At 63.8% G+C, this 43,358-nt stretch carries 37 protein-coding genes and 2 pseudogenes (1 of these 39 only partly in view); 21 read left to right on the forward strand and 18 right to left on the reverse strand.

Annotation, left to right across the window (positions count from 1 at the left end):
• From AS156_RS23050 to AS156_RS23075, 6 genes and pseudogenes are all read left to right on the forward strand, one after another.
• On the forward strand, positions 1-710 hold the 3' end of the coding sequence (locus AS156_RS23050; protein WP_066508993.1) for an amidase. The gene continues 805 nt to the left of window position 1, outside the view; the window shows 710 of its 1,515 coding nt (coding positions 806-1,515); its start codon lies off the left edge, out of view; its stop codon occupies positions 708-710.
• Between the two features lie 42 nt (positions 711-752).
• Positions 753-1,610 carry a branched-chain amino acid ABC transporter permease gene (locus tag AS156_RS23055; RefSeq protein ID WP_066508998.1) on the forward strand — a complete coding sequence of 286 codons (858 nt, stop codon included), beginning with the start codon at positions 753-755 and terminating at the stop codon, positions 1,608-1,610.
• A 4-nt stretch (positions 1,611-1,614) separates the two neighbouring features.
• Positions 1,615-2,835: a substrate-binding protein gene (locus tag AS156_RS23060; protein ID WP_066509000.1), complete on the forward strand. Its 1,221-nt coding sequence runs from the start codon at positions 1,615-1,617 to the stop codon at positions 2,833-2,835.
• Between the two features lie 115 nt (positions 2,836-2,950).
• Positions 2,951-3,936, forward strand: a pseudogene (locus AS156_RS23065) (branched-chain amino acid ABC transporter permease); the annotation flags it as partial.
• The gene (locus AS156_RS23070; protein WP_066509004.1) at positions 3,923-4,657 is read left to right on the forward strand and encodes an ABC transporter ATP-binding protein; all 735 of its coding nucleotides are present in this window, start codon (positions 3,923-3,925) and stop codon (positions 4,655-4,657) included. The pseudogene AS156_RS23065 and the gene AS156_RS23070, both read left to right, overlap by 14 nt.
• The gene (locus tag AS156_RS23075) at positions 4,650-5,351 is read left to right on the forward strand and encodes a branched-chain amino acid ABC transporter ATP-binding protein (protein ID WP_066509006.1); all 702 of its coding nucleotides are present in this window, start codon (positions 4,650-4,652) and stop codon (positions 5,349-5,351) included. The genes AS156_RS23070 and AS156_RS23075 overlap by 8 nt, the downstream gene beginning before the upstream one ends.
• Here the strand turns inward: AS156_RS23075 and AS156_RS23080 are convergent.
• The 5 genes from AS156_RS23080 to AS156_RS23100 form a co-directional block, all read right to left on the reverse strand.
• The gene (locus AS156_RS23080) at positions 5,348-5,743 is read right to left on the reverse strand and encodes a nuclear transport factor 2 family protein (protein WP_066509007.1); all 396 of its coding nucleotides are present in this window, start codon (positions 5,741-5,743) and stop codon (positions 5,348-5,350) included. The two genes, AS156_RS23075 and AS156_RS23080, sit on opposite strands and share 4 nt — an antisense overlap.
• A gap of 265 nt (positions 5,744-6,008) precedes the next feature.
• Positions 6,009-7,478, reverse strand: a complete 1,470-nt coding sequence (locus AS156_RS23085; RefSeq protein WP_066509082.1) for a L,D-transpeptidase family protein — start codon at positions 7,476-7,478, stop codon at positions 6,009-6,011.
• A 228-nt stretch (positions 7,479-7,706) separates the two neighbouring features.
• Complete coding sequence (locus tag AS156_RS23090; protein WP_066509008.1) at positions 7,707-8,669, reverse strand: acetyl-CoA carboxylase carboxyltransferase subunit alpha; 963 nt, start codon at positions 8,667-8,669, stop codon at positions 7,707-7,709.
• A 166-nt stretch (positions 8,670-8,835) separates the two neighbouring features.
• Positions 8,836-9,813, reverse strand: coding sequence for a site-specific tyrosine recombinase XerD (gene xerD, locus AS156_RS23095; RefSeq protein ID WP_066509009.1), 978 nt, complete (start codon positions 9,811-9,813; stop codon positions 8,836-8,838).
• Between the two features lie 17 nt (positions 9,814-9,830).
• Entirely contained in the window at positions 9,831-9,977 is a 147-nt protein-coding gene (locus tag AS156_RS23100; RefSeq protein WP_066509010.1) for a histidine kinase, read from the reverse strand.
• A gap of 144 nt (positions 9,978-10,121) precedes the next feature.
• Between AS156_RS23100 and AS156_RS23105 the strand changes: the two genes are divergently transcribed.
• The 3 genes from AS156_RS23105 to AS156_RS23115 all read left to right on the forward strand — a co-directional run bounded on the left by AS156_RS23105 (position 10,122) and on the right by AS156_RS23115 (position 13,298).
• Positions 10,122-10,754 carry a shikimate kinase gene (locus AS156_RS23105; RefSeq protein ID WP_066509012.1) on the forward strand — a complete coding sequence of 211 codons (633 nt, stop codon included), beginning with the start codon at positions 10,122-10,124 and terminating at the stop codon, positions 10,752-10,754.
• Positions 10,751-11,896 carry a 3-dehydroquinate synthase gene (gene aroB / locus AS156_RS23110; protein WP_066509014.1) on the forward strand — a complete coding sequence of 382 codons (1,146 nt, stop codon included), beginning with the start codon at positions 10,751-10,753 and terminating at the stop codon, positions 11,894-11,896. The genes AS156_RS23105 and aroB overlap by 4 nt, the downstream gene beginning before the upstream one ends.
• 91 nt (positions 11,897-11,987) lie before the next feature.
• Positions 11,988-13,298, forward strand: a complete 1,311-nt coding sequence (locus AS156_RS23115) for an HlyC/CorC family transporter (RefSeq protein WP_066509015.1) — start codon at positions 11,988-11,990, stop codon at positions 13,296-13,298.
• A 185-nt stretch (positions 13,299-13,483) separates the two neighbouring features.
• Here the strand turns inward: AS156_RS23115 and AS156_RS23120 are convergent, their stop codons facing one another.
• A complete protein-coding gene (locus AS156_RS23120; RefSeq protein ID WP_066509016.1) occupies positions 13,484-13,933 on the reverse strand; it encodes a hypothetical protein in 450 nt (149 codons plus the stop codon).
• A 130-nt stretch (positions 13,934-14,063) separates the two neighbouring features.
• Positions 14,064-14,339 carry a BolA family protein gene (locus AS156_RS23125; protein ID WP_066509021.1) on the reverse strand — a complete coding sequence of 92 codons (276 nt, stop codon included), beginning with the start codon at positions 14,337-14,339 and terminating at the stop codon, positions 14,064-14,066.
• 108 nt (positions 14,340-14,447) lie between these two features.
• On the opposite strand from AS156_RS23125, the gene AS156_RS23130 reads away from it, so the two are divergent.
• Positions 14,448-15,089 carry a J domain-containing protein gene (locus AS156_RS23130; protein ID WP_066509023.1) on the forward strand — a complete coding sequence of 214 codons (642 nt, stop codon included), beginning with the start codon at positions 14,448-14,450 and terminating at the stop codon, positions 15,087-15,089.
• A 168-nt stretch (positions 15,090-15,257) separates the two neighbouring features.
• Here AS156_RS23130 and AS156_RS23135 read toward each other — a convergent pair whose 3' ends face one another.
• Positions 15,258-16,361, reverse strand: coding sequence for a citrate synthase/methylcitrate synthase (locus AS156_RS23135; protein WP_066509025.1), 1,104 nt, complete (start codon positions 16,359-16,361; stop codon positions 15,258-15,260).
• Between the two features lie 76 nt (positions 16,362-16,437).
• Between AS156_RS23135 and AS156_RS23140 the strand changes: the two genes are divergently transcribed.
• On the forward strand, positions 16,438-17,661 hold the full coding sequence (locus tag AS156_RS23140) for a citrate synthase family protein (protein ID WP_066509027.1): 1,224 nt from the start codon (positions 16,438-16,440) through the stop codon (positions 17,659-17,661).
• A gap of 2 nt (positions 17,662-17,663) precedes the next feature.
• Here AS156_RS23140 and AS156_RS23145 read toward each other — a convergent pair whose 3' ends face one another.
• Positions 17,664-18,326 (reverse strand): DedA family protein, encoded by a 663-nt coding sequence (locus AS156_RS23145; RefSeq protein ID WP_066509030.1) that lies wholly within the window; start codon positions 18,324-18,326, stop codon positions 17,664-17,666.
• A gap of 291 nt (positions 18,327-18,617) precedes the next feature.
• Between AS156_RS23145 and cobS the strand changes: the two genes are divergently transcribed.
• The 5 genes from cobS to AS156_RS23170 all read left to right on the forward strand — a co-directional run bounded on the left by cobS (position 18,618) and on the right by AS156_RS23170 (position 25,277).
• Positions 18,618-19,616: a cobaltochelatase subunit CobS gene (gene cobS, locus AS156_RS23150; RefSeq protein WP_066509036.1), complete on the forward strand. Its 999-nt coding sequence runs from the start codon at positions 18,618-18,620 to the stop codon at positions 19,614-19,616.
• Between the two features lie 140 nt (positions 19,617-19,756).
• Positions 19,757-21,655, forward strand: coding sequence for a cobaltochelatase subunit CobT (cobT, locus tag AS156_RS23155; protein WP_066509038.1), 1,899 nt, complete (start codon positions 19,757-19,759; stop codon positions 21,653-21,655).
• Between the two features lie 3 nt (positions 21,656-21,658).
• Entirely contained in the window at positions 21,659-22,738 is a 1,080-nt protein-coding gene (locus tag AS156_RS23160) for an esterase-like activity of phytase family protein (RefSeq protein ID WP_066509039.1), read from the forward strand.
• Positions 22,739-22,870: 132 nt separating this feature from the next.
• On the forward strand, positions 22,871-23,983 hold the full coding sequence (locus AS156_RS23165; protein ID WP_066509043.1) for an NADH:flavin oxidoreductase/NADH oxidase: 1,113 nt from the start codon (positions 22,871-22,873) through the stop codon (positions 23,981-23,983).
• 193 nt (positions 23,984-24,176) lie between these two features.
• Positions 24,177-25,277 (forward strand): LLM class flavin-dependent oxidoreductase, encoded by a 1,101-nt coding sequence (locus tag AS156_RS23170; RefSeq protein WP_066509045.1) that lies wholly within the window; start codon positions 24,177-24,179, stop codon positions 25,275-25,277.
• An 88-nt stretch (positions 25,278-25,365) separates the two neighbouring features.
• On the opposite strand, the gene AS156_RS23175 is transcribed toward AS156_RS23170, so the two are convergent.
• Both AS156_RS23175 and AS156_RS23180 read right to left on the reverse strand, forming a co-directional pair.
• Entirely contained in the window at positions 25,366-27,630 is a 2,265-nt protein-coding gene (locus AS156_RS23175) for a T6SS phospholipase effector Tle1-like catalytic domain-containing protein (RefSeq protein ID WP_066509047.1), read from the reverse strand.
• A gap of 154 nt (positions 27,631-27,784) precedes the next feature.
• The gene (locus AS156_RS23180; RefSeq protein ID WP_066509052.1) at positions 27,785-29,467 is read right to left on the reverse strand and encodes a phospholipase D-like domain-containing protein; all 1,683 of its coding nucleotides are present in this window, start codon (positions 29,465-29,467) and stop codon (positions 27,785-27,787) included.
• Positions 29,468-29,734: 267 nt separating this feature from the next.
• Here AS156_RS23180 and AS156_RS23185 point away from each other — a divergent pair, with 267 nt between their 5' ends.
• The 4 genes and pseudogenes from AS156_RS23185 (at position 29,735) to AS156_RS23200 (ending at position 33,904) form a co-directional block, all read left to right on the forward strand.
• On the forward strand, positions 29,735-30,154 hold the full coding sequence (locus AS156_RS23185; RefSeq protein WP_066509053.1) for a hypothetical protein: 420 nt from the start codon (positions 29,735-29,737) through the stop codon (positions 30,152-30,154).
• 258 nt (positions 30,155-30,412) lie between these two features.
• Positions 30,413-31,078: pseudogene (locus tag AS156_RS23190) on the forward strand (acyl-[ACP]--phospholipid O-acyltransferase); the annotation flags it as partial.
• 63 nt (positions 31,079-31,141) lie between these two features.
• Positions 31,142-32,932, forward strand: coding sequence for a flavin-containing monooxygenase (locus AS156_RS23195; protein ID WP_082747684.1), 1,791 nt, complete (start codon positions 31,142-31,144; stop codon positions 32,930-32,932).
• Between the two features lie 9 nt (positions 32,933-32,941).
• A complete protein-coding gene (locus AS156_RS23200) occupies positions 32,942-33,904 on the forward strand; it encodes an alpha/beta hydrolase (protein ID WP_066509058.1) in 963 nt (320 codons plus the stop codon).
• Between the two features lie 168 nt (positions 33,905-34,072).
• Here the strand turns inward: AS156_RS23200 and AS156_RS23205 are convergent, their stop codons facing one another.
• The 6 genes from AS156_RS23205 to rpmB form a co-directional block, all read right to left on the reverse strand.
• The gene (locus AS156_RS23205; RefSeq protein ID WP_066509060.1) at positions 34,073-35,278 is read right to left on the reverse strand and encodes an ABC transporter substrate-binding protein; all 1,206 of its coding nucleotides are present in this window, start codon (positions 35,276-35,278) and stop codon (positions 34,073-34,075) included.
• Positions 35,279-35,571: 293 nt separating this feature from the next.
• The gene (locus tag AS156_RS23210) at positions 35,572-35,796 is read right to left on the reverse strand and encodes a hypothetical protein (RefSeq protein WP_066509063.1); all 225 of its coding nucleotides are present in this window, start codon (positions 35,794-35,796) and stop codon (positions 35,572-35,574) included.
• A 1,371-nt stretch (positions 35,797-37,167) separates the two neighbouring features.
• A complete protein-coding gene (locus AS156_RS23215; protein ID WP_066509065.1) occupies positions 37,168-39,024 on the reverse strand; it encodes a hypothetical protein in 1,857 nt (618 codons plus the stop codon).
• Position 39,025: 1 nt separating this feature from the next.
• Positions 39,026-39,532: an ABC-three component system middle component 2 gene (locus AS156_RS23220; RefSeq protein WP_066509067.1), complete on the reverse strand. Its 507-nt coding sequence runs from the start codon at positions 39,530-39,532 to the stop codon at positions 39,026-39,028.
• A complete protein-coding gene (locus AS156_RS23225) occupies positions 39,529-40,650 on the reverse strand; it encodes an ABC-three component system protein (RefSeq protein ID WP_066509069.1) in 1,122 nt (373 codons plus the stop codon). The genes AS156_RS23220 and AS156_RS23225 overlap by 4 nt, the downstream gene beginning before the upstream one ends.
• 184 nt (positions 40,651-40,834) lie before the next feature.
• The gene (gene rpmB, locus AS156_RS23230) at positions 40,835-41,143 is read right to left on the reverse strand and encodes a 50S ribosomal protein L28 (protein ID WP_066509071.1); all 309 of its coding nucleotides are present in this window, start codon (positions 41,141-41,143) and stop codon (positions 40,835-40,837) included.
• Between the two features lie 376 nt (positions 41,144-41,519).
• Between rpmB and AS156_RS23235 the strand changes: the two genes are divergently transcribed.
• The gene (locus tag AS156_RS23235; RefSeq protein WP_245313018.1) at positions 41,520-42,320 is read left to right on the forward strand and encodes a DUF3108 domain-containing protein; all 801 of its coding nucleotides are present in this window, start codon (positions 41,520-41,522) and stop codon (positions 42,318-42,320) included.
• 121 nt (positions 42,321-42,441) lie between these two features.
• Here the strand turns inward: AS156_RS23235 and AS156_RS23240 are convergent, their stop codons facing one another.
• Positions 42,442-43,278: an IS5 family transposase gene (locus tag AS156_RS23240; RefSeq protein WP_066499812.1), complete on the reverse strand. Its 837-nt coding sequence runs from the start codon at positions 43,276-43,278 to the stop codon at positions 42,442-42,444.
• Positions 43,279-43,358 lie beyond the last annotated feature (80 nt).

Genomic DNA, 43,358 nt, shown 5'->3' on the forward strand with positions numbered 1-43,358 from the left:
TCGGGGCCGGGGTCAAGGGCATGAAGATCGGCATCCTCAAGGAAGGCTTTGAGCAGCCGACCGCAGAGGCCGCAGTGAATGAAAGCGTGCGCGAGGCGGCCAAGCGCTTCAAGGATCTCGGCGCCTCGGTCGAGAGCGTGTCGATCCCGATGCACATGCTGGGCGGCGCGATCTGGACGCCGATTGGCACCGAAGGCCTGACCCAGACCATGATGTTCGGCGACGGCTATGGCCTCAGCCGGGGAGACCTCTATTCGACCTCGCTGATGGATTTCCATCGCGGCTGGCGCCGGCAGGCGGATTCGCTGTCGGAGACAACGAAGCTGTTCATGATGCTCGGCACGTACATCAACAACAGCTTCGGTCCGCGCTTCTACGGCAAGGCGCTCAACATCTCGCGCCGGCTGAGCGCGGCCTATGACAAGGCCTTCAAGGATTACGACCTGCTGCTGCTGCCGACGACGCCGATGAAGGCGCCGCCGCTGCCGGCGCCCAATGCCAGCCGCGAGGAGTACGTCGCCCGCGCGCTCGAGATGATCTCCAACACCGCGCCGTTCGACATCACGCATCACCCTGCGATGTCGCTGCCCTGCGGCATGGTCGACGGGCTGCCCGTCGGGCTGATGCTGGTCGGCCGCATGTTCGAGGAACAGACCATCTATCGCGCCGCCCATGCCTTCGAGCAGGCCGGCGACTGGAAGAAGATGTGAGGCGCCGCTTGTCGCTGTCACCCGCCGGATGGATCGGACACCATGGCTAGCAGCTTTGCCGCGGCGTTCGAGATCGTGAGCTTCGGCGCGATCATCGTGCTGGTCGTGCTGGGGCTCGGCATCATCGCCAGCATGATGGGCATCTTCAACTTCGCGCAGGGCGAATTCGTCCTGCTCGGAGCCTATGTCACCTATCTGGCGTCGGCCCACGGCGCGCCGGTCTGGGCCGGCATGGTCGCCGCGCCCTTCGTGGTCGGCGCGCTCGGCTTCGCGCTGGAGGCGCTGATCATCAGGCGCTTCTACGCCGCGCCGATCGTGGCGATGCTCGGCACCTATGCGCTCGGGCTTATCATCCGCGAAAGCGTGCGCAGTCTGATCGGCGGCTTCTATCTCACGGTGCCGGAGCCGATCGGTGGCTCGATCGACATCGGCTCGGTGCACATCTCGACCTGGCGCTTCACCATCATCGTGGTCACGCTTGTGGTGATGGCCGCCTGCTATCTGCTGCTGTCGCGCACGTCGTTCGGCTTGCGCGTGCGCGCCACGCTGGAGAACCCGGCGCTGGCGCGGGCGTCCGGAATCTCCACGCCCTTGATCTACGGCGCTACGTTTGCGTTCGGCGCGGCGCTGGCGGGGCTCGCCGGCGCGCTGATCGTGCCGGTGTTCAGCCTGTTCGCCGACCTCGGCATCCGCTTCCTGATCCAGGGCTTCGTCGCCGTCATGGTCGGCGGGGTCGGCTCCTTCATCGGGCCGGTCGCGGGCGCTGCCGTCATCGGCACGCTCAGTGCGGCGCTGCCGTGGATCATGTCGCCCGTGGTCGCCGACGTGCTCGTCTTCGTGCTCGCCATTGCCTTCATCAAGTTCAGGCCGCAGGGCCTCATTTCGGGAAAAGGGGTCTAGTCAGATGTCCATGGATCGCATCCATCTCACGCGCCGCCGCTTCATGAGCAATTTCGCCTTCGCCACCGGCGCCATCGCGACCGGCGTCGGCAGCTGGGTCGTCAGGCCCGACTGGGCCAATGCCGCCGAGGCCCCCATCAAGGTCGGCATCGCGACCGATCTCACCGGGCCGATCGCCTATGCCGGCAACGCCGATGCCAATGTCGCCAAGATGGTGATCAAGGAGATCAACGCCGCCGGCGGCCTGCTCGGCCGGCCGCTGGAGCTCTATATCGAGGACACCGCGTCGAACGAATCGATCGCGGTCGGCAACGTCCGCAAGCTGATCCAGCGCGACAAGGTCGACATGGTGCTGGGCGGCATCACCTCGTCGATGCGCAATGCGATCAAGGACCCGATCGTGGCGCGCGGCAAGACGCTCTACATCTATCCGCAGCTCTATGAGGGCAAGGAGTGTACGCCCTATCTTTTCTGCACCGGGCCGACGCCGGCGCAGCAGTGCGACGAGTTCATCCCCTGGCTGGTCAAGAACGGCGGCAAGAAGTTCGCGCTGCCGAGCGCCAATTACGTCTGGCCGCACACGCTGAACGTCTATGCCCGCAAGGTGATCGAGGCCAATGGCGGCGAGGTGGTGTTCGAGGAATACTACCCGCTCGACCAGGTCGACTTCTCCGCCACCGTCAACCGCATCGTCTCCAACAAGGTCGACGTCGTCTTCAACACCGTGATCCCGCCCGGTGTCGGCCCGTTCTTCAAGCAGCTCTATGAAGCGGGTTTCCTGAAGAACGGCGGGCGGCTCGCCTGCGTCTACTATGACGAGAACACGCTCAACATCAATCAGGCCAACGAGATCGAGGGGCTGGCGAGCTGCCTCGACTATTTCAAGGTGCTGACCAAGGACGATCCGGTCAGCGCCAGGATCCAGGCGGCCTATGAGAAGGACTATCCGGGCAACTTCCTGTTCGCCGCTGGCAGCGCCGCGACCGGAACCTATCGCGGCCTCAAGCTTTGGGAAGCCGCGGTCAAGGAAGCGGGCAAGGTCGACCGCGGGTCGGTCGCAGCCGCGCTCGATCACGCCAAGATCGCGGAAGGGCCGGGCGGGCCGGCCGAGATGGTGCCGGGCAAGCGCCATTGCAAGATGAAGATGTATACTGCCGTCGCCAAGAACGGGACCTATGAGGTCGTGGCGCACAGCGACGGCCTCGTCGACCCCAAGGAATGCTGAGCGGCCGATGGGAGCAGCAGAGCAAGCCGTCGCCCGCGTCAGCGAGGGACCGGATGTCGTGACGGGTGAGGGTGCACCGGCCGCAGGCGCGCCGGCGGGACGTGGCGCGGCGGGNGGCAGGTCCTGCCGATCGTGGAAGGGCTGGTGCTGCTGATCGCACTGCTCCTGCCGCTGGTCCTGCAGGATTACCTAACGGTATTCGCCACCCGCGTGATCATCCTCGCGCTGTTCGCGCTGTCGTTCGATCTGGTGTGGGGCTATGCCGGCATCATGAGCTTCGGCCAGGCGCTGTTCTTCGGCGCGGCCGGCTATGGCGTGGCGCTGATGGCGCGCGACCTCGACATCACCTCGATTTTCCTGATTCTGCCGGCAGGCACGCTGATCGGGCTCATCGCGGCACTGCTGCTCGGCGGCTTCCTGCTGCTCGGGCGCTATCCGTCGAGCGTGATCTTCGTCTCGCTGGGCACGCTGACCGGCTCCTATGCGGCGGACCGGCTGGCGCGGGGCTGGTACTATCTCGGCGGCCAGAACGGCATCCCGTCGATCCCGTCGCTGTCGCTCGGCTCGACCGACATCTCGGAAGGCCCGGTCTATTACTATCTGGCGCTCGGCATCCTCGCCGTCGTCTATCTGTTGTGCCGCTTCCTGGTGCGTTCGCAATTCGGCCTGGCGCTCGCGGGCCTACGCGAGAACGAGCAACGCATCGCCTTCTTCGGCTACAAGGCGCAGCATCTGAAGGCAATCGTGTTCGCGATCGGCGGCGCCATCGCAGGGCTCGCCGGCAGCCTTTATGCCTTCCACGAAGGGTTCGTCTGGCCCAACATCCTGGGCGTCGTGTTCTCAACTCAGGTCGTGCTCTACGTGCTGTTCGGCGGCTCCGGCACGCTGATCGGCGCCATCATCGGCACCGTGATCATCGAGGGCGTCAGCTTCTGGCTGTCGGACAATTACCGCGATGTCTGGCCGATCATCCTCGGCGTGCTGCTGCTGCTCGTGATCATGTTCCGCCCGCTCGGGCTGATCTCCTTCGTGCTCGGCGAGCGCGAGCGAGTCGGCCGTTTCGGGAAAGCGCCGAAGGAGACGCGCAATGCCGCTCCTTGAGGCCTCCGGCATCAGCAAGGTGTTCGGCAAGCTCACCGCGCTCGACGGCGCCGCCCTCACCGTCGGCGAGAACGAGTTTCACGGCCTGATCGGCCCGAACGGCTCGGGCAAGAGCACGCTGATGAAATGCGTCGCCGGCGCCGAGGTGCCGACGTCAGGCAAGGTCAGCTTCATCAATGCCGACATCACGGCGTTCACGCCGACCGAGCGTGCCCGTGCCGGCATGAGCCTGAAGTTCCAGATCACATCGGTGCTGCCGACGCTGACACTGTACGACAACATCCTGCTGGCGCTGCAGGCGCACTCGTCACTGGTCGAGCTGGTGTTCTCGCGGACTCGCCGCAGGCTGCACGACCAGGTGATGTCGATGCTGCAGCAGTTCCGGCTCGCCGGGCGCGCCTTTGATGCCGCCGCGACCCTGTCGCACGGCCAGCAGCAATGGCTCGAGATCGCGATGGCGCTTGCTGGCAAGCCGCGGCTGCTGCTGTTGGACGAGCCGACCGGCGGCATGAGCCTCGAGGAGCGCCGCGTCACCGGCGAACTGTTGCAGCCGATCAAGCAGCATTGCTCGCTCGTCATCGTCGAACACGATCTGGATTTCATCCGCGACATCTGCGACCGTCTCACCGTGCTGGACCAGGGCAAGGTGCTGGCATCGGGGACGGTTGCGGAGATCCAGAGCAACAAAAGCGTCCAGGAGATCTATCTGCGCCGTGCCTGACCCATCATTCCTCGATATCAGGCATCTCGATGCCGGCTATGGCCGCAGCCAGGTGCTGTTCGACGTCAACATCGACATTCCCTGGCGCGGTGGCGTCGCCGTGCTGGGCCGCAACGGCGCGGGCAAGACCACGCTGATGAAGACCATCGTCGGCGAGCTGTCGAGCTCGAAGGGCGAACTGTTCTTCGACGGCCGCGACATCACCCGCCGCCGCACCGAGGAGCGCGTGCGCTCGGGCATCGGCTACGTGCCGCAGGAGCATTCGGTGTTCGCGCGGCTGTCGGTGCGCGACAACCTCGCGGTCGGCTCGCTGTTCAATCGCGACTCGAGCGCGGTCGATCGCGTGCTCGCGATCTTCCCGAAGCTCGGTCAGCGTCTCGACCAGCCGGCCGGCACGCTGTCCGGCGGCGAGCGCAAGATGCTTGCGATCGGCCGCGCCATGCTCGGCAATCCGAAGCTGCTGTTGCTGGACGAACCCACCGAAGGCGTCTGGATCGGCGTGATCGAGGAGATCACCGACCGGCTGATCGAGCTCGCCAGGGAAATCTCCGTCGTGATCGTCGAGCAGCATCTCGACCTCGCCCTGCGCGTCGCCGACTACGCCTATGTCCTCGACCGCGGCCGCGTCGCGCTGCAGGGCGAGGCCGGCAAGGTACGAAGCGATCCGGAACTGCTGCGGTATCTCGCGCCTTAGGGCGCCGAGGCGTCACCCATGCGCTCGACAAGATGGGCACGCGAGGGGCCGGGGGCAAACCTTTCGGCGAAATACTGCGTTTCGTGCGAGACCCGTCCGTCACGGAATTCCATGATGCTCACCGTGTAGGACGGCACGCCGTCATAGGTCAGCACGAACTCGGTGACCCAGAGACCGCCGCTGCCGATCATCCGCCGGACCGCAAAGCGCTTCGTGTTCGGCTGCACGGTTCGGCTCTCCTGAATGTTGCGCCGGCCGCGGATCCGCTCGCCGGATTGCGGATAATCGAGCACCGCATCGTCGTGATAGATCTCATGCTCGGCCTCGAAATCGCTGGCATCAGAAGCGTCCCAGTGGCGCTGCAACGCCGCCCGCACGGCTTGATCGTCCATTGCAATCTCCCGGCTGTGCCCCCCGGGCAGTGTAGCACGATCGCCTGCGCGGGATGGATCATTACGGTCGGAACGTGAGAGGTGTCCTGATCTGTCCGGACTAAACACTCGACAGGGCGATCCAGTACGCCGCGGCCTCTCGATTCAGCCGCTGCCGTTTCTGGAATACTGGGTCACCCCGCCGGAGCCTGTCATCGGGCGCGCATGCGCGCGACCCGGTGGTTCGCAATACGGTGGAGGGAATTGAGGAGCGTACGCCCCGCGCTTACTTCATCGCCGAGAAGCGGTTGTCGAACGAGTTCGACTGCATCACGGGCGCGGAGCCGGCGAGCTGGGTGCCGGCTGATACCGGCGCCGGGGCGGGCGCGGCGGCGGTATCGGTGACCGAGGGCTTCAGCGCCGGCCTGGCGGCCTGCCTGGTCTCGCGCTTCACCTCATGCTTGGGCGCCACGCGAACCACGGATTGCGGCTTCGTCTCGGCGACCTTCGGCTTCGCGGGGACGGGCGTCGGCGCGGGCGGCCGCGCTGCGGTCGCTTGCGATGCGTCGGCTGTGCCGCCGACGCCGACCTTGCGGGCGAAGCTCGCGAAGACACCTTCGGATTCGCCGGCCGTCGCGACGCGGGTCGATGCGGTGGCCGATGTCGTGGCGACCACGGGCTCGTCCTGCTGAGGCGCGAGATTGGGCTTCGGCGGGTTGACCGTTCCGGGGATCGTGCCCGGCGCACGCGACAGCACCAGCGATTGCAGGCTCTGGCTGTCGCCGCCGTCGGAGAGGCCGGTGCTGCCTTCCGGAATCTTCGAGGCGAAGATCTTGTTCATGCCGCCGTCGATGCCGGTGTTGAGCCGCGCCACCGGCGTGCCCTTGGAGGCCAGCTTGGCCATCTCGGCGTCGTCGCGCTGCTCCTTCTCGCGCACGGCGCTCGCGATCTCGTCGGGGATCACATAGGCCGGGCACTTGGCGGAGGCATCGAACACCGGATCGCGCGTCGCGTTCGGCGGCCGTGTCGCGTCGAAGACGTATTTCTTCTCGCAGAAGTCGACCTTCGGCTCGCGCTTCGTCACCTCGAAATGATCATTGCCGACCTTGATCATCTTCCAGAACGGCATGTTCGGGTTGTTGCGGTGCTTGGCCATGTTGGCCGCCGTCATGCGGAACGGATAGGCTTGGAACTGGAAAGCCTTCTGGCCGCCGAAGAAGGACTCGCGGCCGAGCGCATAGATCTCGGCGATCTGTTCGTCCGTCATCGCGTAGCAGCCGCGCGACGAGCAGTCGCCATGCACCATTAGCTCGGAGCCGGTGCGGCCAAGCGAGCGGTCGAACGCGTTGGGATAGCCGGTGTTGAACGAGAGGTAATAGGCCGACTGCGGATTCATCTGGCTCGGGTTGATCGAATAGAATCCTTCCGGCGCCTGGCGGTCGCCTTCGCGGATCTTCGGGCCGAGGTCGCCCGACCAGCGGCAGATCGGATAGGTCTTGAGCAGCGCGAAGTCGCCCGAGCGCGTCTGCTTCCAGACCTCGAGCTCGGCTTCCTCCTTGAACAGGCGGATCAGGATCGGCGACTGCAGGTCCATGTCCTTCTCGGACATGGCGGCGACGAGCTTCGGCGGGACCGGCTGGTTGGCCTTGGCGTTGTTGGCGAGCGAGATCTGGTCGCTGTTGCAGCCGGCAAGCAACACGCTTATCGCGAGGGCTGCGGGTGCCAGAAGCGCGCGAACGAGCGTGCGATGAATCAAGTCGAAGCTCCACACCCACCGGGCGATTTTCGCGACCCCAACACGGCGAATATGCCCTGAAGCCATTGTGTAAAATATTAGCCTTCGGTCCCTCTGCTCGCAACATGAACGGGGACCACCAAGCCTAACGGTAACAGGCATGGTTCAAGGAATGTTAAACACCCCGGTCCGGGCTCAATTGCGGCCAAAATGGGCGATTCGGGGAAAAATCCGCGGGTTTGGGGCGGGCTAGCCGAGCCTGCGACCGATATCGAGGAATTTCTGCCGGCGCTGCTTGCGCACGGCGTCCGGATCAAGATTTCGTAGGTCGTTGAAGGCCTGGGCGATCGCATCGCCCGTGGTCGCGATCATCGCCGCCGGATCGCGGTGCGCGCCGCCGGCGGGCTCCTTGAGGATCTGGTCGATCACGCCGAAGCGCAGCATGTCCTGCGCGGTGATCTTCATGCTGTTGGCGGCTTCCTGCGCCTTGGTGCCGTCGCGCCACAGGATCGACGATGCGGCCTCGGGCGAGATCACGCTGTAGATCGCGTGCTCCATCATCAGCACGCGGTTCGCGGTGGTGATCGCAATCGCGCCGCCCGACATGCCTTCGCCGGTGACGATCGCGACATTGGGCACGCCGAGCGCGAGGCACGCATCGGTCGAGCGCGCGATCGCCTCGGCCTGTCCGCGCTCCTCGGCGCCGATGCCGGGATAGGCGCCGGCGGAATCGACGATCGAGAGCACGGGGATACCGAAGCGGTCGGCCATCTCCATCAGCCGCGTCGCCTTGCGATAGCCTTCGGGGCGCGCCATGCCGAAATTGTGCTTGATGCGGCTCTCGGTGGTGGCGCCCTTCTCCTGGCCGACCACGCAGATGCTTTCGCCGCGGAAGCGGCCGAAGCCGCCGATCAGGGCCTCGTCGTCGGCGAACTTGCGGTCGCCGGCCAGCGGCGTGAATTCGGTGATCAGCGCGCCGACGAAATCGGTGAAATGCGGGCGCTGCGGATGCCGCGCCACCAGCGTCTTCTGCCATGGCGTCAAATTGGCATAGAGGTCGGTCAGCGCCTGCGCCGCCTTGTCCTCGATGCGCGCGACCTCGTCGCCGATGTCGCTGCCGCTCGCGGCAAGCGCGCGCAACTCGTCGATCTTGGATTCAAGCTCGGCGACGGGTTTTTCGAAGTCGAGGTAGCTGCGCATCGGGTCGGGCATCAACTCAATATAAGGAGGAACTGTGCGAGGGGCGAAGCGTTTCGGCGCGGGATAGAGAAGTTTTGTAACTTCAAATGGTTAACGTGCATTCCGGTTGAGCGGACACCCAGGTCGCGGGCAGGTGACGCTCTTTCCCCGCAGATGCCGCCGAAGTCAAGGCGGATGACTAGGACTTGTCCGCCAGCGGATGCAGGTCGCGGACCATGCTCTTCAGCCGCTCCTCGACCACATGGGTGTAGATCTGGGTGGTCGAGATGTCGGTATGGCCGAGCAGGGTCTGCACGATGCGCAGATCCGCGCCGTTATGCAGCAGGTGGCTCGCGAAGGCGTGGCGCAGCACGTGCGGGGAGACCAGCCGCGGCGCAAGGCCGGAGGCGGCGGCGAGCTCCTTGAGGTCGCGGGCGAAATGCTGCCGCGTCAGATGGCCGCTCTCGCCGAAGGAGGGAAACAGCCATTTCGACGGCGCGGCCTTCTTCTTCTCCGGCTGCATCAGCTGCATCGCCGCGAGATAATCCGCCATCGCCTGGCGCGAGGCCTCGTTGAGCGGCACCAGCCGTTCCTTGTTGCCCTTGCCGCGCACCACGATCATCCGCGCATCGCGCCGCGCGGCCGAGACTGGCAGCGACACCAGTTCGGAGACGCGCAGGCCCGTGGCGTAGAGCACTTCGAGCAGGCAATGCAGACGCAGCGCCCGCACCCGCTGCGCCGGCGAGGCATCGGTCTGCGTCAGCTCCTTGGCGCGCGTCAGCATGCGGTCGACATCTGCGATCGACAGCACCTTGGGCAGGCCACGGCCGCGCTTCGGACCTGATAGAATCGCGGCGGGATCGTCGCCGCGGATCCGCTCGTTGAGCAGGAAGCGGTAGAGATGCCGCAGCGCCGACAGCCGCCGCGCCACGCTCGACGATTTGAAGCCTCTCGCATCGAGGTCGGCGAGATAGGCGCGAAGCGCCTCGGTGTCGGCGCCGGCAAAACTATTGCCGGAGTGGGCGAGGAACTCGGAGAAGTCGGTGAGATCGCGCCGGTAGGCGTCGAGCGTATTGTCGCCGGCGCCCTGTTCCGCGGCGAGCATGTCGAGGAACAGCGCGGTCAGGTTGGCATCGGAGGACTTGGCGGATGGTCTGGCAGAGGTTTTGGAACGCATGCCAGGAATCGTAGCGCCTATTTCTTGAGGAACTTATCCGGCGGGATGGTCACCGTCATTTCTCTCGGCTTCGGATGCACGAAATTCGCCAGCGCGAAGATGATGCCGTAGCCGATCCCGAAAATCACGGCGACGACCGTCAGGAAGCGGAACAGGCTGGGCATGGAGGCGACTCGGAGGGCGAATTAACCAATGAAATCATCCAACATGTTCCCCGCGCGGTTGCAAGAGTCGCTGGTAACCGTAACGCCGGGGGTAGTATAGGTGGCTCGAATTCCGGGAAATCCACAGATCAACCGAGCTTTTTGATGTCCGAAACCGCCGCACCGGCACAAGCCCACCCGACCCTGGAGGCCGATATCGTGGCCGCCCTGGGCTCACGGTCGGTCGTGCTGGTCGGGATGATGGGGGCGGGCAAATCGACCATCGGCCGGAGGGTGGCGGCACGGCTGAGGCTGCCGTTCACCGATGCCGACACCGAGATCGAGGCCGCGGCCGTCATGTCGATCCCGGAAATTTTCGAGACCCACGGGGAACCCTATTTCCGCGACGGCGAAGCGCGGGTGATTGCCCGTATCCTCGACAGCGGCCCGGTCGTGCTGGCGACCGGCGGCGGCGCCTTCATGCGCGAAGAGACCCGCAACCGGATCCGCGAGCGAGCGATCTCGATCTGGCTCAAGGCCGAACCCGATGTCATCATGCGCCGGGTTCGCCGCCGAGCCGACCGTCCGCTGCTGCAGACCGTCGACCCCGAGGCGACCGTTGCGCGCCTGCTCAGCGAGCGCGAACCGGTCTACCGCAATGCCGACCTGACGATCGCCTCGCGCGACGTGCCGCATGACCGCATCGTCGAGGAATGCCTGGAGGCCCTGCATGCGCATCTGTGCGGCAGCGGTCCGGCCCCAGACCCAACGCAGGATGGATTGAACACCGACTCATGACCGCGCCCCTGAAACATTTCGCTTCCGTTACCGTCGATGTCGCGCTCGGCGACCGCGCCTATGACATCGTGATCGGCCGCGACGAGCTGGCCTCGCTCGGCACCCGGGTCGCGGCGCTGCGGCCCGGCGTGCGCACCGCCATCGTCACTGATCGCACCGTCGCCAAGCATTGGCTGGAGCCGACCGAAGCCTCGCTCGCCGCGGCAGGCGTTCCGACCGCGCGCATCATCGTCGAGGAAGGCGAGGGCTCGAAGAGCTATGCCACCCTGTCGCAAGTCAGCGAGGCGCTGATCGCGGCGAAGATCGAGCGCAACGATCTCGTCATCGCGCTCGGCGGCGGCGTGGTCGGCGATCTCGCCGGCTTCGCGGCAGCGATCCTGCGCCGTGGCGTCGATTTCGTGCAGGTGCCGACCTCGCTGCTGGCGCAGGTCGATTCCTCCGTCGGCGGCAAGACTGGCATCAATTCGCCGCAGGGCAAGAACCTGATCGGCGCCTTCCACCAGCCGGTGCTGGTGATCGCCGACACCTCGGTGCTGGACACGCTGTCGCCGCGACAATTTCGCGCTGGTTACGCCGAGGTCGCGAAATACGGCATCCTCGGCGACGAGGCCTTCTTCGCCTGGTTGGAAAAGAATCACGCCGACGTCTTCTCAGGCAGTGCGGCGCGCGAGCATGCGATCGCGACCTCCTGCCGCGCCAAGGCGGGCGTCGTCTCCCGCGACGAGCGCGAGACCGGCGAGCGCGCGCTGCTCAATCTCGGGCACACCTTCGGCCACGCGCTGGAGGCCGCGACCGGCTTCTCCGATCGCCTGTTCCACGGCGAGGGCGTCTCGGTCGGCATGGTGCTCGCCGCGCAATTTTCCGCGCAGCTAGGCATGATCTCGCCTGACGACGCGACGCGGATCGAGCGTCATCTTTCCGCGGTAGGATTGCCGACGCGCCTGCAGGATATCGCAGGCTTCGCGCAGGAAGGTCTTGCCGATGCCGACGCGTTGCTGGCGCTGATGGCGCAGGACAAGAAGGTCAAGCGCGGCAAGCTGACCTTTATCCTGCTCGAGGCCGTCGGCCGCGCGGTGATCGCCAACAATGTCGAGCCGGCGCCGGTGCGGGATTTCCTGCAGGGAAAGCTGGCCAAGCACTAGAGCATGATGTGAACCGGAGGGCCGCGTCGGCAACGAGCGGATGCGGGTCTTCCGGGGAGCTTGGCTCAAACCACTGTTCGGGTGACGCAAGTTGGACTGGATAGCCTTCTCAATCGTGATTGGCTGCCTGCTGGTGTCGGCCTTCTTCTCGGCGAGCGAGACCGCGCTGACGGGCGCCTCACGCGCCAGCATGTTGCGGCTCTCGAAACAGGGCAACGGCGAGGCCACCGTCGTCTCCAGCCTGATGGCGATGCGCGAGCGGATGATCGGCGCGCTGCTGCTCGGCAACAACATCGCCAATATCGGCGCCTCGGCGCTCGCAACCGGCATCTTCACCGCGTGGTTCGGCGATGTCGGCGTGCTCTATGCCACCGGCGTGATGACGGTGCTGGTGGTGATCTTCGCCGAGGTACTGCCCAAGACCGTCGCCATCAACGCGCCGGACCGGGTCTCGCTCCTGGTGGCACGGCCGATGCGGCTCACGGTGCTCGTGCTCGGCCCGCTCCTGACCGTGATCGAGGCCATCGTCCGCGCCCTGATGAGGCTGCTCGGCATCAGGATCGGTGCCTACCAGGCTATTCTGTCGCCGACCGAGCGTCTGCGCGGCGCGGTCGACCTGCTGCATCACGAGGGCAAGGTCGAGAAGCAGGATCGCGACATGTTCGGGGGGCTGCTGGACCTGCGCGAGCTGCAGGTCTCCGACGTGATGGTTCACCGCACCGAGATGACCACCATCAATGCCGATCTGCCGGCCGAGGAATTGGTGCGCGAAGTGCTGGCGACCGAGTACACCCGCATCCCGCTCTGGCGGGAGAAGCCGGAGAACATCGTCGGCGTGCTGCACGCCAAGGATTTGCTGCGCGCGATCCGCGCCAATGACGGCGACACGTCTGCGATCGATGCGTCGGCGATCGCGCTGCCGCCGTGGTTCGTGCCGGAGATGCGCCCTGTCTCCGAACAGTTGAAGGCGTTCCGCCGCCGCAAGACCCACTTCGCCCTCGTGGTCGACGAGTATGGCGAGGTCGAAGGCATGGTGACGCTGGAGGACATCCTGGAGGAGATTGTCGGCGATATCTCCGACGAGCACGACGTCGTCGTGGCGGGCGTGCGCGCACAGCCGGACGGTTCGGTCGTGGTCGACGGCTCGGTGCCGATCCGCGATCTCAACCGTGCTATGGACTGGCACCTGCCGGACGAGGAGGCGACCACCGTCGCCGGCCTGGTGATCCACGAGGCGCGGTCGATCCCCGAGCGCGGGCAGAGCTTCACGTTCTATGGCTTCCGGTTCCGCGTGCTCCGCCGCGAGCGCAACCGCATCGCCGCGCTGCGCATCGTCCCGATTCCGCGCGAGGGCGCCGAGCTGGACGAGAAGAAGCCTAAGCGGGCGGGGACGTCATTCTAGGGTTGGTGCGGTAAAGGCAAGTCCGTCACCGTCACCCTGAGGAGCCGCGAAGCGGCGTCTCGAAGGGCGACGGCCCGGATGGTGGCCGTGCATCCTTCGAGACGCGCGGAGCCTGTCATCGGGCCGCGCTTCGCGCGGACCCGTTGGCGCCCCTCAGGATGACGGATTGGATTGTCGTATTAGTGCTACTCGATATCGATTGAGATGCCCGAGAGCTTCCAGGCACCATCGGAAGGAATGAAGCCGAGCTGATACTTCACCTGCTTGGGTGTCGTATCGAAATGGCCCTTCAGCTGCAGCACGCCCTTGTCGTCGATCTTGGCATCCTGGTCGAGGATGATCGGCTTGGCGACGATGGCATCGAACACCGCGTGCTTGTCGACCAGATCCTTGAAGATCGTCTTCAGCTTGTCCGGCGGAAACTGGTCGCGGAACGGCTTTGAGATCTTGACGTGGAACACGGTGAAATTGTCGGCGGCCACTGCATCGTTGAGCGACACCAGGGTACTCTTGATCAACACCTCCTGGACGAACGGGCTCGGCATATCGAGCGCAGCGGCCGGACGCGCGGCGCAGACCAGGAGCAGGCCGGCAACGGCTGCGATCGACTGGAAGCGTGCCCAGCGAGGGATCATAAAGACGGCCCCTTCAATCGGCGGTGATGCGAGGCGCAAAAAACCTGCTCGCGCATGGAGCAGGTCCATCGCCGGGAGTATTCATTCTCAATAGATGAAAACCGCTGCGGCGTCCCAAGGCAAGCGCGAACTAGCGGCGGTTTTCCCCGGGGGTGTTGGCATGGATCGCCAGCGCGTGCACGGGGCCTGAAAGTTCCTGCGCCAGCGTCGCATTTATCATGCGATGGCGTTCGATCCGGCTCTTCCCTTCGAAGGCCGGAGACACAATATACACCCTGAAATGTGTCTCGCCGCCTGGCCGATGGCCGGCATGGCCTTCATGCAGATGTGATTCATCGACGACGTCGAGGCTTTCCGGCAAGAAAGCTTCACGCAACTTGTTTATGATAGCGTCTTTCGTGCTCATGGCGGCGGATTACGTTCGCGACGGCTTTTCGTCAATGGTGCAAGCGGGAAACGAGGTCTGCGCAATGTCAAGACTTGAAGAATTGTGCATTGCGTAGTCAAAGACAACATGCCGATCGATTCATCAAAATTCTTCGACTCCATTCGCATCAAGCCGACCAAGGTGAGTGCGAAGCGCCAGGCGCAGGCCGGCGAGCAGGCGATCGCCTGCGAGTGGGCGGGTTGCCAGAACAAGGGTGCGCACCGCGCCCCGAAGGGCCGTGAGAATTCACGCGAGTATTGGCACTTCTGTCTCGATCACGTTCGCGAGTACAACCAGTCCTACAATTTCTTCCAGGGCATGAATCCGGACGACGTCGCGCGCTACCAGAAGGACGCGCTGACCGGCCACCGGCCGACCTGGAAGATGGGCGCCAACAGCGGTGGCAAGAAGGGCGAAGGCGACATGGACGCCGCGTCCGATCCGTTCCATATGTTCTCCGAACTCAACGGCCGTGGCCGCTGGCGGCCGGGACCGGGCGGCGCCGAGCCCAAGCCGGAAGCGCGCAAGGTGATGAACGCCGAGCGCAAGGCGCTACAGGTGATGGGGCTCGCGGCCGGCGCGACGCTGGAAGACGTCAAGTCGAAGTACAAGGCGCTGGTCAAGCAGCACCATCCCGACGCCAATGGCGGCGACCGCTCCACCGAGGATCGCCTGATCGAGATCATCAAGGCGTATAATTATCTGAAAACCGTGGTGCGCGAGGCCTGAGCCTCTTGTCTTCGTCGCCCCCGCGAAAGCGGGGGCCCATAACCACCGGCGGTTATTGTTTGTACGAGATGTTGGCCCGAATGCCCTATTGATGGGCCGCGGCGTATGGGTCCCCGCTTTCGCAGGGACGACGGCGGAGTGGGTGGCTCCGCCGCCGCATTCGACAGCCTATTTGCCAGAACCCTTCGGCGTTGCGCCCACATAGGACGAGCTCGGCCGGATCAGCCGTCCGGTGCGCCGCTGCTCCAGGGCGTGCGCGGTCCAGCCGGCGGCGCGGGCGACCGCGAAGATCGGCGTGAACGCCTGCCGCGGGATTTCAAGCGCGTCGAGCAGGATCGCGGTGAAGAACTCGACATTGGTCTCGAGCGGCCGGTCCGGATTCTTCTTCCGCAAGGCCTGGCGGATATAGGCCTCGACCTCGCCGGCAAACGGCAGGTCGGCGCCGTCGGCGGCGAGCCGCTCGATCGCAGCCTTCAGCACGTCGGCGCGCGGGTCGCGCACGCGGTAGACGCGGTGGCCGAACCCCATCAGCCGTTCGCCGCGCGCGAGCGCATCGTCGACCCACGGCTTGATGCGCTCGCGCGTGCCGATCGCGTCCAGCATCTCCAGCACCGGCTCCGGCGCGCCGCCATGCAGCGGGCCCGTCAGGGCGCAGTAGCCGCCGGTGATCGCCGCGAACAGATCGGCCTGGGTCGAGGCGATCACCCGCGTGGTGAAGGTCGAGGCGTTCATGCCGTGATCGCAGACGGTGACGAAGTAGGCACCCAGCGCCGCGACCTCGCGCGGCTCGGCCTTACGGTCGAGCAGCATGTGCAGGGTGTCGGCGGCGTGGCTGACATTCGCGTTCGGCGCGATCGGATCGCGGCCTTTGGCACGCTGCACCAGCGCGCCCGCGATCACCGGGAAGGCGCCGACGATGGTCGCTTCGTGCTCCAGCCCGCTCTCGCCGCGGAGGCCCGCGATCACGGCGCGGAAGCCGTCGACGATCGACATGCCGCGGGTTGCCGGCAGCAGATCCGGCAGGCGGGCGAAGGCGCGTTCGCGGGCGGCGCCGAGGCTGGCGCGGACATTGGCTTCGCTGAGCGCCTTGCCGGTGGCGCCGTTCCAAAGACGCGCGGTGACGCCCTCGAAGCTCGACTTGCCCGCGAGGTCCGCGACGTGTGAGCCGGCGATGATCAGTTCGCCGCGCTCGCCACCGACATGGCTCAACACGGTCTCGGCGGCGGGAACGCCGTCCAGACCGATCTCGCTCTTGGTGAGATGCATATTCATAGCCCGAACTCCTGTTTCACACTTGGGAAGGTCGGGTCTCTCGATTTATTGATCAATCTTGATTATATTAATCAATATGAAAAAATCCGCTGAGCTTTACCTCTCCGCCCGGGAGGCCGCCGCCGAGCTCGCGATCTCGCCGGCCACCCTCTACGCCTATGTCAGCCGCGGGATGATCCGCTCCGAGCCATCGCCGGACTCGCGCAGCCATCGCTACCGCGCCGAGGACATCAGGGATTTGAAGGAGCGCCGCGCCCCGTCGCCGGAGCCGCGGGGTTTACGCAATTTCGATGCCGATTTGCCGGTGATGGATTCGGCGATCGCGACCATCACCGAGCAGGGGCCGATCTATCGCGGCGTCAATTGCGTCGATCTCGCCGAGCGCGACACGCTGGAGCACACCGCGACGCTGCTGTGGGATGTCACCGGCGTCGATCCTTTCGCGCCAGACAATTGTCCGCATGTCTCGGACGAAATGCGCGCGATCGCGGAGGCCGCGCGCCGTGCTGCGCCGATCGATCGAACTGTTGCCGTGCTGGCGCTCGCGACCAGCGCCGACCCCGGCGCCTTCACACGTGCGCCTGATGGCCGCGCCATGGTCGGTGCCCGGATCTTGCGGCTCTTGGTTGCGACCATGCTGAACGCGGCGCCATCGGCCGCGCCGCTCCACGAGCAGGTTGCGCGGGTGTGGGCACCCGACAACAAGCACGCACCCGATCTGATCCGCCGCGCGCTGGTGCTGCTCGCCGACCACGAGCTGAATGCCTCGACTTTCACTGTGCGCTGTGCGGCGTCGACCGGCCTCAATCTCTACGACGCCATGATCGCGGGCCTGGTGGCGCTGAAGGGCCCGATGCATGGCGGCGCCGGCGTGTTGGCCTCGCGTCTGGTCAGGACGCTGATCGACAATGATGTCGCCCCTGTGATCCGCGAGCGCGTCGCGCTCGGCGAACGCTTCGCCGGCTTTGGTCACGGCGTGTACAAGAAGGGCGATCCGCGCGCGATCTCCCTGCTCGAGGCGCTGACCCGCGCCGGTGCGCCGCGCAAGTTCACCAAGGAGGTGCCGGAGCGGATCGCAGAGGCGACCGGCGAGTTCGTGAACATCGACTATGCGCTGGCTGTGATGGTGCACGCCTTGCGGCTGCCGGCCGGCAGCGAGCTCGCGCTGTTTGCGATGTCCCGCAGCGTGGGCTGGATCGCACATGCCAGCGAACAGTTGCAGCTCGGCAAGTTGATTCGGCCCCGCGCGCGCTATGTCGGCCCGGCACCCGGGCGAGGCGGCGCGACGAACGCTCTCTAGCGCTATTTGGCAGGCCGCGCCGGTTCGATCAGCCCGCCACCGTGCCGGCGTCGGATCGTCCAGGCCGCGAGCGTGATGATCAAGGCACAGCCGGCGACCGCGAACATCCAGAGATGCTTGCCGACGTGCTGATGGTGCGGCAGGCCGGCATAGTCATGCAGCGCGGTGACCGCGAGCACGCCGGGCAGCACATGGGCCGGTGCCCAGAGCAGGATCGCGGGGATGTTGACGGCATAGAAGCGCAGCGGCTGCATATCGAGCGCGCCGGCCGTAATCGGGACGAAGGCGCGGATCGGCGGCACGAAGCGGGCAAAGAACACCGCGAGCACACCCCAGCGGTTGAAGAAGGCTTCGCTTTGCGCGACCACGCGCGGATAATTGTTCAACGGCCAGGATGAGAGGATCTCGCGCTGGCTGCGGTAGCCGATCAGGTAGGCGGTGCCGTCGCCGAGCGCTGCGCCCGCCGCGGCGGCCGCCAGCACCGGCCACAGTTTCAACTCGCCGCCGGGCACCAGTGCGCTGAGCGCCAGGATGATGGTCGAGCCGGGCACCAGCGAGCCGACCACCGGAACGGCCTCCAGCAAGGCGGCCAGAAACAGCGTCAGGTAGGCAAGCCACGCGTTGGCCGAGACGAATGCGATAAAGGGGTCAAGGAAAGAAGTCACAAAAATCCCGTAGCGGCGGTGGCATGGTTGCAGACGTAACAACTCCCTGCCCGGGGGAAAAGTGCCCGGCCGGACAGGCCGCCGTCGTGGTGCGGCGAAAGTACGGCGTGATTCGCAGGGCAGCCTTCCAAAAACCGAACGCCGCCCCTATCTTCATGATACGACAACGGAACTTTGATTGACCCACGGGCTTCTGCCGGCCGTTGCTCTCTGCTAGGCTTGTGCGAAGCACCCAATCCGCAGCCAAACGATTAATCTGGTTTCGGGAATGCCCGGGACCTCGGAGGATGAATGACGACCGCCGTCCAGACCAAGAATCAGGAACCCGTCGGTTTGCCCGACATGAAGGTGTCGGTCCGGCAGGTCTTCGGGATCGATAGCGACCTGGAAGTTCCAGCCTATTCCGAAGTCGATCCGCATGTGCCGGAAGTCGATGCCGACTACCGTTTCGACCGCGCCACGACGCTCGCGATCCTCGCCGGCTTCGCCAAGAACCGCCGCGTGATGGTCACCGGCTATCACGGCACCGGCAAGTCGACCCATATCGAGCAGGTCGCCGCCCGGCTCAACTGGCCCTGCGTCCGCGTCAACCTCGACAGCCACATCAGCCGTATCGATCTCGTCGGCAAGGACGCGATCGTGGTCAAGGAAGGCAAGCAGGTCACCGAATTCCGCGACGGCATCCTGCCCTGGGCACTGCAGCACAACATCGCGCTGGTGTTCGACGAATATGACGCCGGCCGCCCGGACGTGATGTTCGTGATTCAGCGGGTGCTGGAAGTCTCCGGCCGCCTGACGCTGCTCGACCAGAACAAGGTCATCAAGCCGCATCCGGCATTCCGCCTGTTCTCGACCGCCAACACGGTCGGTCTCGGCGATACTTCGGGCCTCTATCACGGCACCCAGCAGATCAACCAGGGCCAGATGGACCGCTGGTCGATCGTCACCCCGCTGAACTACCTCGCCCATGACGAGGAAGTGGAGATCGTGCTGGCGAAGGCGCGCCACTACCGCACGCAGGAAGGCCGCGACATCGTCAACAAGATGGTGCGGCTTGCGGACCTCACCCGCAACGCTTTCGCCAATGGCGATCTGTCGACGGTGATGAGCCCGCGCACGGTGATCACCTGGGCAGAGAACGCCGACATCTTCAGCGATATCGGCTTCGCGTTCCGCGTCACCTTCCTCAACAAGTGTGACGAACTCGAGCGGCCGCTGGTCGCTGAATTCTACCAGCGCTGCTTCAACGTCGAGCTGCCGGAATCCTCTGTCAACGTGGCGCTCAGCTGATCCATGCCGAAATCTTCGCCGAGCGCGCCGACACGAATAGGGGGCGGCATTCGGCGGAGGGCTTGCTGCGGACGGCGGGACGATGACGTTGGAATGAGGGGGTATCGCGGCGTGACGCGCCATTGGGTTACGAAATCGCTATGACAACCTCCAACAGCAAATTCCGCATCGGCTCGAAGGAAGCACCGACCGAGCCGTTCAAGCGCTCGGTCACCGCGTGCCTGCGCGCGATCGCCAAGAAGCCAGAGCTCGAAGTGAGCTTCGCCGCCGAGCGTCCGGGACTCGCGCCCGGCAAGGCGCGGTTGCCCGAGCCGGCGCGCAAGATGACCAAGCGCGATGCCGCGATCGTGCGCGGACATGCCGATTCGATCGCGCTGAAGCTCGCCTGTCATGATCCCAAGGTGCATCGCAAGATGATGCCTGGCAATCCGCAGGCCCGCGGTGTGTTCGAAGCGGTCGAGCAGGCACGCGTCGAGGCGATCGGCTCGCGGCGGATGTCGGGTGTTGCCAAGAATCTCACCGCGATGCTCGACGATCATTTCCATCGCGGCAAGTATGACGAGATCACCGACCGCGCCGATGCGCCCCTGTCCGACGCGCTGGCGATGCTGGTGCGCGAGCGCCTCACGGGCCTGGCCCCGCCCGCGGCCGCCAAGAAGATGGTCGATCTCTGGCGCCCGGTGCTGGAGGACAAGATCGGCTCGCGGCTCGACAGGCTCAGCCGTTTCACCGAGGACCAGGCGAGGTTCGGCGACCTCGTGCATGATCTGTTGTCCGCGCTCGACCTCGGCGACGAGCGCGACATGGACACCGACGACGACGACCAGGACGAGAACCAGGACGGCGAGAACGATCAGTCCGGCGCCGAGGGCTCGCCCGATTCCGATGCCGCGCAGGAGATGAGCGCCGACCAGGCGCAGGCGACGGCGGAAGAGATGAGCGAAAGCGCGATGGAAAGCGCGCAGGCCTCCACCAGCGACACCTTCGACGACGGCGAGCTGGGCGACGACGAGACGCCCGGTGAGGCGACGCGGCCGAACTCACGCGGCCAGAACGAGCCGCGCGGTCCGGAATATCATGCCTTCGCCCCGAAGTTCGACGAGGTGATCGCGGCCGAAGACCTCTGCGATCACGACGAGCTCGAGCGGCTGCGCTCCTATCTCGACAAGCAGCTCGCGCATCTGCAGGGCATTGTGGCGCGGCTCGCCAACCGCCTGCAGCGCCGGCTGATGGCGCAGCAGAACCGCGCCTGGGAGTTCGATCTCGAGGAGGGCATCCTCGATCCCGCCCGGTTGTCGCGCGTGGTCACCGATCCCTATCATCCGCTGTCCTTCATGCATGAGAAGGAGGCGACGTTCCGCGACACCGTGGTGACGCTGCTCCTGGACAATTCCGGCTCGATGCGCGGCCGCCCGATCACGGTCGCCGCCACCTGCGCCGACATCCTGGCGCGCACGCTGGAGCGTTGCGGCGTCAAGGTCGAGATCCTCGGCTTCACCACCCGCGCCTGGAAGGGCGGGCAGTCGCGCGAGGCGTGGCTTGCCGCCGGCAAGCCGGCCAATCCCGGCCGCCTCAACGATCTCCGCCACATCATCTACAAATCGGCGGATGCGCCGTGGCGTCGTGCGCGCAAGAATCTCGGCCTGATGATGCGCGAGGGCCTGCTGAAGGAGAACATCGACGGCGAGGCGCTCGACTGGGCGCACAAGCGCTTGCTCGCACGTCCCGAGCAGCGCCGCATCCTGATGATGATCTCCGACGGCGCGCCGGTCGACGACTCCACGCTGTCGGTCAATCCCGGCAACTATCTCGAGCGGCATCTGCGCCACATCATCGATGAGATCGAGACCCGCTCGCCGGTCGAGCTGATCGCGATCGGCATCGGGCATGACGTCACGCGCTATTATCGGCGCGCCGTCACCATCGTGGACGCCGAAGAACTCGGCGGCGCCATCACTGAGAAGCTTGCCGAGTTGTTCAGCGAGACCCACGGTGCCGCCCCGGCACAGGGCACGACACGTCGCCGTCTCCACTCGTGAGCCATGCGCCCACTCCTTAACCGCCGCCGCTTCCTGCAGGATGTGGCGGCGGGGCTATCGGCCGCCGCGCTGCCGCAGCTCGCGTTGGCGCGGAGTGCAGCGCAGGCGCCGCCGAAGCGGGCCGCCAAGCCGGGCCCCTATTCCGTCAGCGAGCCCGTCTCGATCGAGGTCAACGCGCGGCCGCTGTCGTCCTTCGATATCCGCGACCGTGCCCGTACGCGGTTCGGCGCGCTGGAATATCGCAGCGGCCTGGTCCTGACCTCGCCGTTCCCCGGGTTCGGCGGCCTTTCGAGCCTGCGGCTCGATCCCAGGGGCGAACGCTTCATCGCGGTCAGCGACAAGGGAAGCTGGTTCACCGGCCGCATCGTCTATCGCGGTCGGGAGATGATCGGGCTCGACGATGTTGAAGCGGCGCCGCTGCTCGGCTCCGACGGCAAGCCGATCACCTCGCGACGCCGGTGGTACGATTCGGAATCGATCGCGCTCGACGGCTCATTCGTTTATGTCGGGCTCGAGCGCGTCAACCAGGTGCTGCGCTACGATTTCGCTGATGGCTTTACCCGGTCGCTCGGCGAGGTGGTGCCGATGCCGCCGGCCGTGCTCGAGCTTCCGCTCAACAAGGGGCTCGAGGCGCTCGTCTTCGTGCCCAAAGGCTTGCCGCTCGCCGGCACGCTGATCGCGCTCTCGGAGCGCGGGCTCGATTCGAGCGGTAATCTCATTGCCTTCCTCGTCGGCGGCAAGACGACGCCCGGCCAGTTCAGCGTGCGCCGCACCGAGAGTTTCGACATCAGCGATGCGGCGTTGCTGCCGTCAGGCGATCTGTTGATCCTGGAACGCAAATTCTCCTGGGTCGGCGGCGTCGGCATCCGCATCCGCCGCCTCGCACTGTCGCAGATCGCGCCCGGCGGCGTCGTCGACGGTCCCGCGATCTTCAACGCCGATCTCGGCAACGAGATCGACAACATGGAAGGCATCGACGCCCATGTGACTGATGAGGGCGAGACCGTGCTGACCATGGTCTCCGACGACAATTTCTCCCTGATCCAGCGCAATCTGCTGCTGCAGTTCACGCTGGTGGAATGACGTGCGCGCCAGGGGCACGCAGCCGGTGCATTGCTGATCTGCCCGGGCGCGTTCGTCGCCACAGACGGTTGGTGATCGCGCGCGCCGCCTCTATCTTAGGCCGCACCCTTCCTCAGGTCCGGATGTCACCGCATGAGCGCCCTGTTCTCCCCGATCGAACTGCGTGACTTGAAACTGCAAAACCGCATCATGGTCTCGCCGATGTGCCAGTATTCGGCGCTCGACGGCTCGGCCACCGACTGGCACTTCACGCACATCAACATGCTGGCGCTGTCGGGCGCCGCGATGTTCTGCATCGAGGCCACCCATGTCGAGGATATCGGGCGGATCACGCCGGGCTGTCTCGGCCTCTACAGCGATGCCAACGAGGCGGCGCTGAAGCCGATCCTGGCCTCGGTGCGCAAGCATTCGAAGGCTGCGGTCGCCATGCAGCTCGCCCATGCCGGCCGCAAGGCGTCGAGCCAGCGCCCCTGGGAGGGCGGGCAGTTGATCCCGATCGCCGACGGCGGCTGGCAGACGGTGGGACCGTCTGATGTCCCGCACAAGGACGGCGAGGCGCCGCCGCTCGCGCTCGACGACGCCGGCCTGAAGCGGATCCGCGATGCCTTCGTCGCGGCTGCGAAGCGCGCCGATCGGCTCGGCATCGATGCGCTCGAGCTGCACGGCGCGCACGGCTATCTGCTGCATCAGTTCCTGTCGCCGATCGCCAACAAGCGCACCGACCGCTATGGTGGCTCGCTGGAAAACCGGATGCGCTTTCCGCTGGAAGTGTTCGACGCGGTGCGCACCGTGTTCCCAGATCATAAGCCGATCGGCATGCGGGTGTCGGCGACCGATTGGGTCGAGGGCGCCTGGGACCTCGTGCAGACCATCGAATTTGCCCGGGAATTGAAGAAGCGCGGCGTCGATTGGATGGACATCTCCTCCGGCGGCGTCTCGCCGTTGCAGAAGATTCCGCTCGGGCCGGGCTACCAGGTGCCGGCGGCGCAGGCGGTGAAGGAGGCGACCGGCGTCACCACGATGGCGGTCGGCCTGATCACCGAAGCGAAGCAGGCGGAAGAGATCGTCGGCTCAGGGAAGGCCGACATGATCGCGCTCGCCCGCGGCATGCTCTACGACCCGCGCTGGGGCTGGCACGCCGCCGCCGAGCTCGGCGGCGAGGTGACCGCGCCGCCGCAATACTGGCGCTCGCAGCCGTCGACGCAGAAAGCGCTGTTCGGCAAGACCACGTTCGGGGCAAGGTAAGTTCGCCAAGTCGTCATTCCGTGATGGTGCGTCAGCACCTGACCACAGATGCGCAATTGCGCATCATGGTTCGATGCTGCGCATCGCCCCGGAATGACGATGCGACCAACTAGCCATTATTCTGCCGCAACCAAGGCAGGTACTCTTCGACCGCGTGCGGAAGACACGTATCGAACAAGACGAGAGGAAATCCATGGAACTCGGATACTTCGCGATGCCCTCGCATCCGCCGGAGTGCGGATTGAAGGAGGGCCACGATTGGGACCTGCAGACCCTGCGCTGGCTCGATGAGCTCGGCTATCAGGAAGCTTGGATCGGAGAGCACCACACCGCACCCTGGGAGCCGCATCCATCGCCCGATCTTTTGATCGCGCAGGCGCTGTTGCAGACCAAGAACATCCGCATCGGGCCCGGTGGCTTCCTGCTGCCGTATCATCACCCGGCCGAGCTCGCCAACCGCGTCGCGGTGCTCGATCATCTCTCGAACGGGCGGCTCAACTTCGGCGTTGCCGCCTCGGGCCTGCCGAGCGACTGGGCGATGTTCAACGTCGACGGCATGTCAGGGCAAAACCGCGACATGACGCGTGAGGCGCTCGAGATCATCCTGAAGATGTGGACCGATCCGGCACCGTGGACGCACAAGGGCAAGTACTGGACGGTGACCAAGCCCGACACGATGTTCGACTTCCTGAAACCCCACATCAAGCCGTTGCAGGCCCCGCATCCGCCGATCGGCGTTGCGGGACTATCGAAGAACTCCGACACCTTGAAGCTCGCCGGCGAACGTGGATTCATCCCGATGAGCCTAAACCTCAACCCGGCCTATGTCGGCAGCCATTGGGAGTCGGTGGAAGCAGGTGCTGCCAAGACTGGCCGCAAGCCGAGCCGCAAGGACTGGCGGATGGTGCGCGAGGTCTTCGTCGCCGACACCGACGAGGAGGCCTGGAAGCTCTCGACCGGCGACATGATGGGCCGGATGATGGGCGAATACTTCCTCCCGCTGCTCGGACACTTCGGCTTCAAGGACTATCTGAAAGCCTCGCCCGATGTGCCGGACAGCGACGTCACCGTCGAATACTGCGCTCGCCACAATTGGATCATCGGCTCACCGGCGACCGTCACCGAGAAGATCGAGAAGATCTACGAGGAGGTCGGCGGCTTCGGTGTGCTCTTGGTGTTCGGCTTCGACTACAAGCACAAGCCCGAGGCCTGGCACAATTCGCTGCGGCTCCTGAAGCAGGAAGTGCTGCCGCGGCTAAAGCATCTCGACGCCTCGATCGGACGCGCGGCGTAAAGCTACGAGAGTGAGGGAGCGCGCGGGGCAGCGGCAATGCTGCCCCGCGCTCGATATTGATCAGCGACGCCAGCGCGATGCAGGTCGTTCATAGCAACTTCACCGTCACCTTCGCCTTGCCCGTGTGATCGCCATAGAACCAATTGTAGATCCACGGCGATCCGATGACGGCCTCATTGACATAAAGGAAGACCTCGCCACTGCGGTCCGCCGTGAACCTCGCCTTGTAGACTTGCGGGTCGGTGCTCGGCACTGGCGCCGGATCGAGGAAGTATTCATCCACTCCGGTTTCTCCGACGCGCGCGATCAGCCTGAACCATGGTCGGAACAGGATGCGTCGCAGGAAGATCGTCGAATATCCGCGCCAACGTTTTGAGCGCTCGATCGTGGAGGTCCGGTATCCGACCGGCGTCACCCCTCGTCCATTATCTTCCCAGGGCTCGCTCATGGTGATCGCGATTTCGTACTTGAAGCCGGTGCGGACCGTGAGCCCGGTCGGCGCACAGATCGCGGCCGTATCGAAGTCGGCGGCAGCCTGCGGAATGCCCTTGTCAACCGCGACAAGTGTCCCGGGCGTCCCCTTGCAGAACGCGCCCATCGAGTCCGCCGCGTTGAACAGGAAATGGCTCAGCAAGGTCGCGCCGAACCAGACCATCGCGGCCGTCAGCAGGAACGGCACGACGTGCCGTTTTCCGACGTTGAGGACCCATTGATAGATCGCGCTGGTACGGAATCTGTAGATCGCTTCGTGCACGATCCCGGAGAGTTGGGCCGGCTTCGTGCGGTCGCGCCAGATGATTCGCATCTTGTCGCTGATCGTTGCGCTGAGCGAATTGCCGACCGCCATCAACACCACGACGGCAATGATCCCGCCGGCGAACCACTCCGGGTTGCCTGCGTACCAATCGGTCCACCAATGAAACGAATTGGGCAAGAACGATTCGATGGCGCGCACCAGCTCCGAAATCATCCTGAAGTGAGAGCTGAATTCGTGCTCCGGGCGTTGATTGTGGAACAGCCAGAACGCGGCCAGATGCAGTGACGCCGCCAGCGTGGCGAAGTAGGCGATCCGGCGCATCCAGACGTAGTTCCAGAGCTTCTCCTGCGCCGCATGACGCGCCGGCGCGCCGGCCGGAGTCTCGAATGTCGTGGGACCGAGCGGAGTGATCTTACCGCTTCGGGAGACGATGACGTAGTCGGGCGGAAGTCCGATCGGGGCGTAAGCATTGCAGCCGCTGTCGATCCGCTCGAACACGCTTTCGTGGATCTTCGGCATCGGCACGCTGACGCCGGCATAGCGGTCGTTGCAGAGCTCGGCGACCTTGCGTGGACCGTAGCGGTAATAGGAGCCCAGCCCTGCGCGTGAATCGTACAGGCGGCCGTCCTTGTCCTCGGATGACCTTATCGATTTAATCGCATCGGGATCGGCAACGGGTGAGCTCTTGAAGATGAGGCCGCGCTTGACAGCTTCGTCGACCAGCCACGCCAAGGGCACGAACGCGACGGCATCGTCGGGATAGCCGCCGCCGACATTGGCATGCATGCCGACGAACCATACCTGGACAAGCCGCTCGCCATCGATGGTTGTCGGCACGGCCGGTGGCGGTTGTCCCGGCTCCTGCTCGGTCCAGAGGACGGGATGGAAGGTCGTGCGCTCGTCGTCGAGGGCGAGCGCGTGCCGCGCGCAATTGACGCGTGGGCTCAGAATGCGATTCGGCAGTTCGAGCGGCCATACCCAGTTGCTGATGCCGCGCGTCATCTCGTCGATGGGCAGGCCATACGCCGCAACGGTGTCCCAGATGCCGATGAATTCGATCGCGGGCACCGGCTTTCGAGCAATCCTTGCGTACGGCTTGTTGCCCCGAAGGCGATCCAGCGCGGGTACGAGGACGTAGTCGCGAATGGCGCGGAACAGCACCTCGATGCGCCATATGGAATGGTAGCCCTCCGCTCGATAGGCGCGGTATGCTTTCACCGCGCCGTCGTGCAGTTCGGATTCCGTGTCCGCGATGATCAGGCCCTGATCGAGAATCAGCGCGGCCAGCGTGCGCACGGTGAACGCGCCGCGGCTGAACCCGAACAAAAAAATCTTCGAATGGTTCTCGTGGTCGTAATTCCGGCAGATGAACTTGTAGGCGTCCAGGATGTTGCGCTTGAGCCCATAACCGAAGGCGCCACCCAGAATGGCAAGGGGGACGAAAGACGATGTGCCGACGCCGTCATCATACTTGGCGGCCTGGCTGTTGCCCTGCAGGTCGAGGGCCTGAAAGATTCGCCAGACATTGGTGCGCCAGACGCTGGACGCGGCGTTGCCGGTACCGTCAGACAGAGTGATGATCTTGGGACTAGCCATTGAAAGGCACTCTTTGAAAAGTAAGGTACTCTTTGAAAAGACCTGAACAAATGGGGCGAGCGTGCCGGGCCCGAGGTTCATTTCAATTCGGGACGATCCTTCATTTTTCGTGCGCGCCTTCCCTGTTTCGCTTCATGAGCCGACCGTCGCGCGGTTACGGCGTACCGAGCCAGAAGCGCGTCTCGGTTTCCGCCCATCCCTGACCGATGCGCTTGCTCAGCCAGGCGTCGTCGCGCTTCAGCCCCTTGTCCTTCTGGCCTTGCGGCGTGTTGCGCCAGGCTTGCCAGCGGTATTGGCCGTAGATGCTGACGATGCGTGCGGCATAGGTCAGCGCCAGCCCGGAATCGCCTCTGACGATGACGAGGTTGTCGTCGTTCTTGACGCTGGCGCGGTCGCTGAAATTATGCGAGCCGGTCATGACGACGGGGTTCTTGCCGGCAGGGTCCAGCACGATCACCTTGCTGTGCACGGCGATCATGAACTTTCCGGTGTTCTTGATCTCGCGTTGCCACCAGTCCGCGGTCTTGTCGATCCCGGCCGGCCGGATCACGTCGGCGATCTGCTTGCCCTTGAAGACCTGTTGCTGACCGTCACTGGTGAGCAGCTGCAGTTGATCTTTCGGGCTGTCCTTGCCCTGGGCCGGGAAGTTGTTCAGCACGCCGCGCACATAGAGATTCTTGTCCTGCGCCTTCTGCAGGATCGGGCCGAGCAGGCCCTTGTTGCCCGGATTGAGCATCAGGCACACCGCGCCATGCTCGGCGTCCTCGATCATTTGTGTGGCTTCCATCAGATCGCCGCGCTTGGTGGTCGGCGTGAACCAGACGCTGATGTTCAACTTGCCGATGGTGAACGGCCATTCGCGATCGCCGGCCTGCGCCAACGCCTTCGGCGACTTGCTGCCGTCGTCGTAAATCATCTTCCAATGGCCGTGATAGGCGGCGGCGATGTCGTCGTCGGTGATCTCGAGCCCGTTGTTGTTCTGCGTGCACAGCCCGGTGCGCGTCCAGTTGGTGCTGCCAGTCCAGACCACTTTCGGTGTCTGCGCGCTGTCGCAAAACACCGCGAACTTGTTGTGGGCGTAACGGCTCGGCGCGATCTTGCGACGAACGATGTCGACGCCGGCCTTCTTCAGTACGCCGGCGTTCTTCTCGGTCTCTTTCGCCGTGGCGTCGGACTTGCCGGTGCTGTTGCCGAGCACGACATGCGCCTTTCCCTTCAGCGCGGTGAGGGCGGCGATCAACTCGGGATCGTTGAGCTCGTAAAGCGCGATATAGACGTCGTGCTTGCTGGTCTTGGCATCGGCCAGCAGTGCGAGCAGGCGGGCGCCGAGCTGCCCCTTGAGGAAGTCGCGTATCTTGTTGTCCTTGGTGGCGATCGCCTTGTCCAGCGTCTGGGCGGTTTTGGGCGCGTTGCCGATCGCACGCGACAGCCATTGCGCGGAGATCGTGCCGCGATTGAACCACGGCTTCAGCGGGCCCGACGGCATGGCGGAGACATAGTCGCTCCACACCGAGGGAGCGTTGGCGGCGGGCTTCACATCGCTATCGCCGTCCTTGCGCACTGGGACGACGCCATAGCGGACCGGCGCATCGGTCGGCGCCAGGAAGTCTGTCCAGTTCGTCTTCTGCACCGGCCATTCGGTGCTCGGGCGATGCTCGCCGTTCTTGTGGCCCTGCGCCTGATCCTCGAATCCGACCCAGGTGTCGACGACAACAGCGCTCTTTCCTTTCTGCTGGCGATAGAGTGCAAAGCCCAGACAATCCGGGATCATTGCCGAGACCTCCCAAACCACGAAGATGCCGTCGGTGGTTGGGAACGCCTGAATTCTTGAAATCATGGTGATGCCTCCGAACCGCTCTGCAGAAATATCCCGTCAGTATGAATTGGACGCGTCGGTCCCCCTGAGGATCCGTGGCATCGAATCGCTTTGGTTCGCCTCTATCAAAGGAAGTATGACTTGGAATCTGCAACCATGTCTGTCGGCTGGATCACAGATCGACGATGCCGCCGTTCGGGCGAAGTCGCGCTCATGTGAGCCGGTTGTGCCTTTCAAGATGCGGCAAAACGGCCTAGCTTCGCTGCTGCAACCGGTGAGGGCAGCGACATGCGGGCCCGCGTTCGCAAATTTGCTCATATCCTGGAACGTATCGGTCTTGCCATGGCGGGGGCGGCGAGCGGCCTGTTCGTGGCTGTCCATGTCGGCTCGAGCGTGTCGGCGCTGACCTCGCAGGCATTCCTGCTGATCATGATGCTCTGTGGCGCGGTCGGCTTCTATCTCGGTATCGATACACCGCAGCTCGCCTTTCACCCCAAGGACGGCGGCTCGCCGCGCAGGATCGATGCGGCCGAATTCCTCAGCGCGGTCGGTACCTTCCTTGCGACGCTGGTCGCATTCTTCTCGGTCGGCGTGATCGTGCTGCGCGGCGAGCCCGATTTCGCCTGGACCGCGGCGGTCATGGTTGGTTGGGTCCTCGGCGTGGCCATGCAGATCGTGGCCGGCACGATTGCGCGCAGGCGCGCCTAGCGACAGCCGCGCACGTGTCTGCAGGCCGGGCGGCATCCCAGTCCAGCTCGAAGGTCAGGCCATTGAAGTCGCCGAATTCGTTATCGGCGCCGCCGATGGAGCCGCATCAATCTGAGTGAAATTACAAAAATACAGTTATATCAAATGCTTATATACGCTCCGACAACCGTCTCCACCACCAAAGTGCGCTGCAGGGTTTCCGCGCCGGCACCCCGCCGCGCGTCGCCCGCAAGGCCGACGATCCCGCGGTCGTGCTAAACCACGCCGGTGCTCGCGATGAACACGCCGATGGCGAACCGCCAGGGCACCGTCGGCCGCATCTCGCCGCTGATGCAATACCGCCTCGATCCGGTCCCCGGCATCGAGGAGGGCGGACGCCTCTCGGTGAAGGGACCGAATGTGATGCTCGGCTACCTCCGCGCGGAAAATCCCGGCGTGCTGGAGCAGCTCGCCGAGGGTTGGCACGACACCGGCGACATCGTCACGGTCGACGCGCAGGGCTTCATCGCCATCAAGGGTCGCGCCAAGCCGTTCGCGAAGATCGCCCGCGAAATGGTCTCGCTGTCGGCGGTGGAATCGATGGCCGCCGCGCTCTGGCCGCAGGCGACGTCGGTTGCGGTGTCGATCCCGGACGCACGCAAGGGCGAACGCATCGTGCTGCTCACGACGCAGAAGAACGCCGATCGCGCCGCCATGCAGCGCCAAGCCAAGGCGACCGGCGCGTCCGAGCTCGCCGTGCCCGCCGACATCCGTGTCGTCGACAACGTGCCGCTGCTCGGCACCGGCAAGACTGACTATGTCGGCGCCACCGCGCTCGCCAAGAAACTTGCCGAGCAACTTGCCGAGCAACTTGCGGCCGCGCCAGCTGAGCCCGCCGAGCAAGCGCCGCAGGCTGAGACGGAGCTGCAGCAACACGTCGCATGAGTGTTGTGCTTTTCGGGAGCATGTTGTCAGATGGCTGGCAACTGCTCCCAAGAAAGCACGACCATGCTGGACAAGCTCAACCCGGCTGCAGAGGAAATGCCTGACATCGTGGCGGCCGATTGGATCGCCGCCCTCAACGCCGCGCTTGCCGGGCGCTCGATCGACGATCTCGCTGCATTGTTTGCGCCAGATGGCCATTGGCGCAATATCTTCGGCATTTCCTGGCTGTTTGCGACCTTCAGCGGCCGGCAGAATGTTGTCGCAGAGCTTGCGCAGCGCGCGTCAGATGTCCGCGCCACGGGATTTCGCATCGATGACCGTGCACTGATACCGCGACGCGCCGTGGTGGCCGGACGCGAGGTGATCGAGGCCGTCTTCAGCTTCGGCACGTCGAACGGGCCGGGCACCGGCGCGGTCCGTCTGCTGCCGGGTGCGGGCGGACATTCCGTGGCGTGGACGTTCTCCACCATGCTCGACTTCAACCGCATCTGCGACGCGCGTGCCGCGCACGCAGCCGATAGCTCCCACGCCCGCGATTTCGCCGCGCCAGACTGGCTGGAGCAGCGGCAGGCCTCGCGCGCCTACGCCAATCGCGAGCCTGACGTGCTCGTCGTCGGCGGCGGCCATGCCGGCATCGCTGCCGCCACCGAGTGCAAGCGGATCGGCCTCGACGCGCTGATCGTCGATCGCCAGCGGCGCATCGGCGATAATTGGCGGCTGCGCTATCGCGGGCTGAAGCTGCACAACAAGACGCCGGTCAATCACCTCCGCTATCTGCCGTTCCCGCAGACCTTTCCGGACTACATCCCGAAGGACAAGATTGCGAACTGGCTGGAAAGCTACGTCGACATCATGGAGCTCGACTTCTGGACCGAGACCTCGTTCGAAGCCGCCACGTACGACGACACAATGCAACGCTGGACTGTCACCTTGCAGCGGATCGACGGCCCGCGCACGCTGCATCCGAAGCATATCGTGCTCGCGACCAGCGTCAGCGGCACGCCGAACATCCCGGAGATATCAGGCATCGAAACCTTCAATGGGCAGGTGCTGCATTCCAGCCGGTTCGCCGCGGGCCGCGAATGGCAGGGGCGCTCGGTCGTCGTGTTCGGCACCGGCACCAGCGCGCACGACATCTGCCAGGAGCTGCACGCCGCGGGCGCTGACGTCACCATGGTGCAGCGCAGCCCGACCATGGTCGTCAATGTCGAGCCGGCGCAGCTCTACGACCGGACCTATCTCGGCGACGGCCCGCGGATCGAGGTGCGCGACGTGCTCAATTCGGGCGTGCCGCTGCCAGTGATGAAGATCGCGCACAAGCTGATCACCGACGAGGTGAAGACGCTCGATGCGCCCTTGTTGTCGCGGCTGGAGCGCGCCGGCTTCCGGCTCGAATTCGGCGAGGACGGCACCGGCTGGCCGCTGAAATTCCGCTCGCGCGGCGGCGGCTATTATTTCAACGTCGGCTGCTCCGAGCTGATCGCCGACGGCAAGATCCGCCTGATCCAGGCCGCCGATATCGCTGGCTTCACCGCCGATGGCCTCGCGCTGAAGGATGGCGCTAGCCTGAACGCCGCGCTGTTCGTGCTCGCGACCGGCTACAAGGGCCTCGATCACCTGCTGGCGAAGCTGTTCGATGCGGAGGTGGCGCGGCGCGTCGGCCGCGTCTGGGGTTTTGACGACGCGACGCAGGAGCTCCGCAACATGTGGACGCGCACGGGCCAGCCCGGCCTCTGGTTCACCGGCGGCGCGTTCTCGCAAGCCCGCATCTATAGCCGCTTCATCGCACTGCAGATCGCCGCGATCGAAGCCGGTACTCTCTCCAAGCACCTGATCTGCAAGCACCTCAACTGAAGGACATCCATGCCTCTGCCCCTCGATCCCGTCATTGAGAAGATCATCCCGCTGCTGCCGTTGCGCGATCCCGCGACCATGACGCCGCAGAGCGCGCGCGATTCGCTGCGGGCGCTGGCCGATGCCCGCGCCGCGGTGCCGCCGCCGCCGGTCGAGGTCGTGCGCGACATCGAGGTGCAGGGCGGAGCCGGCAAGCTCGCCGCGCGGCTCTATCGCAACGGCAGCGGCAAGGCGCCGACGGTGATCTTCTTCCATGGCGGCGGCTGGGTTGCCGGCGATCTGGTGACGCATGATCGCCAGGCGCGCAACCTGGTGATCGAGACCGGCGCTGTGGTGATCTCGGTCGATTACCGCCGCCCGCCGGAGACGCGCTTCCCCGGCGCGTTCGAGGATGCGTTCGCCGCGACCCGTGACGTGGTCGCGCGGCTCGATGAATTCGGCGGCGATCCGTCCCGCGTCGGCGTCGCCGGCGATTCCGCGGGCGGCAATCTCGCCGCCACCACGGCGCTCGCCTGCCGCGATGCCGGCATCAAGCTCGCCGGGCAATTGCTGGTCTATCCGGTCACCGACGTGGTCGGCAATTTCGCCGACGCCGCAGAGAACGCGAAGTTTCCGTCGCGTGCCGAGAATGCGGAGGGCTACTTCCTGTCGCGCGCGGTGATGGAGTGGTTCAGCGGGCATTATCTCGCCGACAAGGCTGATGGCACCGACTGGCGCGTCTCGCCGCTGCGCGCGAAGAGCCTCGCAGGCCTTGCGCCTGCCGTGGTCACAACGGCCTGGTTCGATCCGCTGCGCGACGAGGGCCACGCCTACGCCAAGGCGTTGCAGGCGGCCGGCGTGCAGGTCGCGTATCATTCCGGCGAAGGCCTGATCCACGGCTATTTCGGCCTCGGCGATGCCTCCGACGCCGCCCGCGCCGAAGCGCAGCGCGCGCGGGCGGATTTCAAGGTGCTGCTGGAGCGCGGAGTCTGACCTCCTCGTCGTCCCGGCCTTGAAGCCGGGACCCATAACCACCGCAGCCTGTTGCAGTAGCAGGCTGCGGCCCCAGCATCGCGCCGCACGAACATTCGTGGTTATGGGTCCCTGCTTTCGCAGGGACGACGAATCTTGGCGTGATTGGCCCAGCCTCCAGTCGCCCCCTCAATCCTCCCCGATCGTGTCGCCGAACAGCTTCCAGGTCTCGCCGTTGAACTTCTGCAGCCGCATCGCTTCGACCGGGAAATAGTCGGTCGGCGAGGTCTTCACCTTGATGCCGGGCAGGAACATCGGCAGCGCGATGTCGAGATTGGCGGCCTGCTTCATGATGTTCTCATGGGTGAGATCGTCGCCACACTGCTTCAGCACCTGCACCGTCGCCTCCGCCACCACATAGCCGTAGACGATCAGCTGGTCCTGCAGATTGCCTTCGGGGAAGTACTTCTTCATGAAGTCCTGCCAGGCGATGACATCCGGGTCCGCCTTCCACTGCGGATCGTTGGGATCCTTCAGCGAGTAGGACGAGATGATGTCCTTGGAATATTCGAAGCCGGCGGGCTTCAGCACCGAGGACACCGAGGTCGAGGTCGCCGCGAGGAAGAACAGGTCGGGCTTCCAGCCGATCTCGCCGATCTTCTTGATCGCCTGCGCCGCCTGCTTCGGGATCGCGTGCATGAACAGCACGTTGGCGCCCGACGATTTCAGCTTCACGATCTGGCTGTCGACCGTCGGATCGGTCGATTCATAGGTCGCTTCCGCCACCACCATCTTGGCGGTGTTCTCCGGCCCGAGCCCCTTCTTGAAGCCGTTGCCGTAATCCTTGCCGGCGTCGTCGTTCTGGTAGAACAGCGCGATTCTGGCGTCCGGCTTGTTGGCCAGCACGTATTTCGCATAGACCGCGGTCTCGGCCTGGTAGGACGGCTGGAAGCCGATCGTCCATGGATAATGCTGATAGTCGCCCCACAGCGTGGCGCCGGCGCCGACGAAGAGTTGCGGCACCTTCTTGTCGTTGAGATATTTACGCACCGCGAGCCCGGTCGGCGTGCCCAGCGGATTGAGGATCGCGGCGACCTCCTCCTGCTCCACCAGCTTGCGCGTCTGCTCCACCGTCTTCGGCGGCGAGTAGCCGTCGTCGAGCGTGATCAGGTTGATCTTGCGCCCGTTCACGCCGCCCTGGTCGTTGATCATCCTGAAATAGGCGGCCTGCGTCTTGGCGATCACGCTGTAGGCCGACGCCGCGCCCGAGAAGGGCGAGGTCTGGCCGAGCTTGATCTCGGTGTCGCTGGCGCCTGCGCCATACTTCTTCTCGGCTGCCTGCACTTGCGTGCTGAGCGCAAGCACGACTGCTGCCGTGATGGCCTTCCACATCATTCGAGAGCCTCCCTTGTGCGTTTATTGTTGTTCGCAAGGGGCAGCTTACGCGAGCTCGCTCGGCTCAGGCTTGCGGTGAGAGGTTAGGGCAGGGATGCGAAAATGCGGCGTGGTGCAAGTCGCTCAAATTTTCTGTCGTCCCGGCGAAGGCCGGGACCCATTACCCCGGCCGCTTATTTGGTGCGAACTGGGGCAACATTCCGTGTAACGGCAAACTTTAGTGGTAATGGGTCCCGGCCCCCGTGCGCAATAGCGCACTAGGCCGGGACGACGCTGATGAAAGAGCGGCGCCGTCAGCGGATGCCCACGCTGCCGGTCGTCTCAGGATCGGTCGGCAGCACGATGGCGCCGGCGCGATTGGCGGCGGCGGTGGTGATCATGCCGGGGTCGCCCACCCTGACATTGCGGGGCGGGTTGAACTCGAGGAGAAACAGCGCGGCCGTCGCTGCCACCGCCACGGCGGCGGTCGCGAGCACAGGCACCAGTCTTCCGCGCGTATCGAATGCGCGAACTTGCATTTACCAATTCCTTTAGCTTGGGTGTTCTTGAGCTACGATCTATGTCGGGCCCGGCTTCTTCCCAAGGGTGCGGCGCAAGCGCCTCACGATGAGTTGTGCCGACCGTGATCCTCTTCACGGTCCCGCTTGGTTAGCGGAGGCGCCGCGCCGAATCGCGAGCGTCGTTGAGCGTCTGGTTAGACGACAAACATATGAAAGAGATCGTGGCGTTTTGCATGCGCCTCATGCGCTTGTGATGCGAATCTTAATCTTTGAAATCTTCTTTGTTTAAAGGCGGTTTTCGTTAAGTCTTCTTTCATCGTTCCCGGCACCGAGCGAGCGGTGTGACGCGGATTCGTCATTGCGAGGAGCCAACGGGTCGCGCGAATGCGCGCCCGATGACAGGCTCTGCGACGAAGCAATCCATCTCTCCGCGATCGATTCGATGGATTGTTTTGCTCCACGTGCGATCGCCTTGGAAAGAATCTATTCGCGCTCCCGTCATCGCAGCGTTCGTAAAGCCGCGCGTCCTGGCGCGGCGTGTCGGTCGATTCACATGTCAGACAGCAGGGGATGCGCGCGCGCAGTCTCGCGGCCTGATCGGTCCGAGCTTTGCGGCAGCTTGAACCCTCGCTTGGTAAGCAGAGGGCGCAGGGAACGCCGGGTGCCAGCACGCACCCATGGGCCCCGTGCAATGGTAGAAAGCACGGGGGGTAGGACCACAGGTACGGCCGGGCAATCCCGGCGTTCCCCGCGCGGATGGTTTACGGCTTATACGTGCTCCCCCCGGCGAGACTGGGCTTGTTTGTCACCGCTCGTGCATGACGCAACGCGTCTTGCACGAGGACACCTGCCACTAGGGCGTCAGGCCTGCACGATTTCGCCGTCCGCGATGCGGCGCGCTCGTCGCGCGCGCCTGTCGCGTCCACCGCATCCCGCTTCCAACGTCCGTGACGATCGCGATACGCCCCTCTCAGAGGAGGCGGGACGCGGTTCTTGTAATGCTGAGTTGGGGTGTGCGGGAAGCGGAATATTTTCTCTGCGGAGACTGGACAGGGTGAATCGCGTTGAAAATGCTGGGGAAATCAGACTTTTTACGCGCGCGGTGTTTCGCCGTGATCCGAAGCAAATTCGCGGGCCACGTCTGAAGGTGCACACGCTGAATAGCCGAGCCAGAGAAATTCTGATTCTCCGGTAGCTTGGCTGGAGAAGCCGTCTCCCGAGCCCGTAAGAGGGCCGGAACTTCGGTACCTTCGCCATCGAAGTCGCCGTGACACACCCTGCGCAGGGTCGTGGTCTGCGCCGTCGTGTTGGTGTTTCCTAATCGCATGTGGCATGGCGCAGGTGGCGCCCCCCGGGATTATTGATCCTGGGTCGGCCCCTAGGTCATCGCTACCGTTGGCCTTGCACCGGGATAAATCCCTTTCGTTCTCCCGCGCGAGCATTCTGCCCAGCAAACCACTCGTAGTGAACAACCTTAGCAACGTCAGAGGGGGGCTCTTTATTCTCAATGATTATGATTTGTGCGCCTGTCTTGGTATTTCGAAGCGATTTCCAGAATGCGGCTTCTATGCCCGCAGATATTGGTCCATCACTCGATCCTCCCGATTCCCCCTTTTTGTAGCTTGTAAGCGGCGAATCCAAGATAACCGTGCCCGGATGAGGCTTTTCGTTCGACTGGCAATACCGAAGCAAGCCGATCACAAATGCAGAATGCAGGATGGCGCGAACACCCTTGCCGTGAGACTGACGCGGTTGGCCGTCGACTTTGATATCGTACTCTGCCTCATCGAACTCGACGCGTCCTTCTCCATCCCAATTCCATTCTTTGAGAATGGCTTCGATTTGAGCGCAAAAATCTCTCAAAGAAGTAGCTGGGAGCGGTTCCCATCCCTTTTTTGCCGAAATTTGACCGCTGTTCGCGCTCTCGATTTTTTGTCTCAAGCCTCTCAGGTCGGAAGCTTGCAATTCATCGCTACGAGCGGTCTCTAGTTGTACTCGGCGTGCAACCAATTGGTCCAAGCGCACGCTTCCTTCTTGTATTGCGGGGGCGAGGATACTTTGTATGCGCGTATCAACGCGCTTGATCGTCCCCCGTGCATCATTGCGTTCCGCTTCACGTTGCGAGCGCAGTTCGGCAAGTGCTTTGGTCGCTCCTTCCAGGTCCTTCGTGTGGGATCGAATCTTCGATGCTTCCGCTCGCGCAGATCGGTAGACCGCGTCACTTCCATCGGCGGCTGTATGAGCGTGATTAGGGGACATCAACTGATCGCAGAGCGGGCACTTTACCTGTTGAAGACTCTCAAAAAAGTGGGCGCCCTCAGCAATGAAGTCGAGTCGCTCTAGGTCTGTTCGGTATCGATCATTCAGGAGGCCATACTGCTTGAGCAATTCTTCGATCGCCAGCAGTTGAGATTCTGCTCGTTGGACTGTCGCGAGCGCTTCCAGTCGCTCGTCTTCCAACGCTCTCCTTTCACCAGAGTTGTCCGACAAAAGTTGGGAAAGCGTAGCGATAGTTGCGTCTACTTTATCAATTGATTCGCCAGCATCTTGAATAGTGTGCTTCTGCAATCGCTCTTCGATTGGTATTAGAAGTTCGGAAATTACGTCGAGTTTGGCATTCAGGCGTGCCGCGGCAATGTCTTTCTTCTCAGTCGCGATGATGCCGGCGTCGTCCTTTCCAGACAGCATGTACGCGAATGCGCGCTTCCGGGCAGTTGCGTCGAAGCCAATCCGCCCAACGACTGGAGATTCTTCGTCGATGATGGAAACTTCGTCGACTAGAAACATCGGGAGCAGTGTGCGGATTGTTAGCCGATTTACCTCTCCACGATCATTCTTTCTTAGTTCTGCCTCTCTAATCCCAGCAAACTCAAAGAGCGTTGCAGTAACGTCTTTTGCTTTGCTTTTGCCGGTGCGCTTTGGAGCGATCCGCTCCCCGCCATCTGCTTTGACAATCTCTCCAATTTTTCCGTTGTGAGCGAAAAGATTTCCGCCTCCGAGGCCACGTTCGAGTGTCAAGAACTGAGACTTGGAGTTTTCAAATTCAACGAGCAGTCGAGAATAGGGCGTCGCTTCTTCGATGCGCTTTCTCATTTCGTCCGCGCCGAAGATGTAGTCCAGGCAATGAACGAGATAGCTCTTACCAGTGTCGGACTCGCCTGCAAGAATGTTGGCTCGGTCCACGAACCCTACTGTGGCGTCCTGTACGCCGTCGCCCTGCAACACGATTGATCTGATCTGCAACATTTCAAAGCTCAAGATACTTGATGGCCGCTAAGCGTTCGAACTCAGCACCCCACCGGCCGATGTTTTCGGTCATGAAAGCCGAAAGTTCATAGTCGTCCATCCTGCCAAAGCGGTCGATCAGCCACTTCGATCGAACGCGTAGTGCGTCGGCGTAAGGTGAATTTAAGAGCGCAATGAACGGTGCAGTAAGCTCGGTTTCGCGGTACAGAATTCCGGAAGTATCAAACGTCTTTGAGATCAATTCGCGCGAAAACATCTGATCAAGGCCCGCGCTCAACAAGTCACGTTTCACCAATAGCTCTGTGCCACGGAACGGCACGGGCGGATGAAGGCTATGTGGTCCATCGAGTACGTCGCCCGAGTGAACAACAAGATAGTCATACGAAATCAGTCGCTGAAGATCTGCGCACCGTCCGGATGCGGCGGAGAGAATGAAAAGCATCCGCAATCCGCATTCGAGCGGGGAATTAAAAGGACGGGATTGACGAGGTTGCACTGTATCATTCATGGGGCACACCAGTTCGCCAGTTTCTCGTTGGCCATTTGGTGGCACATGCCTTCTCTGTCGTTCGCCAGAACGTGAGGAGCTAAGGCGTGGCTGCCCAATTGCAAGGCTTGCGCGGCTTGCACGGTGCCGGATAGGCGCTGTAAACCGGTAAGTTCGGCTGCCGTGTAGCTATGGAATAATCCGTCTGCGAATTCCTTTAGTAACGTATCAAAATAGCTGGCATCAGCCATTTGATCGCGGGCCAATTCCTTTAGGCCTTCTGCACAATAAAACGTAATACGCGAACGATCGAACAGTCGAGCGAATTTGATGCTGTCGGCAAAATCTGGTGTCCCCAACACCCGTCTTCCGAGCGCTTCGCCGATCACGTCGTAAAGTTGCCTTACGTACTCGGTTTCTCCGGCTGCAACGGACGATGGAGGAGCCGGAGGTGGAGGGCGCTCTACTAGGGGAGCTCCGAAGACTGTGAGATGATATCGAGTTTTCGCGTGCTCCTGTATCAACTCATGCGGTTGCTTTGCGCGAAAGATAGAGAAGTCGAATGATGTGATGTGAACCTTCAACTCGGCACTCAGAGGAACAGTCCCTTTGATGATCTTCTCAGCGCATCGCTCGTTCCAACCTGACAGTACGTATGTACGAAGCTTCTCTGGGTCATCGAGCATATCCTGGAGGTCGGATGTTACTCCGAGGTGTGTGACGAACCAGTACTCTTGCGGGACGGTATAGTCGCCGATGTGCGTGTAGTAGAGAACTTTACCAACTTCGGCGACGGCTATGCCTGCGCCTAGCCGGGTAGCGTAGTGTTTGCATTGGTAGAGTGACCATCTACGGGGCGTAGTTGAGGTGGGATCGAACCAGACGATTACGTCGCGTCCCTTGTCGCCTGAGCCGCCTCTTTGCTGGACCTCGTAAACTCCCGACACCTTCGCCAAATATTCGGACGCCCATTCCAAAGTGAATCGCTCGAATTCAGGGGAGCTAAACTGAGCCAATCGATCGAGAGGGTCCACTGGAAGGCCGACTCCCAAACCAAGCAGGCGTGCATTGGCGCTCGGCCACGGCGTCGGCGCCGACAACTTTTCAGGCGGACCTACAATTTCTTTGGTCTTTCCCACGTCTCCCCCACCTGGGAATCATAATGCAATCTGAAGCTGAGTATCAAACAGAGCGCTCTCTTACTCACTAGCAGTTCGTCCAATGGAGGCCCGCTGGCTGCTCGCGTCCAAACAAAAACGGCCGGGTCATCGACCCGGCCGTTCAAAACTCTCTTCACGTTGTCGGCTGTTCGCCGCTCGCGGCTCAGCTCGCCTTCTTCACCGGCGCGAGCTTGCCGACCTTCTTCTCGATCGCGCGCTTCAGGTCGCGGGCGCGGGGCGAGAGCACGTCGGCCTTGGCCTTCAGGAGGTAGGCATCGAGGCCGCCATTGTGGTCGACGCTCTTCAGCGCGTTGGTCGAGACGCGCAGGCGCACGTTGCGGCCGAGCGCTTCGGAGATGAAGGTGATGTTGGCCAGGTTCGGCAGGAAGCGCCGCTTGGTCTTGATGTTGGAGTGGCTCACCTTGTGGCCCACCTGGGGGCCCTTGGCCGTCAGTTCGCAGCGCCGGGACATCTTACAAAATCCTTTTCCATCCCCGCCTCTCGACCGGACGTGCAATCACACGGCCCGCGCGGGGGTTTTGAATTCGCGTCCATTTTCCAGGAACCGCGGGTGTATAGGGTGAGATGGCCCGAGCGTCAAGATTATATAGGTGCATGGCGGTCAGGGAAATTGCTGGTTCATAAGCCGTTCCAGCCACTTAACCGCTGAAGCGGCAATCATATAAAGGGCGTATTCGGCTGCAAGTCTGGGTTCCATAGAACAGGCGCGCGTTGTCCGGCCGATTTGATCGCCTAAATGACAAAGACCCAGCGCCGATAGCAGGACCGTCAGGTAAGTGACTACCCCGATTGCCATTTTGCCCCCGTCCGGGTGGCTGCTCGGCCTCTTGGCCGGCGCATTCCTGCTGGTCGGCTCTGACGGCGCGAAGGCCCAGGGGCGGCTCGACGCCCAGTACGAGGCCACGCTCGCGGGTATTCCGGTCGGCAAGGGCTCCTGGACCATCGAAATCGGCGATGACGCGTTCTCGGCCTCGGCCCAGGGCGGCACCGCGGGGCTCCTGAAGGCGTTCGCCGGCGGCACCGGCAGCGGTGCCTCGCAGGGTCGCATCGTCAACGGCACGCTGGTCGCGACCTCCTACACCGCGACCACCACCACCTCGAAGAAGTCAGAGACGATCCGGATGGTGCTCGCGGGCGGCAACATCAAGGATTACTCGATCGAGCCGCAGCCGCCGGTCGATGCCGACCGCATCCCGATCACCGAGGCGCACAAGAAGGGCGTGTTCGATCCGATGACCGGCTCGATGCTGCGGGTGCCGGGGAATACCGAACTGATGGCTCCGGATAGCTGCCGCACCGCCGCCGGCGTGTTCGACGGGCGCATGCGCTACGATCTCAAGCTGGATTACAAGCGGGTCGAGACGGTGAAGGCCGAGCACGGCTATCACGGTCCGGCGCTGGTCTGCGCGATCTATTTCGTGCCGATCGCGGGCTACATCCCCGATCGCCCCGTGATCAAATACCTCGCCGCCCAGCGCAACATCGAGATCGCCTTGGTTCCGATCGCGGGCACGCGCATCCTGGTGCCGTTCCGCATGAAGATCCCGACCCCGCTCGGGCCGGCGATGCTGGAAGCCACCTCATTCGTCACCACAGCCGCGCCGCCGCGCGTGGCGAAGACGCAGTAACGGCAGACACACCGCCCGACCGTCACCCTGAGGAGCCTGCGCAGCAGGCGTCTCGAAGGGCGACGCCACCGGCGGGGCAGTTCATCCTTCGAGACGCGCTACGCGCTCCTCAGAGTCTGACTCAAAAAGCGTGTTGGGGCCTGGCGAGGCGTCTGATCAGGAGCCTGAGATGGGCGACGAGAAGCCAAGCGACTTCGGTTGCCGCGGAGCCCTCGAAGTCCTTGGCGAGACGACGGCACCTGCCGAACCAGGCAAAGGTACGCTCGACGACCCAGCGTCGGGGTAAGAGCTGGAAGCCTTTGACGCCGGGTGGCCGCTGGACAATATCGATGGTCCATTGGCCGCAATGGGACAGTGCGTCGAGCAGCTGTTTGCCGCGATAGACTCGGTCAGCAAAGACATGCTGAAGCCTGGGGAAGTGTTCTCTCAGATGTTCCAGCAGAGGGACAGCACCGTGGACATCCTGAACGTTGGCGGGATGCACGTGGACTGCCAGCAGCAGACCATTGGTGTCAGTGACGATGTGCCGCTTACGTCCATGAAGGCGCTTGCCGGGGTCGAAGCCGCGTGGCCCGCCGGCCTGCGTCGTCGGAGCCGTCTGGCTATCGATGACGGCAGCCGTCGGTCCCGGCTTGCGCCCGAGTTTCCGCCGCGCTTGCCGGACCAAGGCTCCGACGATCCGGTGCCACCGGCCACTGTCGCGCCAGGCATAAAAATAGCCTTGGACCGTCGAGTATGGCGGGAACTCGCTCGGCAGGGCTCGCCATTGGCAGCCCGTCGACAAAATGTAGAAGATCGCCTGCACGACCTCGCGCAAATCGACTTCCCGCGGGCGTCCTCGTCGCTGTCGCGCCGGCATCTTCCGGGATATCAGCGCCCACTCCGCATCGGTCAGATCGCTTGTGTAGCGCAGCCCTTTGCGTTGATACTCGACACGAGTGATTTCGGTCCACGGCATCGTACCCTCCCTCGAATCTTCGCAAATCCGAAGGAATCACAGCCAACCGAAATCACTCACTCCTTTTTCAGTCAGGCTCT

The organism is Bradyrhizobium macuxiense (assembly GCF_001542415.1).
Classification (GTDB): domain Bacteria; phylum Pseudomonadota; class Alphaproteobacteria; order Rhizobiales; family Xanthobacteraceae; genus Bradyrhizobium; species Bradyrhizobium macuxiense.

Excerpts from the sequence above, each read along its gene's own strand:
- AS156_RS23080 (WP_066509007.1), bottom strand. The coding sequence starts at position 5,743 with ATGGACGATCAAGCCGTGCGGGCGGCGTTGCAGCGCCACTGGGACGCT.
- AS156_RS23090 (WP_066509008.1), bottom strand. The coding sequence starts at position 8,669 with ATGCCCGACCCGATGCGCAGCTACCTCGACTTCGAAAAACCCGTCGCC.
- cobT (WP_066509038.1), top strand. The coding sequence starts at position 19,757 with ATGACAACCTCCAACAGCAAATTCCGCATCGGCTCGAAGGAAGCACCG.
- AS156_RS23185 (WP_066509053.1), top strand. The coding sequence starts at position 29,735 with ATGCGGGCCCGCGTTCGCAAATTTGCTCATATCCTGGAACGTATCGGT.
- AS156_RS23170 (WP_066509045.1), top strand. The coding sequence starts at position 24,177 with ATGGAACTCGGATACTTCGCGATGCCCTCGCATCCGCCGGAGTGCGGA.
- AS156_RS23125 (WP_066509021.1), bottom strand. The coding sequence starts at position 14,339 with ATGAGCACGAAAGACGCTATCATAAACAAGTTGCGTGAAGCTTTCTTG.
- AS156_RS23220 (WP_066509067.1), bottom strand. The coding sequence starts at position 39,532 with ATGAATGATACAGTGCAACCTCGTCAATCCCGTCCTTTTAATTCCCCG.
- AS156_RS23160 (WP_066509039.1), top strand. The coding sequence starts at position 21,659 with ATGCGCCCACTCCTTAACCGCCGCCGCTTCCTGCAGGATGTGGCGGCG.
- xerD (WP_066509009.1), bottom strand. The coding sequence starts at position 9,813 with ATGCGTTCCAAAACCTCTGCCAGACCATCCGCCAAGTCCTCCGATGCC.
- aroB (WP_066509014.1), top strand. The coding sequence starts at position 10,751 with ATGACCGCGCCCCTGAAACATTTCGCTTCCGTTACCGTCGATGTCGCG.
- AS156_RS23120 (WP_066509016.1), bottom strand. The coding sequence starts at position 13,933 with ATGATCCCTCGCTGGGCACGCTTCCAGTCGATCGCAGCCGTTGCCGGC.
- AS156_RS23205 (WP_066509060.1), bottom strand. The coding sequence starts at position 35,278 with ATGATGTGGAAGGCCATCACGGCAGCAGTCGTGCTTGCGCTCAGCACG.
- AS156_RS23180 (WP_066509052.1), bottom strand. The coding sequence starts at position 29,467 with ATGATTTCAAGAATTCAGGCGTTCCCAACCACCGACGGCATCTTCGTG.
- AS156_RS23130 (WP_066509023.1), top strand. The coding sequence starts at position 14,448 with ATGCCGATCGATTCATCAAAATTCTTCGACTCCATTCGCATCAAGCCG.
- AS156_RS23215 (WP_066509065.1), bottom strand. The coding sequence starts at position 39,024 with ATGTTGCAGATCAGATCAATCGTGTTGCAGGGCGACGGCGTACAGGAC.
- AS156_RS23165 (WP_066509043.1), top strand. The coding sequence starts at position 22,871 with ATGAGCGCCCTGTTCTCCCCGATCGAACTGCGTGACTTGAAACTGCAA.
- rpmB (WP_066509071.1), bottom strand. The coding sequence starts at position 41,143 with ATGTCCCGGCGCTGCGAACTGACGGCCAAGGGCCCCCAGGTGGGCCAC.
- AS156_RS23070 (WP_066509004.1), top strand. The coding sequence starts at position 3,923 with ATGCCGCTCCTTGAGGCCTCCGGCATCAGCAAGGTGTTCGGCAAGCTC.
- AS156_RS23055 (WP_066508998.1), top strand. The coding sequence starts at position 753 with ATGGCTAGCAGCTTTGCCGCGGCGTTCGAGATCGTGAGCTTCGGCGCG.
- AS156_RS23105 (WP_066509012.1), top strand. The coding sequence starts at position 10,122 with ATGTCCGAAACCGCCGCACCGGCACAAGCCCACCCGACCCTGGAGGCC.
- AS156_RS23200 (WP_066509058.1), top strand. The coding sequence starts at position 32,942 with ATGCCTCTGCCCCTCGATCCCGTCATTGAGAAGATCATCCCGCTGCTG.
- AS156_RS23240 (WP_066499812.1), bottom strand. The coding sequence starts at position 43,278 with ATGCCGTGGACCGAAATCACTCGTGTCGAGTATCAACGCAAAGGGCTG.
- AS156_RS23135 (WP_066509025.1), bottom strand. The coding sequence starts at position 16,361 with ATGAATATGCATCTCACCAAGAGCGAGATCGGTCTGGACGGCGTTCCC.
- AS156_RS23140 (WP_066509027.1), top strand. The coding sequence starts at position 16,438 with ATGAAAAAATCCGCTGAGCTTTACCTCTCCGCCCGGGAGGCCGCCGCC.
- cobS (WP_066509036.1), top strand. The coding sequence starts at position 18,618 with ATGACGACCGCCGTCCAGACCAAGAATCAGGAACCCGTCGGTTTGCCC.
- AS156_RS23210 (WP_066509063.1), bottom strand. The coding sequence starts at position 35,796 with ATGCAAGTTCGCGCATTCGATACGCGCGGAAGACTGGTGCCTGTGCTC.
- AS156_RS23175 (WP_066509047.1), bottom strand. The coding sequence starts at position 27,630 with ATGGCTAGTCCCAAGATCATCACTCTGTCTGACGGTACCGGCAACGCC.
- AS156_RS23100 (WP_066509010.1), bottom strand. The coding sequence starts at position 9,977 with ATGCCCAGCCTGTTCCGCTTCCTGACGGTCGTCGCCGTGATTTTCGGG.
- AS156_RS23195 (WP_082747684.1), top strand. The coding sequence starts at position 31,142 with ATGCTGGACAAGCTCAACCCGGCTGCAGAGGAAATGCCTGACATCGTG.
- AS156_RS23060 (WP_066509000.1), top strand. The coding sequence starts at position 1,615 with ATGTCCATGGATCGCATCCATCTCACGCGCCGCCGCTTCATGAGCAAT.